General features: G+C 40.0%; 37 protein-coding genes, 2 tRNA genes and 4 pseudogenes (1 of these 43 running past the window's edge). 17 read left to right on the top strand and 26 right to left on the bottom strand.

From position 1 onward, the window contains the following. Nucleotides 1–684 carry the 3' portion of a beta-N-acetylglucosaminidase domain-containing protein gene (locus BACCOP_RS18540; protein WP_007571849.1) on the top strand. 1,884 nt of this gene lie to the left of the window's left edge, so 684 of the gene's 2,568 nt are visible here — the last part of the coding sequence; its start codon lies off the left edge, out of view; the stop codon is at nucleotides 682–684. A 90-nt stretch (nucleotides 685–774) separates the two neighbouring features. Here BACCOP_RS18540 and BACCOP_RS18535 read toward each other — a convergent pair whose 3' ends face one another. From BACCOP_RS18535 to BACCOP_RS18505, 7 genes are all read right to left on the bottom strand, one after another. Then, complete coding sequence (locus BACCOP_RS18535; RefSeq protein WP_007571846.1) at nucleotides 775–2,418, bottom strand: fumarate hydratase; 1,644 nt, start codon at nucleotides 2,416–2,418, stop codon at nucleotides 775–777. 156 nt (nucleotides 2,419–2,574) lie between these two features. After that, nucleotides 2,575–4,344 carry a TlpA family protein disulfide reductase gene (locus BACCOP_RS18530; RefSeq protein ID WP_007571844.1) on the bottom strand — a complete coding sequence of 590 codons (1,770 nt, stop codon included), beginning with the start codon at nucleotides 4,342–4,344 and terminating at the stop codon, nucleotides 2,575–2,577. A 14-nt stretch (nucleotides 4,345–4,358) separates the two neighbouring features. Then, a complete protein-coding gene (locus BACCOP_RS18525; protein WP_007571842.1) occupies nucleotides 4,359–6,350 on the bottom strand; it encodes a DUF4954 family protein in 1,992 nt (663 codons plus the stop codon). A 2-nt stretch (nucleotides 6,351–6,352) separates the two neighbouring features. Further along, nucleotides 6,353–7,609, bottom strand: coding sequence for a GTPase HflX (gene hflX, locus BACCOP_RS18520; protein WP_007571840.1), 1,257 nt, complete (start codon nucleotides 7,607–7,609; stop codon nucleotides 6,353–6,355). Between the two features lie 225 nt (nucleotides 7,610–7,834). Next, nucleotides 7,835–9,328: a RagB/SusD family nutrient uptake outer membrane protein gene (locus BACCOP_RS18515; protein ID WP_007571838.1), complete on the bottom strand. Its 1,494-nt coding sequence runs from the start codon at nucleotides 9,326–9,328 to the stop codon at nucleotides 7,835–7,837. A gap of 21 nt (nucleotides 9,329–9,349) precedes the next feature. Beyond that, nucleotides 9,350–12,421 carry a SusC/RagA family TonB-linked outer membrane protein gene (locus BACCOP_RS18510; protein ID WP_007571836.1) on the bottom strand — a complete coding sequence of 1,024 codons (3,072 nt, stop codon included), beginning with the start codon at nucleotides 12,419–12,421 and terminating at the stop codon, nucleotides 9,350–9,352. Between the two features lie 187 nt (nucleotides 12,422–12,608). Next, entirely contained in the window at nucleotides 12,609–13,766 is a 1,158-nt protein-coding gene (locus BACCOP_RS18505; RefSeq protein ID WP_007571834.1) for a site-specific integrase, read from the bottom strand. 437 nt (nucleotides 13,767–14,203) lie between these two features. Between BACCOP_RS18505 and BACCOP_RS18500 the strand changes: the two genes are divergently transcribed. From BACCOP_RS18500 to BACCOP_RS18460, 9 genes are all read left to right on the top strand, one after another. Continuing rightward, nucleotides 14,204–17,401, top strand: a complete 3,198-nt coding sequence (locus BACCOP_RS18500) for a SusC/RagA family TonB-linked outer membrane protein (RefSeq protein WP_007571832.1) — start codon at nucleotides 14,204–14,206, stop codon at nucleotides 17,399–17,401. A gap of 21 nt (nucleotides 17,402–17,422) precedes the next feature. Then, nucleotides 17,423–18,919, top strand: a complete 1,497-nt coding sequence (locus BACCOP_RS18495) for a SusD/RagB family nutrient-binding outer membrane lipoprotein (RefSeq protein ID WP_007571830.1) — start codon at nucleotides 17,423–17,425, stop codon at nucleotides 18,917–18,919. A gap of 21 nt (nucleotides 18,920–18,940) precedes the next feature. Next, the gene (locus BACCOP_RS18490) at nucleotides 18,941–19,627 is read left to right on the top strand and encodes a BT_2262 family domain-containing protein (RefSeq protein WP_007571829.1); all 687 of its coding nucleotides are present in this window, start codon (nucleotides 18,941–18,943) and stop codon (nucleotides 19,625–19,627) included. Nucleotides 19,628–19,640: 13 nt separating this feature from the next. After that, nucleotides 19,641–20,138, top strand: a complete 498-nt coding sequence (locus BACCOP_RS18485; RefSeq protein ID WP_007571827.1) for a lipid-binding protein — start codon at nucleotides 19,641–19,643, stop codon at nucleotides 20,136–20,138. Between the two features lie 223 nt (nucleotides 20,139–20,361). After that, a complete protein-coding gene (locus tag BACCOP_RS18480; RefSeq protein ID WP_007565234.1) occupies nucleotides 20,362–20,814 on the top strand; it encodes a lipocalin family protein in 453 nt (150 codons plus the stop codon). 121 nt (nucleotides 20,815–20,935) lie between these two features. Beyond that, nucleotides 20,936–21,895, top strand: a complete 960-nt coding sequence (locus BACCOP_RS18475; protein WP_007571825.1) for an SPFH domain-containing protein — start codon at nucleotides 20,936–20,938, stop codon at nucleotides 21,893–21,895. 15 nt (nucleotides 21,896–21,910) lie between these two features. Continuing rightward, nucleotides 21,911–22,102, top strand: coding sequence for a type II toxin-antitoxin system antitoxin (locus BACCOP_RS18470; protein WP_007571823.1), 192 nt, complete (start codon nucleotides 21,911–21,913; stop codon nucleotides 22,100–22,102). Between the two features lies 1 nt (nucleotide 22,103). Then, complete coding sequence (locus BACCOP_RS18465; protein ID WP_007571821.1) at nucleotides 22,104–22,463, top strand: hypothetical protein; 360 nt, start codon at nucleotides 22,104–22,106, stop codon at nucleotides 22,461–22,463. Between the two features lie 92 nt (nucleotides 22,464–22,555). Beyond that, entirely contained in the window at nucleotides 22,556–23,719 is a 1,164-nt protein-coding gene (locus BACCOP_RS18460) for an IS4 family transposase (protein WP_007565393.1), read from the top strand. Between the two features lie 27 nt (nucleotides 23,720–23,746). Here BACCOP_RS18460 and BACCOP_RS18455 read toward each other — a convergent pair. Both BACCOP_RS18455 and ppdK read right to left on the bottom strand, forming a co-directional pair. Next, nucleotides 23,747–24,508: pseudogene (locus tag BACCOP_RS18455) on the bottom strand (phage integrase SAM-like domain-containing protein); the annotation flags it as partial. Between the two features lie 201 nt (nucleotides 24,509–24,709). Continuing rightward, nucleotides 24,710–27,433, bottom strand: coding sequence for a pyruvate, phosphate dikinase (gene ppdK, locus BACCOP_RS18450; protein ID WP_007571819.1), 2,724 nt, complete (start codon nucleotides 27,431–27,433; stop codon nucleotides 24,710–24,712). A gap of 236 nt (nucleotides 27,434–27,669) precedes the next feature. On the opposite strand from ppdK, the gene rlmD reads away from it, so the two are divergent. Next, nucleotides 27,670–29,088, top strand: coding sequence for a 23S rRNA (uracil(1939)-C(5))-methyltransferase RlmD (rlmD, locus tag BACCOP_RS18445; protein ID WP_040312262.1), 1,419 nt, complete (start codon nucleotides 27,670–27,672; stop codon nucleotides 29,086–29,088). 19 nt (nucleotides 29,089–29,107) lie between these two features. After that, nucleotides 29,108–30,031, top strand: a complete 924-nt coding sequence (locus BACCOP_RS18440; RefSeq protein WP_007571815.1) for an RluA family pseudouridine synthase — start codon at nucleotides 29,108–29,110, stop codon at nucleotides 30,029–30,031. A 64-nt stretch (nucleotides 30,032–30,095) separates the two neighbouring features. Here the strand turns inward: BACCOP_RS18440 and BACCOP_RS18435 are convergent, their stop codons facing one another. The 7 genes from BACCOP_RS18435 to BACCOP_RS18405 all read right to left on the bottom strand — a co-directional run bounded on the left by BACCOP_RS18435 (nucleotide 30,096) and on the right by BACCOP_RS18405 (nucleotide 34,979). Further along, on the bottom strand, nucleotides 30,096–30,590 hold the full coding sequence (locus BACCOP_RS18435) for a 3'-5' exonuclease (protein WP_007571813.1): 495 nt from the start codon (nucleotides 30,588–30,590) through the stop codon (nucleotides 30,096–30,098). 13 nt (nucleotides 30,591–30,603) lie between these two features. Then, nucleotides 30,604–31,002: a hypothetical protein gene (locus BACCOP_RS18430; RefSeq protein WP_007571812.1), complete on the bottom strand. Its 399-nt coding sequence runs from the start codon at nucleotides 31,000–31,002 to the stop codon at nucleotides 30,604–30,606. 5 nt (nucleotides 31,003–31,007) lie between these two features. After that, on the bottom strand, nucleotides 31,008–31,667 hold the full coding sequence (locus BACCOP_RS18425) for a carbohydrate-binding family 9-like protein (protein ID WP_007571810.1): 660 nt from the start codon (nucleotides 31,665–31,667) through the stop codon (nucleotides 31,008–31,010). 80 nt (nucleotides 31,668–31,747) lie between these two features. Continuing rightward, nucleotides 31,748–31,822: transfer RNA gene (locus BACCOP_RS18420), tRNA-Pro, on the bottom strand. Between the two features lie 42 nt (nucleotides 31,823–31,864). After that, nucleotides 31,865–31,939: transfer RNA gene (locus BACCOP_RS18415), tRNA-Pro, on the bottom strand. 260 nt (nucleotides 31,940–32,199) lie between these two features. Next, a complete protein-coding gene (locus BACCOP_RS18410; RefSeq protein WP_007571808.1) occupies nucleotides 32,200–32,829 on the bottom strand; it encodes an HAD family hydrolase in 630 nt (209 codons plus the stop codon). Nucleotides 32,830–32,852: 23 nt separating this feature from the next. Continuing rightward, on the bottom strand, nucleotides 32,853–34,979 hold the full coding sequence (locus tag BACCOP_RS18405; RefSeq protein WP_007571806.1) for a S9 family peptidase: 2,127 nt from the start codon (nucleotides 34,977–34,979) through the stop codon (nucleotides 32,853–32,855). Nucleotides 34,980–35,218: 239 nt separating this feature from the next. Here BACCOP_RS18405 and BACCOP_RS19335 point away from each other — a divergent pair, with 239 nt between their 5' ends. Then, a complete protein-coding gene (locus BACCOP_RS19335; protein ID WP_007571803.1) occupies nucleotides 35,219–36,382 on the top strand; it encodes a YqiA/YcfP family alpha/beta fold hydrolase in 1,164 nt (387 codons plus the stop codon). 59 nt (nucleotides 36,383–36,441) lie between these two features. Next, nucleotides 36,442–36,828 carry a hypothetical protein gene (locus BACCOP_RS18395; protein WP_148315577.1) on the top strand — a complete coding sequence of 129 codons (387 nt, stop codon included), beginning with the start codon at nucleotides 36,442–36,444 and terminating at the stop codon, nucleotides 36,826–36,828. 307 nt (nucleotides 36,829–37,135) lie between these two features. On the opposite strand, the gene BACCOP_RS18390 is transcribed toward BACCOP_RS18395, so the two are convergent. The 4 genes from BACCOP_RS18390 to BACCOP_RS18375 form a co-directional block, all read right to left on the bottom strand. Next, nucleotides 37,136–37,567: a hypothetical protein gene (locus BACCOP_RS18390; RefSeq protein WP_040312256.1), complete on the bottom strand. Its 432-nt coding sequence runs from the start codon at nucleotides 37,565–37,567 to the stop codon at nucleotides 37,136–37,138. Nucleotides 37,568–37,680: 113 nt separating this feature from the next. Next, the gene (locus BACCOP_RS18385; protein WP_007571798.1) at nucleotides 37,681–39,018 is read right to left on the bottom strand and encodes an MATE family efflux transporter; all 1,338 of its coding nucleotides are present in this window, start codon (nucleotides 39,016–39,018) and stop codon (nucleotides 37,681–37,683) included. A 15-nt stretch (nucleotides 39,019–39,033) separates the two neighbouring features. After that, the gene (locus tag BACCOP_RS18380) at nucleotides 39,034–39,522 is read right to left on the bottom strand and encodes a pyridoxamine 5'-phosphate oxidase family protein (protein WP_007571796.1); all 489 of its coding nucleotides are present in this window, start codon (nucleotides 39,520–39,522) and stop codon (nucleotides 39,034–39,036) included. A gap of 145 nt (nucleotides 39,523–39,667) precedes the next feature. Further along, entirely contained in the window at nucleotides 39,668–40,840 is a 1,173-nt protein-coding gene (locus BACCOP_RS18375) for an iron-containing alcohol dehydrogenase (RefSeq protein WP_007571794.1), read from the bottom strand. Between the two features lie 125 nt (nucleotides 40,841–40,965). Here BACCOP_RS18375 and BACCOP_RS18370 point away from each other — a divergent pair, with 125 nt between their 5' ends. Then, nucleotides 40,966–42,633, top strand: a complete 1,668-nt coding sequence (locus BACCOP_RS18370) for a formate--tetrahydrofolate ligase (protein ID WP_040312255.1) — start codon at nucleotides 40,966–40,968, stop codon at nucleotides 42,631–42,633. A 103-nt stretch (nucleotides 42,634–42,736) separates the two neighbouring features. Here the strand turns inward: BACCOP_RS18370 and BACCOP_RS18365 are convergent. The 6 genes and pseudogenes from BACCOP_RS18365 to BACCOP_RS18340 all read right to left on the bottom strand — a co-directional run bounded on the left by BACCOP_RS18365 (nucleotide 42,737) and on the right by BACCOP_RS18340 (nucleotide 54,868). Beyond that, nucleotides 42,737–45,392, bottom strand: a pseudogene (locus BACCOP_RS18365) (glycoside hydrolase family 2 TIM barrel-domain containing protein). Nucleotides 45,393–45,410: 18 nt separating this feature from the next. Continuing rightward, nucleotides 45,411–46,981 (bottom strand): annotated as a pseudogene (locus BACCOP_RS20540) (arylsulfatase). 60 nt (nucleotides 46,982–47,041) lie between these two features. Next, nucleotides 47,042–49,915, bottom strand: coding sequence for a PD-(D/E)XK nuclease family protein (locus BACCOP_RS18355; RefSeq protein WP_040312260.1), 2,874 nt, complete (start codon nucleotides 49,913–49,915; stop codon nucleotides 47,042–47,044). Between the two features lie 22 nt (nucleotides 49,916–49,937). Next, on the bottom strand, nucleotides 49,938–53,180 hold the full coding sequence (locus BACCOP_RS18350; RefSeq protein ID WP_040312254.1) for a UvrD-helicase domain-containing protein: 3,243 nt from the start codon (nucleotides 53,178–53,180) through the stop codon (nucleotides 49,938–49,940). A 376-nt stretch (nucleotides 53,181–53,556) separates the two neighbouring features. After that, nucleotides 53,557–54,186 carry a hypothetical protein gene (locus BACCOP_RS18345; protein ID WP_040312253.1) on the bottom strand — a complete coding sequence of 210 codons (630 nt, stop codon included), beginning with the start codon at nucleotides 54,184–54,186 and terminating at the stop codon, nucleotides 53,557–53,559. A gap of 52 nt (nucleotides 54,187–54,238) precedes the next feature. Then, nucleotides 54,239–54,868, bottom strand: a complete 630-nt coding sequence (locus tag BACCOP_RS18340) for a hypothetical protein (protein WP_007566541.1) — start codon at nucleotides 54,866–54,868, stop codon at nucleotides 54,239–54,241. 48 nt (nucleotides 54,869–54,916) lie between these two features. On the opposite strand from BACCOP_RS18340, the pseudogene BACCOP_RS18335 reads away from it, so the two are divergent. Then, nucleotides 54,917–55,772, top strand: a pseudogene (locus BACCOP_RS18335) (IS982 family transposase); the annotation flags it as partial. Between the two features lie 490 nt (nucleotides 55,773–56,262). Beyond that, complete coding sequence (gene ltrA / locus BACCOP_RS18330) at nucleotides 56,263–57,669, top strand: group II intron reverse transcriptase/maturase (RefSeq protein ID WP_007571772.1); 1,407 nt, start codon at nucleotides 56,263–56,265, stop codon at nucleotides 57,667–57,669. Nucleotides 57,670–57,671: the final 2 nt, after the last annotated feature.

The following is a 57,671-nucleotide window of genomic DNA, read 5'->3' as shown; positions in this document are numbered from 1 at the left end:
TCTGGTACAATCCTTACTAAATTAATGCTTGATAATGACACTACTACTTACTATACGTCAGGTATCGGACAAAAAGAAGGTGACTGGATTGGAGTAGACCTGAGAGACATCCGTGACGTGACAGAAATATCAATCCTGCAAGGACGAAATTCTGTAGACGATGTAGACTACTTTGACCATGCGATTTTGGAATGTTCTGCTGACGGCAAAACATGGACTCCCCTTATCAAAGAATTGAATAAGCAATATGTCATCAACTGGAAAGGAGATGCTGTAAAAGCACGTTACGTACGACTGAAAAGACTGGAATCTGAACGCAAAAATTATGCTTCTGTCCGCTCTTTCGAGGTCAACCCGCTTCATGTTGAAAATCTAGGATTCAAACTGGAGTCAGAGAATCCACAACAAGTTGTTTATGCATTCGATCAAAATCTGTCTACTTTTTATAAGGTTTCTAATGCATTAACTTTCGAAGTTCCTCAAGGAACAAAAACTTATACATTATTGATGGATAAACTTTCAGCTCCGCTCAAAGTCAAACAATTTGATAAAAAAGGAGAATTGGTATCCGAAACAAGTATTTCTTCGCCTTTCTTCAAACTTGAACTGACAAACGATAAAGTAACCAAAGTCACTCTGGAAGGCAAAGCTGAAATATTCGAAGTCGTCGCTAATCTTCAATAATAAACCGACCAGGAATATAAAAAGAAAAGGCATCATCCTCTACTGATTTGAAAGAGGATGATGCCTTTCTTATAGTTGAAAATAAATTACTTATTTACAGTTTCCAGTACAACGTGGTTTGATCTGTTTAAAGAAATCATTACCCTTATTGTCAACCAGGATAAATGCAGGGAAGTCTTCTACTTCAATCTTCCAGATTGCTTCCATACCCAGTTCAGGATATTCTACACATTCGATGCTCTTAATATTATTCTGAGCAAGAATAGCAGCCGGACCACCGATAGAACCCAGATAGAAACCACCATGCTTCTTACAAGCATCGGTTACAGCCTGGCTACGGTTACCTTTAGCCAACATAATCATGCTACCACCATGACTCTGGAACAAGTCAACATACGGGTCCATACGTCCGGCAGTTGTCGGTCCCATAGAACCACAAGCCATACCTGCAGGAGTCTTGGCAGGACCAGCATAATAAATAGGATGGTCTTTAATGTACTGAGGCAAATCTTCACCACGATCCAAACATTCTTTCAGTTTAGCATGAGCGATATCACGACCAACAATAATAGTACCATTCAGTGACAGACGAGTGGCAACAGGATATTTATCGAGTTCTGCAAGAATTTCCGGCATCGGACGGTTAAGGTCAATCTTCACAGCATTACCTTCACCTGCCTGACGCAATTCTTCAGGAATCAATTCACCTGGATTTGAATCCAGTTTTTCAATCCAGATACCATCTTTATTAATCTTACATCTGATATTACGGTCAGCAGAACAAGAAACACCCAAGCCAACCGGACAAGAAGCACCGTGACGAGGCAAACGAATGATGCGTACATCGTGAGCATAATATTTACCACCAAACTGTGCTCCCAAACCAATACGGTGAGCTTCTTCCAATACTTGCTTTTCAAGTTCTACATCGCGGAATGCACGTCCGTATTCATTGCCTGTAGTAGGCAAGTTGTCATAGAAACGAGTAGAAGCCAATTTCACAGTCAGCAAGTTCTTTTCAGCAGATGTACCACCAATTACAAATGCAATATGATAAGGAGGACAAGCAGCTGTACCTAAAGTCTTCATCTTTTCTACCAGGAACGGAACCAATGTAGCCGGATTCAAGATAGCTTTGGTTTCCTGATACAGATAAGTTTTATTAGCAGAACCACCACCTTTTGTTACACACAGGAAGTTATATTCCATACCTTCAGTAGCTTCCAGGTCGATCTGTGCAGGCAAGTTACAACGTGTGTTTACTTCTTCATACATACTCAACGGAGCATTCTGAGAATAACGCAAGTTGTTTTCTGTATATGTTTTATATACACCCAGTGACAAAGCTTCTTCATCACAGTATCCAGTCCATACTTGCTGACCCTTTTCACCATGTATAATAGCAGTACCGGTATCCTGACAGAAAGGTAAAACTCCTTTTGCTGCAACTTCAGCGTTACGCAAGAAAGTCAAAGCAACGTATTTATCGTTTTCGCTAGCTTCCGGATCATTCAATATTTTGGCTACCTGTTCGTTGTGAGAACGACGCAACATGAAAGAAACATCGTGGAATGCAGCGTTAGCCATTGCAGTCAATCCTTCTTTTTCAATTTTCAGGATAGGTTTTCCTTCGAACTCGCTTACAGACACATAGTCTTTTGTAAGCAAATAGTATTCAGTAGTATCCTTTCCGTGTTCAAACATCGGCTGATACTTGAATTCTGGTGTTGCCATAATGATAAGAAATTAATTGTTAGTTACTATGCCAACAAAGGTACGAAGTATTATCGAAATTTTTCCTTAATTAAGATAAAATCTTTGTTCCGAATGATTCAAAAACTCTGCCGTATTTCACTTTCATGATTCAGTAAGAGATTTACTGAAACTCTCCTACTCCATAGCTCTCAACAAATCTCTCTGCAAAATGTCAACTCCAGGAAATCCTACATAACGATCCTGAAGCTTACCATCGTAACTGATTACCAGATATCCCGGAATTCCTGTAATGCCATACGAATTACAAAGATATTCCCATTGTTTCTGAGTCAAACGATAATGTATACCATTTATTTCCGCAATAGCAGTCTTCCAGACTTCTTTTGGAGAAGATGGTCCTGTAACATAAACATATACTACATCTTTCGATGACATCCGCTGCTTTAGTACATTTACCGCAGGCATGCTTTTCCGGCAAGGACCGCACCATGTAGCCCAGAAATCAACAAGTACAGCATTACCCCGATGCTGAGATATGATAGCAGGCAATATATCAGCTCCCGACACTAATGTATCCAACTCTGCAATAACATATTTTTCAGAAGCCTTTGCCCGTTCGGCAACAGCCTGCATGGTCTTTATCTTTTCTCTTACATATGCACTTATTTCCGGATGTTCTATCGAAGCCAGCATTTTTTTGTCTGCCGATTTCAGACGTTCTTCTTTAACAACATTCTGATAAATATTTCTTGCCTTTTTTATATCTTCCCACAAATCTAACGTTTCCCCCGTATCACGTTCCCGATACTGTAAGTATGTCACATAATCGTAACCATATTTATCATAAGGAGAGTTTACAATCCCCTGCATTTTAGTACGGGCACCTTGCAGAACAAGAGCATTTATCTGCATATTTGCAGATACGTATTCCTTATACGCTTTACCGGCTCGTTGGTCATGGTCTAAATCCGATTCAAGTCTTTCCAGCTCAGACTGCACCTGTTTATTATATTCTTCATCAGATAAATCCAGCGTCTTACTTGAGAAATCAGGATCATCGTTAAGAGCCAGAGGGTATCCCCAGGTAGCCAGTTCCGTATTCAACAAGGATTCAGCTCCATCAAACCACGCTTTCTGCTTCCGGTCATACTCATCCTTCAACAAACGGGAAGCCGACATACTCAATCTGGGAAGATGAATATACACAGTCATTTCTTTACCTGGTAAAAGGAAAAGATCCAACTGTGCCTTATTTATCTGAAGTTTTGCCCCTCCGGCAAGCAGTAAATCGGTTTCAATATGAAAAGAACCATCCTGACGTACCTTTACAGTCTTTCCCCAATCATTATAAAACAGCCAGTCTGAATGACGAAAAACAACATCCAATGCAATTTGAGGATCATAACCTAATATATAACCGTTTATTATAGACTTACCTGCTTTTAACTGGGGAGCAGGCAAATCCTGACTTTGCTCCAGATGATTAGTTTGCAAAAAACTTGGTATATATACATAGGGTTCTGCCTTACTTAGTTGTACCCCCCATATAATCCATCCTTCTTCTTTCTCTACAAAATCAACAGCATGCACTCCTGCAGGAATCGGAGCAAAAGAAAGAGTTACATGATGCTTCCCCGACTTCGAAATAAGCTCCGGCTCGGTTTTTCCATCAATAGACACCCCTTCAGCTTCACGCAAGCTAAATTCTTGCTGCGTGGTACGCAGACATGTTTTCGAAGAGATAACAGCAGCTTCTCCCGGCTCACCATACAAAACAGCATCTACCTGCGTCTGCTCATCCGTTAATATGATTTTCTTTATTTCTATTTTCGACGTATTTGTCGTAATAAAGCACGGGCGGCTAACTTCTCTTTTACGATAAGTTCCCGCCTGCAAAAACAAAAACATACAACTAAAAACAAAAAATAGCCATACGCCTTTCATAAATCACATTCTTTTTAATTATATATATTGCTTAAACGAGCAACTAATTCATTTCCAAGTTCAGTCTTCACTTCTATATGCTTCAAAACGGCTGTTACAAAAGGATTACTTTCGAACACACCGCGCACTTGTTCAAAGTCAAGCATTTGCTCTTCCTTACTACCATCAGCACCAAAGCCAGTCATCGAAGACAAAGAAAATTCTTTCTTTGCATCTTCATATACCATCTTATCCAGCCATACCACAGACTGTTGCCATTGATGCACAATGTTTATAATATCCTTTGCAGTTATTGTTTCGGCATCCAGTCTGTAGAACTCCAGCATTTTTCCATACGCCCAAGTCCATTCATAGGTATAATAATTGGCATGCATTTCTGCAAAACGGTCATGTATCTGGTCAACAGTGTGCAAAACACCTGTTTCTATATCGCTCATCAATCGCTCTATCTCTGTTTTTGGAGCTATTAAGCCAGAAATGTCAACCCATTCACCTTGTCCGATCGAAGTATCCGGCAATAAACGCTGTCGTACTTCCTCATCATTCTTAAAATGTATTTCCTCCAGACGCTTGATAACCGAATTACCCAGGAATTTATGAATAGCTGTTTCATAAAACTTGATACCTTTATTCAACGCCGAGTTTTTAATCTTTGCGCTCTGATAAGAATATGTTTCCGAAGTTTCTCCCGATACTCTTTCCAACTCTTTCAGAATACTCCGTCCTTTCATCATCTTCTGAATTGTGTATGGACTGAGCAAATTATAATTAATCTGATCCAGACGGAAAGGATCTTTACGCAAATCACGTTTCGGCCATTTCTGTGCATCACGAATTGTGCCGACGCTACGAAGATTAACCCCCGGAACCAGATAAGTCGTATTTTTATCCTCTATCAAATAAGAGAAAGGTAAATCCGATGTATCAGGATGATTGACATGACGTCCCATTACAAGTGAAAAGGCTCCGATACGTGCAGGCCAAAGGATATATGAATCCGAAGTAGTCTTAGCACCTCTTTCCAACGCTCCCTGATGAATCGGCCCCAGCTTATACATATGATTACTCTGGTTAGATCCTGAACCCGCATTCATAAATGAAAACATCCCGGCAATCAGCAAAGTTGACTTATGATGAGTCACCGTAAACGGTCCGGCAAAAATAGCACATGCTTCTCCATTTTCCTCCTGACAATTGCTGAAAAACAAAGAATCCGAAGCCGAATAATTATGCCCCATATGACAAGCCTGTCCCACAAAACAGCGAGTCATCATCGTGCCATCCTCTATGTGCGAACCACTGGAGATAATAAAATCATCACATACCACTCCGTAACCGATATGTACCGGATCGTCAGCATTACTGTTAATACTACCGTTCTTCAGTCTGCCAGCTCCCTCTATTTCACAATGGTCACCGATACGCACATTTTTAATATATCCCGAATTGACAATCGTGACGTGCGAACCTATCGTTCCTCTATCCGAAGCATGTTCGTCTGCATAAGCCTCAACCAACGCTTTCATACGCTCAATGAGCTGCGGACGATGACGGTAAAGTGCCATAATATATGCCTGATGTGCAGAAAGACGGTCATGAATCATAACCTCACGACCTCCTGTTTCATTCAAGACAGACACCTCTACCCCATTTCCAAAACGAGATTTCCGGTCTACCAGAATAATATCCACATTCTCGATAAATGTATATGCCCCAATCTCATAGTTAGCAATGTAATTCTTTACATTTTCAATGCAACAGTTATCTCCCACTGTCACATTATGCAGAGTCACATACGATAATTCGGAATGCTTACAGATACCTCCCGGCAATGTAAATTCGTGTTCAAATACTCCCAGACACACCTTCCCGGAAAAACGAGCATGATGTACATAGTCAGGAGTGAAACGTTCAGCCACCCGTACATCCTTCCAGTCGGAAGCCGAACAAAGCTGCGATTCCAGCCTGTTTATTTCTTCATCAGTCAGCGAACGGTAATTTATCATAATTATTCTTCATCATAAGTTTGATAAAGGAAATCATTATAAGGATACTTCTGCACATGCAACTCTCTTACTTTCTTATAAACAATTTCCTTCAGTTCATCGATATTCGTTTTATTTCGAGCCGAAATAAAGATACAATTATCATTCATCTTAGCCATCCATGTATGCATAAGCTCTTCCAGCGTAATATTCTCCTTCGTTTTCGGAGTCAAATCATCTTCAGCCTTTTCTACATAGGTATACGCATCTATCTTATTGAATACAATCATGGTAGGCTTTCCTCCTGCTCCTAAATCAGCAATTGTTTTATCTACCACCTGTATCTGCTCCTCAAAATCAGGATGAGAGATATCTACCACATGAAGCAATAAATCAGCTTCACGCACTTCATCCAGTGTAGATTTAAACGAATCGACCAAATCAGTTGGAAGTTTACGAATAAAACCTACCGTATCGGAAAGCAGGAAAGGCAAGTTTTCAATAATCACCTTACGTACTGTCGTATCAAGAGTAGCAAACAGCTTATTTTCAGCAAAGACTTCACTTTTAGCCAATAAATTCATCAATGTCGATTTTCCGACATTCGTATATCCAACCAGAGCAACACGAATCAAGCGTCCGCGATTTTTACGCTGAGTAGATTTCTGAGTATCTATTTCAGCCAGACGCTGTTTTAGTAAAGCCATACGATTCAAAATAATACGACGGTCCATTTCAAGCTGAGTTTCACCCGGTCCACGAAGACCAACAGAACCCTTACCACCTCCGGCTCCGGAACCACCACCCTGACGCTCAAGGTGAGTCCACAAACGTTGCAAACGGGGTAGCATGTATTTATATTGTGCCAATTCAACCTGTGTCTTGGCATTGGCAGTTTGTGCACGCATCGCAAAAATATCCAGAATAAGCGATGTACGGTCCAGAATCTTTACATTCAGCTCCTTTTCGATATTACGTATCTGTTTGGCAGAAAGTTCATCATCAAAGATAACCATACCCACTTCTTCTCCTTCTTCCTCCTTTTTCTGAAGAAGATATTCTTTAATTTCCTGCAACTTACCTTTACCTACGTATGTCACAGTATTGGGATAATCCATTTTTTGAGTAAAACGTTTTACGACCTCAGCTCCTGCCGTTTCTGCAAGAAAAGCAAGTTCATCCAAATATTCATTCGTTTTACGCTCGTTCTGTGTCTGGGTAATCAAACCCACCAATGCAGCCTTTTCAGTCTGCGCATCTGATATAACAAATTCTTTCATTCAGTATAGTTGTATGTCTAATTGTGGCAAATATAGCGAAAAAGCACGCACCAAGTATTTTATCAAACAAAAAATTAAAGAAACATTCATACAATAAGTATTTATCATACAGCCCCAAACATCATGCTATGTATTTTATGAAAATCATCCGAAACAATAAAACCCCGTCATCAACAGTTTAATGCCAATGACGGGGTTCTAAAATATCAGTGCTTATGCTTTAACTTAATCATCCAAATTCGGATTATTTATAATCTCTTTTTCTGGAATTTTAAATGTCAAGCGTTCATCTTTATAATCATAAGTTTGTCCAGGAAGCATAGCATCTTCTGCACAACGAGTAATACTCTTCTGGAAACGCTTCATTGTAAGCAATCCACGTCCTTCAGCCCATAATTCCAAACGCCAGTTAAAGTAAATTTCATCCAAAAGCCCTTCTTTACCCATCTGTTCTACTTTTGCGGCTGCTTCTGTATCACGCTCATCCAATAAAGCTTTCAAAGAAATTTTCGCATCAGAAAGATTATTCTCTCGTGCATTAGCTTCTGCATTTATCAAATACATTTCAGCGACACGCATATATACTTCATCGTCATACCATTCTCTGTTTCCTAAGATACGCTTGCTGTTATAGAATTTCCACCAGTTTGTCAATTCATATTGTTCTCCCTTTTCATCTGTTTCAGTAAACCATTTTTTACGAACATCTGTATCCGGTATAGAATTATACAAATTAGTATCAATCAATTTTTCACCGCCGGCATACGCATAGCTATATGTAAACAAGTCCATATGTCCCCAGAATGTAGGCAGAGCCGGAGAGTTACTTGTTGTCAGATCAATAGCCCACATCCATCCAGGAATAGAAACAGAACTAAATCCTGAATTGATAACTTCCGTTCTATTCATCAAGGTAAACTCTTTCGAATCAATCACCTCTTGAGTCAATCGAGCCGCTTCTCCATTTTCACCCATCATAAGATAAGCATAAGCCAGCATACCTTTTGCTACCGCCTGATTAATCTGGTCCTTTTGTCCTGAAGGACGTTCATATCCTTCAAGCATAGGAATAGCATCTGTCAAATCTTTAACAATCAGTTTATAAACTTCTTCTACACTTGATTTCTTTGCAGCTTCCGAAGTTAATTGAGTACGATAAATAGGTATTGCTAAAGCTGTTTTATCTTCCTGATAAGGACGGGCATATAAGTTTACCAAGTTAAAATAAGAATGCGCTCTCAAAGCTTTGGCTTGTGCAAAATACACACCATTTTCTCCAGTAGGTTTCGCTTCATCACCTCCAGCAGCATCAATAATTTCATTGGCAGCTTTGATAAGACGATAATAATATCTCCAGAATTGATAAGAGAACTGAGATGCTGTACGAGTTGAACAAGTCAAATCACCAGCATATTCAAACCAGCCATATCCTTTCATCATAATGACCATATCTCCACTCATCAAGTCTGTTGCTATATCAACAGCTTTCTGTCCGAAGTCATCATGACCTTTTACATCACCTGTAGACATTGCAAATGTTGTAGAATAAGTACCTAATGCTTGTCCCATCAATATATTGGTATTCCATTTAGCCACTTCTTCCAAATCACCAGATGTGATATAATCCGAAGGACTTTTTTCCAAAAATGAATCTGAACATCCACTGTTTAGAAGCATCAAACTTAAAGCAGCAACCGGAATGTATTTATTTAATTTCATAAATTTCTGATTTTATTTTAGTTAAAACTGAACTTTAATACCTCCCATAATTGTACTCAATGGGCTGTATTGGCTTCTGCCTGATTCTCCTGAGTCATTATTATTATCATTGTTGACCGTATCTCTACTACCTGAAGAAGCATTAGCCACATAACCTTTACGAGCCGAAAGGAAGAACAAGTTGTCTCCAGATACATATACGCTCAGACCTCCCAGGTGCAGTTTAGAAGTAATGCTTTGTGGGAAAGTATATCCCAAACGAAGATTAGACAGGTTCAGATAAGAACGGCTAGTCAAGAAACGTGTTGAAGTTGCATTAGCATAACTAGTACCGTCATCCCCTCCACCATAGTTATTGGTAAGTCGAGGAACATCTGTAATATCACCAGGCTGCTGCCAACGGTTTTCAATATCTTTATGCCAATTATGCTTTCCAGCCCCATCATTATGCATTAATTCCTGATAATTATAATCGTAACCATATCCTCCCAAGCTATATGAGAATGTCGCATTCAAAGTAAATCCTTTTGCATATAAATCAAAACCAAAACCACCTTGTAAAGCAGGTATTGCTGATTTATCAACAAATTTCTTAGTAGCTTGACTCCAGTCGCTTGTCTGCTCTACTTCCAGTTTATTGATGGTTTTAGTTGATTTATAAGTTTCCATATCTGTAATCAACTCTTTAGTACCATCAGGCAATACATTATAATACTGATTATACATAGCGTATCCGGTCTGAGGATCTACACCTGCATATTCACGCATGTAGAAATCATACAAAGAATGTCCTTTTGCCCATCCATAGTAAGTGCTTAATTCCAAAGCCTTCTCTTTACCTGTAGTTTCATCAATAGGCATCTTAGTCATTTCATTCTTATAATATCCACCATTAACACGGAAATCGAATTTATAATCTTTCTTATTCAAAAGATGTGCAGTCAAAGAAAATTCTACACCCTGATTTACCAGCTCTCCATCATTAACAGGATAAGAAGCATATCCCAAAGAAGGAGCTACCTGCTTCATAAACAACATATCAGTTGTCTTTTTATGGAAATATTCAACTTCACCTTCAAGTATACCAGCAATATCAAATTCAATACCAGTATTAATAGTAGAACTTCTTTCCCAAGTTAAATCAGGATTACCTTTATAAACAAAGCTGAAAGTATAATTATCGTTCAAGTTGTTAATCTGATACAAATCTTCATATGGATAGTATCCAGCGACAACAGGACTTGTTATAAAATCCTGATTACCAAGAACACCCCAGCTCAATTTATATTTCAAATTCTTCAACCATTTGATATCTTTCATAAATTCTTCGTTAGTAATAGCCCATGCAGTTCCAATAGATCCAAATGTTCCCCACTTATGACCTTTAGCAAAACGTGAACTACCATCAGCACGAAGTGTTCCGTGAATAAAATATTTATTATCCCAGTCATAACGCAACTGACCAAAATAACTTTCAATCGCATAACCATAAGTATACGATTCCATATAATCCATTATAACAGCATTACTCCATTCTGTATTATCCGGACGAACCATTTTTGATTTAGCACCATATGATACGTTGGTTGTACTATTTGTTGATTCATGAGCAACAAAAGCTTCAAAATTATTTCTTCCAAAACTTTGAGTCCATGATAAAATCTGGTTAGCAGTAAAGTTCAAATAATTCACCTGAGTTTTCACAATTTGTCCTTTACCAGCACTATCACCATAATATGGATTTGTCAATTCGTTTTCAGCCTGACCATAATACTGCAAACCAACATTAGCAGTTGCTTTGAAGTGTTTCAAGAAACGAGCCTCAAATGAAGCATTACCATTAAACTGGTGTGTCTTGATTTCATCTTTATCCAAAAGCAATGCACCAGCAGGATTAATACCAGCAGCAAACGGACGGCTATAACCGGCATTCATACCATAATCGTATTTATTTCCTCCAATGCTTGTATCTTGTACAATATTTCCGTTTTCATCACGTTCAAAAACAGGGAACAATGAAGGCATACCGTTTATAAACTGGAAACCATTGTTCATATTACTATCAGACTGTCCCGGCTTATTGGTAATCATATATGCATACGATAATGATGTTGTAGCTTTCAACCAAGGGGCAATCTGATTACTCATATTGTTACGAACATTGAATCGTTCGTAATCCGAAGAAATATAATATCCTTCATCCTTCAGATAACTAAAAGCTGTATAATGGGTCATTTTCTCGTTACCACCTGAGATTTTAAGGCTAGCATCAAATTTCTGACCTGTTCTAAACAAATAATCCTCCCATTTTTCCGGAGTATATTTACGTGTAATGCCACTATAAAAACGTCCTGTAGAAGGATCAATCAACTTGTCACCATCTGCGTTCCACATATTATATATAGGAGCAATACCATTTTGTCCTCCGAACAACTGTTGTGAAGCCCATGTTGCAGCTGTAGCACGATCATACCCACCAGCAACTTCTGCATAACCACGTAAACTTTCCCAAGTAAGCTCTGTAAATCTTTCCGGACTATCAATTACATCATAAAGCGGAGTCAAACGCATGTTTGCACCATATTTAACTTCAGCATCAACACGTGTTTTACCTGCTTCACCTTTTTTAGTAGTAATCAAGACTACACCATTTGCAGCACGAGATCCATACAATGCAGTAGCAGTAGCATCTTTCAAAACTGTCATAGAAGCAATATCACTTGGATCGATACCACTTAAATCAGCTTCAAAAGGAATACCATCTACAACATACAACGGAGAACGGCTAGAATATGCTGAACCTAAACCACGAATACGGATACTAGCATTACTTCCAGGTTGTCCAGAAGTAGACATCACTTGTACTCCGGCAACTTCTCCAGCCAATGCTTTAGATAGTTCAGTCGGATTCTTCAACGAGATTTGCTCTCCACCAATTTCAGTAGCTGAACCTGTAAAAGAACGTTTGGTAGCTCCTCCATAAGCAACAACCATAACTTCATCCAATTGTTCTGAATCTGAACGAAGTACGACCTTAACAGTAGGCTTGATAGTTACTTCTTGGCTTTCCAGACCAATGAACGAAACAACCAAAGTTTTTGCCGGACTAAACTAATAGGCAGTTTTGGGAAAACTGATACATAATAAAAACAGTTTCATGTAGATTCTGATAATATATCTAGATGCAATGTGTACTTTTGTCTAATGGAATACTTTGATTTTCTACCTATTTGTTGTTAGGTTAATTCTTCTATTATACATTCTACATTTACCTGTTTAATCAAAACTTGCATTTTTTTAGTTCCTTGATTATCGTTTGCGGTAGTACTTCACCATAAACTTGGGTTGTTTTTATATTACGATGTCCTAATAGTTTTTGCACGGTAGAAAGCTGTACACCTTTATATATTAATAAGGTAGCATTCGTATGACGTGCTGTATGGAAAGAAAAATGTTTTGTTATTCCTGCTAGTTTTCCTATACGAATTAATTCTTTATTAACCGAAGCGTTAGGCTTTATATGAAAAAATTCTTCTATATCTGGATAATGATATAAAATGCGGATAGCTTTTCCCTGAAATAAATAGCCAAGGGGAAGTTGAGTGACAGTTCCTGTTTTTTGTGATTTGAAAACCAGCCATAATTCTTTATCAGTTTGAATAAGATTTTGTTTTTTCATACTTATAAAATCAGAATAACGTAAGCCTGTATAGCAGCAAAATAAGAATGCGTCGAGAGTATGGCGAAGTGTATTCTTCTTTCTGGAAAGATTGATATGTTCTAACTTATCCAATTCTTCTGGTAATAAGTATGTATGGTGGCTTTCTGTTGTTTTTATCTTATATTCTGTAAAAGGTGAATCTTCTTTAGCTATAATTCCTTGACGGACAGCTTCATTTATAATCGTTCTTATATGTCGTAAATGTTTTGCGATGGTATTTATTCCTAATTTTTTGTTCTTCATAAATTGCTCGAATGATAATAAAAGTTTGTAATCCATCTGTTTAAAAGTAATCTCATGAGCAAAACTTTCTAATAGGGTAAGTGTGGTATACAAATTATTTTTTGTACTACTGCGTATGGGGGAATTTTCTATCCATTTTCTACCAAAAGAAATTATTTTATTGTCGGAACTTGTTTTTTCTTCCATTTCCTTTAGTAATTCCAAACAAATTTCTTTTCCTTGTTTCCAAGCATTTATCTCACGCATTTGCAAATTCAATATGAATTCTTCTAACATGTAATTTAATTCTTCAGCATGGGGATGGTTGCAAATTATTGATTTACGACTATTCCATTGGTCGGGTTTAATATAAATATGAGTAGAAAAATAAGCTTTTTTCCCTAATAGATAAGCTTCCACTTGAACTAAAGCTTTTCCCTGGCTATCTAACCGTTTTTTGCGGTTATAAACTATGCGATACTTAATCTTTTTCATTTTCAACTATTATGTGAAAGTATTATATCTTTATCTTAAATAATCTTTATTGCGTTTATATATACAATTAGTGAATATATATGCATTGATGGTCTAAAAAAACATATAGGTCTCTTTACAAAAATAGACTTAGAAATTGAATATTAACCATCGCTTTTTTTAGAAAAACGTAATAATAACAAAGAAATTATTGTCATTTTCTATATTTTGTTTTTTTCTTATATAGCTTTTAATAATGACAAAGTGAAATGCTTTAGAGTTGAAAATAGAAGCATTTTGGTGTAAAAAACGTGGTGTAAGTGTTAAAATAAAAGGTTTATATTGAGTTTTTTCTATCGAAAAGTATACAGTTATTACATTTTTAACTATTTTTGCGACCGAGAAATATAACTAATGAAAAATTATTAATTCAAAGTTAAACTTTAAGAGAGAATCTTATGAAAAGAAAATTGATGCTTTTAATGACCTTCCTGATGATAGGTATAGGTCTGGTAAACGCGCAAGTTTCAAAGGTTACTGGTACAGTCACCTCTGAAGAAGACGGTTTGCCGGTTGTTGGAGCGTCTGTCTTAGTTAAAGGTACTACTGTAGGTACTGTAACAGACATCGACGGTAACTTTACAATCAACAATGTGCCTAGTCCGGCAAAAACTTTGGTTGTTTCGTTCATTGGTCTGGAAAGCCAAGAAGTAACTATCAAGCCTACTGTTAAGGTTGTACTTCGTTCAGATGCAGAACAATTGGATGAAGTTGTTGTAACAGCAATGGGTATAAAAAGATCGGAAAAAGCATTAGGCTATTCCGCTACTTCGGTAAACGGTGAAAAGATTTCTGCAAGCCGTACTTCAGATGTAATGTCCAGCCTTGCAGGTAAGGTTGCCGGTGTACAGATTTCTGCCACATCCTCCGACCCAGGAGCATCAAACTCTGTTATCATCCGTGGTGTAAGCTCATTAAGTGGCAGCAACCAACCTTTATATGTTGTTGATGGAGTACCTTTGGACAACTCATCTGTATCTTCTAGCGATGGGTTGAATTCAGGGTTCGACTTTGGTAATGGTGCTAATGCTGTAAATCCAGATGACGTAGAAAACATGACTATCCTGAAAGGAGCTGCTGCTACAGCCTTGTACGGTAGCCGTGCAGCCAATGGTGTAGTAATGATTACTACAAAAAGCGGTAAAAAAGGTAAAGGATTAGGAATTGAATACAATGGTGGTGTTCAATGGTCTTCTGTTTTACGCATGCCTGAAATGCAGAATGAATTTGGTATGGGATGGAGTGGATCACATACTACGCTAGAAAATGGTTCTTGGGGACCACGTTTTGACGGTTCAATGCAGTTGTATGGTAACGTATATAACAATTCACAAAAGATAAAACCTTATGTCGCTGTAGAAGACAATATGAAAAACTTCTTCGATACAGGTTTCAGATATAATAATAGTTTATCTTTCAACGGAGCTACAGATAAAAGTACCTACTTTGTATCATTCTCACAAATCAGTGATGATGGTATTATTCCTACAGATGCAGACTCATATAATAAGTATACTTTCTCTGGAAGAGGTAGTCATAAAATTGGTAATCTGACATTTAGTACTTCTTTGAACTATGCATATCAGGATAATAAGTTTGCAACAACAGGTCAGGGACTGTCAATGGCTAATTCTCTATGGCAGACTCCACGAGATATTAATGTAGAAAGCCTAGCCGATTTGAATGATCCATTCAATACTCCGGGATATTATTATACTCCTTACGGCGTTATGAACCCTTATTATATATTGGAACATAATTTAAACACTTATAATTCTGAACGTTTTTATGGTAAGTTCCAATTAGATTATGATTTTTTGAAATACTTTAAGTTTACATATCGTATGGGTTTGGATTCTACAACAGGACAAACTGAATATGGAACAGAAAATCTGTACGCGTTATATTATGAAGGAACTCCTAATGGAGAAGGTATGGGAGCAAGTAGCCCGTTTGCCGGTCAATACGGAGAATATAGCATCATGACGACTCGCCGTCGTGAAATCAACCAAGACTTCTTGTTATCTTTTGACATGCCAATCAACGATTTTCATGTAAATGCATTGGTCGGATTCAATGGAAACGAACGTAAATACTCTTATCAAAAATCAGCAGTAAACAACCTGACCATTCCTACTTGGTTCAATCTGTCAAACTCATCACAAACTCCAACTGTAACTCAATATAGCGAACTCCGCCGTTTAATGGGTGTATTCGGACAGTTTGAAGGTTCATGGAAAAACATGTTGTATTTAACAGTAACAGCTCGTAACGACTGGTCATCTACCTTACCTAAAGGAAATCGTGATTTCTTCTATCCTGGTGTTACTGGTAGTTTCATTTTCAGCGAACTTTTAAATGACGAAATAAAAGACATCATTACTTTCGGTAAAGTACGTGCCAGCTGGGGTAAAACAGGTAACGATGCTGATGTATATATGTTAAGCCCAGTATACGGTTCAGCTCAATATTCCATTCCATTTGGTTATCTGAAGTTCCCATTAGGTGGAGTAAACTCTTATACATTAGGAAATATTTTAGGAAGTAATACTTTAAGTCCAGAAATGACAACCGAATACGAATTCGGATTAAATATGGCTTTCTTCAATAATCGTCTTTCTTTCGACGCTGCTTATTACAATCGTAATTCTGATAAACAGATCATGTCTTTAAGCATGGATCCAGCAACAGGATATGGTTCTCAAAATATCAACTTAGGTAAGATCAGCAATAAAGGTGTCGAATTATTAGTAAGCGGAACTCCTATCCAAACTAGAGATTTCAGTTGGGATGTTACAGTAAACTTTACCAAAAACTGGAGTAAAGTTGTAAGCTTACCAGAAGAACTGGGAGGTGAAACAGTTATATATGGATTGAACGGTAGTACTAGTATGTATGCAATTGTAGGACAACCATTAGGTGTATTCAAAGCCGAAGCTGTAGAACGTGATCCGCAAGGCAGAATCGTAGCTGATGCCAATACAGGTCTGCCAGTTGCAGCAGCAGAATTTGCTACTTACGGTGATATGAATAACCGTTATCAGATGGGTGTTTCTACTACACTTACTTACAAAGGTGTATCATTAAGTGCTGATTTTGATATTCGTCAAGGTGGTATCATGTATTCAAAGACAAAGAATACTCTTTACTTCACAGGTAATGCAATACAAACAGCATACAACGACCGTAATACATTCATTATTCCCAACTCTGTAAATAAGGTTACTAATGCTGATGGCAGCATCAGTTATGTAGAAAATACAACACCTGTTTCAAGCGCAGATATCTGTAACTACTATTACGACCCTATGGGAGGTATCGGTGGAGAAATCGATTTAATAGACAAATCATATGTTAAGTTGCGTACTGTTGTGTTAAGCTGGGATTTACCAAAAAAATGGTTAGCTAAAACTCCGCTACAAGGGGTTCGTATTTCAGCATACGGAAATAATCTCTTTATCTGGACACCATCAAGCAACACATTTATCGACCCAGAAACAACATCATTTGGTAACGACCTGTCAGGTAATTACGGTGAATACTCTTCAAACCCAACTTCACGTAACTTCGGTATCAACTTAAATGTGAAATTCTAACGATTAAAAAGAAGTTTATATATGAAAAAATTAGCATTATATACCTTATTAATGGCAAGTTTATGCACAAGCTGTGACCTTGACATTAATGAAAATCCCAACTACCCAAGCAATGAGCAAATGACGCCAGACTTGATTTTTCCTTCTGTTGAAGCAGGTATTGCAGCTGCTGTAGGAGGAGAAATTCATAACTATGCGGGTTATTTTGCACAGTATTATGAACAGAATCCAGAACAAAGCCAATACATAGAAATCAGTCAGTATATGTTCAATGAGTCTTCACAGCTGATGGACTATTCATACCGCATTATTTATGCAGGGGCACTGATGGATGCTCAAGAAGTTCTAGAAAAAAGTACAAACCCTGCTGACCGTTTTGCTACAACAGTATTGCGTGCATATGTCTTACAGGTAATGGTCGACAATACTAACGAAGCTCCATATAGTGAAGCGTTAAAAGGTAACTCAGTCAGCAATCCGAAATGGGATAACGGAGAAGATGTATACAAAGGTGTATTGGCAGAAATGGATGCAGCAGAAGCAGCTTTGACAGATAATGCATCTATGGATAGCCAAGATCTGATTTTTAACCGTGATATGAAACAATGGAAAGGATTGGCTAACGCATTACGCTTACGTATGTATCTGCGCTTCATAGATGCAGGAGTAGATGCTGCTACCTATACTGAAAAAGTAAAAACTTTAGTAGCAGAAAATAATTTCTTTACTGGTGATGCTGCATTTACAGGTTTCGCAGACGAAACATCAAAACGTAATCCATGGTATGAAACGAATGCAGTAAATACACCGGGTAACCAGTGTGCAGCTTATCCGATCGTAGCTTACTATCAGGCAAATAATGACCCACGTATAGCTTACGCTATCAATAAAAACAAAAAAGAAGGCAAATATTTAGGACAGATTCCGGGTGGTAGAACAAAATCTGATGACAACAACGGTTCGGATACTTGGAAGAATGAAAATGTAAGTGCCATCAATTATCAACATTCTGACGGAAACGGAGCAACTCAGCCATTCTATCTGTTTACTCAAGCAGAACTTCAGTTCCTTATCGCAGAAGTTAATTTACGTTTCCTGAATGATGAAGGAAAAGCTCAAAATGCTTATAATGCTGGAGTTACAGCCGATTTTGAAGCACGTAGTATGAGTGGTCAAGAAGCAGGAATTTTGGCATTATGGGACAATGCTACCTCAACAAACGATAAACTTCATTTAGTATACATGCAAAAGTGGGCAGCTTTATTCTGTATGGATCATATGGAAGCATGGAGTGAAATACGCCGTACCGATTGTCCGAATATTACTACTGTTTCTCAGTTAGATATTTTTAAAGGTAACTCAAGTTATGTTCCGGGTGATTTAATAGAGCCATGGATCAACGGTCTTGGTAATGGACTGGTAAAACGTATGACATACCCATTGAGTGCACGTATGTATAATGTAAACACTCCCAAAGCAGTACCAGTAAGTACTCCTGTATGGTGGGACAAGAACTAATAACTTAAATGTTTTATAGAAATGAAAAAAATATTTTATTACATACTCATGGGAGCATTCTTATTGGGAACTGCCACCTCATGTGAAGACTCAGTAGAAGACCTTTCTAAGGTAACATATTTTGCAGAATTAAACTTGAAAGGAGATGATTTTGTAAAACTATCATTAGGTGAAACTTATACAGAGCCTGGATATGAAGCAACCGAAAACGGGGAAGATATCAGTGAAAAGGTAAAGGTCACTGGTAGTGTAGACAGCTCAACACCTGGATTTTATAACTTAGTTTATTCTGTAGCCAACGTTGATGGATTTTCAGTAACCAAAACTCGTCAAGTAATGGTAGTTAATCCTGATAGTTTTGCAAGTGCATATCAGGGAGAATCACAGGCTGGAACTCGTCACTATACAGGCGCACCCATCTTGATTACAGAAAATGAAGATGGAACTTACCTTATTGATGATTTATTGGGAGGCTTGCAGTTTTATGGAATGAATCCGGGATTTGAGCCAATGTACGATTTCCATGCTGAAGCAAAATTAAAACTGAACGCAGATAATACACTCACTTTAATTAAAGTAGGAAACTGGTATTTTGCTTCAGAACTTGCATTGAGCTTAACAGAAGGAAAATATAATCCAGAAACAGGCGTAGTCACTATGACCGTAGATTATGGAGGAACACCTCTAAGCGTTACACTAACTAAATAATTATTGAAGCTTTATGAAAAAATATATCATATTTTTATTTGCCATATTGGCTGTAGGACTAACTTCTTGTAATGACGATACCGAGCCAGGAGGAACATCTGTTGAAAAGATGGCAGGCGACTGGTGGGTTACTGCCACTGCTATAAGTAACGGACAAGAGCTTGGTGATGTAGGTTTAGGACATTTTCGCATGTACACATACAATACAGCTGCCAATGTATCTACTGAAATGTGGCTAGAAGACGGAGCAAATTTTTGGGATTATAAAGTTAAAGTAAATGTAGACTATAATAACAGAACATTTACAACCAACGACTTCATTGACAATACTTCATACGATTGCAAAGTGAAGATAACTGATGGAAAAATACTCGAAGGAGCAGCCCTTACTCCTAGTGGAATGCCTGCCGACAGTATTGTGTACATGATACAGTTTGATGATGACCCAGACGGACTGACTTATAAAGTTTCAGGATTCCGCCGCACAGGTTTCCCTGCTGATGATTTTTAATTTATTTTGTAAATATAATTAATGAAATTACTCCTGCTGTTTTTCAAAATGGCAGGAGTTTTTTTTATAAAAGGATACCCTGATAATCCTAAATTTACACCTCATATATACAATAAAAATCAATATAGTCATAGAACCATAAAAACTGTATTGTATATCCTCGTAGCTTTATATACTTTTAAAAAATCAAAAATTTAATAAAATTAATCCAATAAAAAAGATTTTGTTTTTAGCAACACTCCTGATCAGTATTTTTTGTTTTTCATCATGTTCTAAAGACGATGAAGCTATCGAAGTAAATCAGTTAGAAGGAGTATGGGGTATGACTGCCGTTAACGGATATTACTATTATGAAGGTGAAAAAATTTCTTATAATGAAAACTTCAATCCTTTTGAACCTACAGATGACTGCGAAAAAATTACTATAGAAAAAACAGACGGTAATAAATACACTGTAACTCACTATGAATACTATAGTGGTACTTGGCGTCGATACGATAGTGAAAACTTCTACCTGGAAGGAAACAATATGATTCCGGAAAGCATGGAGGGAGTCGATGTATCTACCGCAAAAATACTTGAAGCTTCTTCAGACAGACTTGTTATCGAAACAACTGGAGCAGACGAATACGGTAGTTTCTATGATAAATATACATATACACGCATGGCAGAATAATCTGCATTTCAATAAAACAACACGAGAGAGGATGCTAAACAACATCCTCTCTCGTGTTGTTTTATTTATTCTTTATCCATAAATTTGTGATATCAAAATAATATCAATTAAATATGAGTTTATGGAAGCAAAAGAATTAAATTTCAGAGGATTTAAAGCTAACGGATTTCTCATGCTGGCTATGCACCTGTTATTGATCTCAAGCATCATTATTTGCTGCTTTATGCAAATGACAACTCCATTCTTCATATTGGGTGGAGTACTCTTGCTTATCTGGTTTATTTTATTTGGTGGTTATATGCAACTGGAACCTAATGAAGCGCGTATCATGGTCTTTTTCGGGAAATATAAAGGAACTTTCAAAGAAACAGGATTCTTTTGGGTAAATCCTTTCATGAACAAGAAAAAATTATCCTTACGTGCCCGTAACCTTGATGTAGAACCGATCAAGGTAAACGATAAAATAGGAAATCCGATTCTTATCGGTCTGGTACTGGTATGGAAACTGAAAGATACATACAAAGCCATGTTCGAGATTGATTCACAAACTATGGCGAGCGATACAACCTCTTCTGGTAACGGCAAAGAAATCAGTGTTGGAAATGCTGTAGCCAATCGTATGAATGCTTTCGAGAACTTTGTGAAAATACAGAGTGATGCAGCTCTCAGACAAGTAGCCGGACAATATGCCTACGATGACAATGAAGCGGGAACTGATGAACTTACTCTACGTTCGGGAGGAGAAGAAATCAATGAACAACTGGAACAAAAGCTGAACGAACGTCTGGCTATGGCCGGCATTGAAGTCGTAGAGGCACGTATCAATTATCTGGCATATGCACCGGAAATCGCTGCCGTCATGCTACGTCGTCAACAAGCTTCTGCTATTATCAGCGCACGCGAAAAAATCGTAGAAGGAGCCGTATCAATGGTGCACATGGCGCTCGACAAGCTTTCTCAGGAAGATATCGTAGAGCTGGATGAAGATAAAAAAGCTGCTATGGTAAGTAACTTGCTTGTTGTGCTCTGTGCCGACGAAGCCGCCCAGCCGGTTGTGAACACAGGAACGCTGAATCATTAATCAAGAAAACGGCCAATGGCAAAAAAAGAGAATACGACTAAAAGTTTCGTTCTACGTGTAGATGCCGCAACGATGGAAGCTATCGAAAAATGGGCTGCGGATGAATTTCGCAGTACCAACGGGCAACTTCAGTGGATTATCAACGAAGCATTACGCAAAAGCGGAAGATTAAAGAAAACAAAGAAAACTGATACAAAAGAAGAATAATATGTTCACCATCAATTTAGGTCCGTTTTCCGGAAAAAACGCTCCTGAAATACATTATCATCCATCTATCGCAGATAGGATATTGGAAGGTACAGCAGCTCTCTGCTTGCTTTCTGGCATCGGAATAGTATGCTGGAATTATTTCCATACAGACCTCCTCTCCGATTATGGAGTATATGGAATATTCATCAGTATAGTAGTATTTGCTTTATTGTTTGGAGGAGCCTATGCTCCCGTACGTTGTATCAATTTTCCGGTACGCATTGGAAAACATAATGTTGTCAAACAATATATACTGGTCATTAAACTCATACGTATCTTCAATATCTTTTTGACATTAGTGTCCACTAAAAAATCATAGAAGTTCTTTGAAATTATTGAAATTCAATTTGTTATAGGAGATTTTTGGGAGAACGGATTTGAATTTACTTTTGTGGTAATTTTCAGACCGTTATGCATAAAGACCCATATATTTTTGCCCAATTAGTTAAGTTCCTTGACCGAAGTAAATTCAATCGTATCGTTACAAAGTATGAAGGCGATAAGTATATCAAGAGCTATACCTGTTGGAATCAGCTGCTTACGATGATGTTCGGTCAGCTATCCAATCGAGATAGTCTTAGAGATTTGATTGTGGCTATGGAAGCTCATGCTGGAAAACTTTACCATCTCGGAATCGGGAAGTCTGTAACTCGGAGCAATCTTAGTAAGGCTAATGAGCAACGTAACTACCGCATCTTCGAAGAGTACGCAACATTCATGATTGCCGAGGCCCGCAAGCGTAGAATCAATAAAATATTCGAACTTGACGGTCATGTTTATGCATTTGACTCTACAACGATTGATCTGTGCCTGTCAGTGTTTGAATGGGCTAAATTTCGCAAACATAAAGGCGGAATAAAGTTGCATACGCTCTACGATATTGAAGCGGAAGTACCTGCATTTGTGCATATTACACCTGCCAATATTCACGATTCAAAGGCTATGCCTGAGATTCCATATGAATCAGGAGCGCATTATATATTCGACCGAGGGTATAACGATTTCAGCAACCTTAATACAATAAATCGTATAGGTGCTTTCTTCCTTGTACGAGCCAAAACAAATGTACGGATCAAGCCTAAAACCTGGAAACGAAGATTGCCAGAAGGTGTAGTATCGGATGTAATCGGATGCTTTACGGTTTATAAAAGTTCTAAGGATTACCCTGAGGAACTTAGAAAACTCATCATTGAAAATCCTGAAGACGGTACACGATACATCTTCCTGACAAATAATCTTGACGCATCTGCAGAGTTTATATCATCGCTTTATAGAAACAGATGGAGTGTTGAACTGTTCTTCAAATGGATAAAACAACACCTCAGGATTAAGAAGTTCTGGGGAACATCGGAAAACGCTGTACGCATACAAATCTATTGTGCGATAATCACTTACTGCTTAGTAGCAATAGTCCAACACGATATGAAATTAGAACGTAGCGTCTATGAAATTCTCCAAATACTCGGAATCTCTCTGACCGACAAAACACATCTCAGTGACTTGTTTGACAAATCGAATTTCAAAAATGTCAAAGACCGATATGATTCAAGTGAACCGAATTTATTTAATTTTTAACCTTGTCCATTTTTAGTGGACAGTAGTGAGCTCAAATATATCTACAGTGTTTATTCCACCCAGACACAAGGATAGGAGTGCCACATCTCGGCCCAGTTCAGGAAGAGAGGAAATCATTTTGGTTTCCGGTAGGGGACGATTGAAAAACTCTCTACACGCCTCTGCACTGATGGCTCTTTGAACTGTACTGTCAGATTTAGGAATAGATACTTTTAGCCAAGGATTGTATTTTATTCGCATGATACCACGTTCTTCATCGTTCAGCTCTATAAGTGCCCTTTTGAATATCTGTCTTAAACAAGTCGGGTACATTTCTTTCGCCCTGTTCGTCAACGAAAGGCTATTAATCCATCTTGTCAAAACAGAAGATGACAAGTGAGTAAACATCACTCTGGTTGTTCCCAAATATCTTTCAAGGTGGTTTACAGCCAGACGATAGTTCTTAGCATTACGTTCATGTCCTTCAGAGGCCATACGGTTAATGAATTTTGTAGCATAGTCACTAAAGCATACTTCCATATCAGAGTTCATTAAGTATTCTATTAATTCTGTTACAGAGTATCCTGACACATCTTTACGATTTACCAATTCTGTATAACGAAGTATTTCCTGTGCACAATATTTATTTATGACAGCATCCTTAATCTCTCCAGATTTGGATAGCTGTTTGTCAGTAACGAACTTATCAGTCTTAATATACCCTGATTTTGAACGATGAAGTACTCGAATGTACACTTGGTAAAAGCCGTCAGCTCGCTTATACCTTACAATAGTCTTAAATGTTGCCATACCTTATTGATTTACAGTTGTTTTACTTTTGTAAGTTCTTTGTAAGCGTACCCTCTCAGTTTAGTAAGCTATTTGTAAGCAAGTACCGTTTATTTGGCTCATTTTTTGCGGACAAATGCACGAACCGCCTAAAAACAACTTAGGCTGTAATGTCTGATAAACAGTCCGTTACAGCCTAAATCAAATATTATCCTATATTGCTTATGCTTCCTCAATAGCAGCCTGCGCCGCAGCCAAACGAGCGATAGGCACGCGGAATGGAGAGCAACTTACGTAGTTCAGACCAACTTTATGGCAGAACTTAACAGAAGATGGTTCACCTCCATGTTCACCACAGATGCCACATTTCAGATCTGGACGTACTGAACGGCCTTTTTCAACTGCCATTTCTACTAATTGTCCAACACCGTTTTGGTCGAGAACTTGGAATGGGTCTACTTTCAGGATTTTCTTTTCCAGATATACAGGTAAGAAAGAGGCAATATCATCACGTGAATATCCGAATGTCATCTGAGTAAGGTCATTAGTTCCGAATGAGAAATACTCTGCGCGTGAAGCAATTCGGTTGGCTGTAAGGGCAGCACGTGGTATTTCAATCATTGTACCTACCTTGAACGGTACTTCTATGCCTTCTTCTTTGAACAATTCGGCAGCTGTACTGCGAATTACTTTTTCCTGTGCTTCGAATTCATAAAGAATACCGGTCAATGGAACCATGATTTCTGGATGTGGATCGTAACCTTCTTTTTTCAGTTCGCAGGCAGCACCCAAAATAGCACGTGTCTGCATTTCTGTAATTTCCGGATAAGTGTTACCCAGACGGCAACCGCGGTGTCCTAACATTGGGTTGTGTTCGCACAAACTTTCTACACGCTGGCGGATATATTCTACCGTAACGTTCATTGCTTTTGCCATTTCTTCTTGTCCTTTCAGATCATGAGGTACGAATTCATGCAAAGGAGGATCGAGCAGACGTACGTTCACCGGACATCCGTCCATAGCCTTGAAGATACCTTTGAAGTCAGCTTTCTGATAAGGAAGCAGTTTGGCAAGTGCTTTCTTGCGACCTTCTACATCAGGAGCAAGAATCATTTCACGCATGGCAATAATCTTCTGGTTATCGAAGAACATATGTTCTGTACGGCAAAGTCCGATACCAGTAGCACCGAAACTGCGTGCAACCTCTGCGTCTCTTGGAGTATCAGCATTGGTACGTACTTTCAGGCGAGTATACTTATCACAAAGATCCATCAGTTTAGCGAAGTCGCCTGACAGTTCAGCTGCGCGGGTAGGAACTTCTCCTGCATAAACTTCACCGGTACTTCCGTTCAAAGAGATAAAATCACCTTCTTTCAGAACTGTACCGTCTATTTCTACAGTGCGTGCTTTATAGTCTACGTTGATTGCGCCTGCACCTGATACACAGCATTTACCCATGCCTCGTGCTACAACTGCTGCATGAGAAGTCATACCTCCTCGTGCGGTTAAGATACCTTCAGCAGCAGTCATACCGGCAAGGTCTTCAGGAGAAGTTTCAATACGTACCAATACAACACGGTGTCCGTCTGCACGCCATTGTGCAGCATCTTCTGCAAAGAATACAATCTGACCGCATGCTGCTCCCGGAGATGCTGGAAGACCATGAGTTAAAACTTTTGCCTTACGCAGAGCTTCTTTGTCGAATACGGGGTGCAACAGTTCGTCCAGTTTGTTAGGTTCGCAACGTAAAATAGCAGTCTTTTCGTCAATCAGTCCCTGCTGAAGCATTTCCATTGCGATGCGGACCATAGCAGCGCCTGTACGTTTACCATTTCGTGTCTGGAGGAACCAGAGTTTACCTTCTTGAACGGTAAATTCCATGTCTTGCATATCATGGTAGTGGTTTTCCAGTTTTGTCTGTAATGCATCGAGTTCTTTATATATTTCCGGCATAGCTTCTTCCATTGACGGATATTTGCTAGCGCGTTCTTCTTCTGAAATACCCTGTAGGGCAGCCCAGCGTTGAGAACCTATTTTTGTAATTTGCTGAGGAGTACGGATACCTGCTACTACGTCTTCACCTTGTGCATTGATCAGGTATTCGCCGTTGAATAAATCTTCACCAGTTGCAGCATCACGAGAGAAGCAAACTCCGGTAGCTGATGTATCACCCATGTTACCGAATACCATGGCTTGTACGTTGACAGCTGTTCCCCATTCTGCAGGGATACCTTCCATCTTGCGGTAAAGAATGGCACGTTCGTTCATCCATGAATCGAATACTGCGCAGATAGCTCCCCAAAGTTGTTCGTAAGCATTTTCTGGGAAGTCTTGTCCGGTTTGAGCTTTTACAGCAGCTTTGAAGCGTACTACCAGTTCTTGCAGTTCGGCTACTCCCAGTTCGTTATCCAGGCGTACACCTTTTGCTTTCTTTACATCTTCTATGATAGCTTCGAACGGATCGATATCTTCCTTATTTGTTGGTTTCATGCCAAGTACGACATCACCGTACATTTGTATGAAACGTCTGTATGAATCCCATGCAAAGCGTTCGTTACCGGTTTTCTTTGCCAGGCCGACAACAACCTTGTCGTTGAGTCCAAGATTTAAGATTGTATCCATCATTCCTGGCATAGATGCTCTTGCACCAGAACGAACAGAAACAAGTAATGGATTTTCTACATCACCGAATTTAGATTTCATGAGTTCTTCCACTCCGGCGATAGATTTTTCTACATCGTTTTTCAGGAGAGCGACAACATCGTCTTTACCCTTTTCAAAATATTCATTGCAAACTTCTGTTGTAATTGTGAATCCGGGAGGAACAGGAACACCGATTAAGTTCATTTCTGCAAGGTTGGCTCCTTTGCCACCCAAAAGATTTCTCATATCTGCCTTACCTTCAGCATGTCCGTTTCCGAAAGTATAGATTCTTTTCTTTTCCATTTTATTAAAAGGTTTATTAAGGTTTATTTATGTTTTTCTAGTTGTAATGGTTCTTTGTAAAAGAATTTAACGCTCGCAAAACTATATATATTTTATGAATATCCAAATGAAAAGAGAGATTTTTATTGTATGTTTTGTAATATAGACTTTGCAAAATCAACTTCTTTCAAATTCGTGACAGATTATTGGGATTATTTTGTAACTTTGCTCCCAAATCGGATTTATATAAAATAGACGTGGCAAGAAAGAAAAAAGAACTTCCTTTACTGGAAAAAGTAACAATAACAGATGTAGCTGCCGAAGGGAAGGCAGTTGCTAAGGTAAACGATTTGGTTATATTCGTACCTTATGTAGTTCCTGGAGATGTAGTCGATTTACAGATAAAGCGTAAAAAAAATCATTACGCGGAAGCTGTTGCAGTAAAATTTCACGAAAAGTCGTCAATGCGTGCCGAACCGTTTTGCCAGCATTATGGTGTTTGTGGCGGATGTAAGTGGCAGTGTCTTTCTTATCAAGATCAGATTCGTTATAAGCAGAAGCAGGTGTATGATAACCTGACTCGTATCGGAAAGGTGGAGTTACCTGAGTTTATGCCTATTCTTGGCTCAGAGAAAACAATGTTCTATCGTAACAAGCTGGAGTTTACTTTCTCTAATAAACGTTGGCTTACCGAAGAAGAAGTCAAGCAGGATGTGAAGTATGATCAGATGAATGCTGTCGGATTCCATATTCCGGGAGCTTTCGATAAGGTACTTGCTATCGAAAAGTGTTGGTTGCAGGATGATATTTCCAATCAGATCCGTAATGCAATCCGCGATTTTGCTTACGAACATAATTATGAGTTCTTCGATTTGCGCAGTCAGGAAGGTATGCTCCGTAATATGATGGTGCGTACTTCTTCCACAGGAGAACTTATGGTGTTGTTGCAATGTAAGATTACTTCGGATGCGGAACTGGATAAGATGAAAGTGTTGTTGCTGTTTGTTGCAGATAAGTTTCCTCAGATTACTTCATTGCTTTATGTCATCAATAATAAATGCAATGATACTATTGGCGATTTGGATGTCGAAGTATTTAAGGGCAATGACCATATCTTTGAGGAAATGGAAGGGTTGCGCTTTAAGGTCGGTCCGAAATCTTTTTATCAGACAAACTCAGAACAGGCATATAATCTTTATAAAGTAGCTCGCAACTTCGCAGGGCTGACTGGCAACGAACTGGTGTACGACCTTTATACCGGTACGGGTACGATTGCAAACTTTGTTTCCCGCCAGGCAAGGAAGGTTATTGGTATAGAATACGTTCCCGAAGCTATTGAGGATGCAAAAGTTAATTCTCAGATAAACGGTATTGAGAATACACTGTTCTATGCCGGTGATATGAAAGATATCTTGACGCAGGATTTTATCAATGAACATGGTCGTCCGGATGTAATTATTACCGACCCTCCACGTGCGGGTATGCATAACGATGTGATAGATGTAATTCTGTTTGCCGAGCCTAAGCGTATTGTATATGTAAGTTGTAATCCTGCTACTCAGGCACGTGATCTTCAGTTGCTTGATGCTAAATATAAAGTAATGGCCGTACAACCGGTAGATATGTTCCCGCATACGCATCATGTAGAAAATGTGGTATTATTGGAGAAAAGATAAATTATATCAATAAGAAGATATGTCAAGAAGAGATAGAAATACAAGCGGGCGTCCTGTAGCGCGTGCTGCTGCTAAATATACTGTATATAATGTGACGGAACCTGCCGAACTGATGGAGTTTCTGATGAAGAAGATGGCGGGGATAAGTCGCACTCGTGTGAAGGCTTTGCTTACCAATCGTGTTGTACTGGTCGATAATAATATCCAGACATTATATAATTATCCTTTAAAGCCGGGAATGAAGGTGCAGATAAGCCGCGAGAAGAACAAGCATGAGTTCCGTCATCCGATGCTGAAGATCTTGTATGAGGATGCTTATCTGATAGTAGTGGAGAAAAAGGAAGGTCTTCTTTCTGTTGCGACAGATCATCAGAAGGAAAAGACGGCTCAGCATATATTGAATGAGTATGTAAAACGTCAGCATCGCAATAATCGTGTGTTTGTAGTGCATCGGTTAGATCGTGAAACATCGGGTATTATGATGTATGCCAAAGATGAAAAGACACAACATACATTACGTGATAACTGGCATGATATTGTGCGCGATCGCCGTTATGTTTCTATCGTGATGGGAGATATGGAAAAAGATCAGGGTACTGTGGAATCTTGGCTTACCGACCGTAAGTTGTATGTAAGTTCTTCTCCAGTTGATGATGGTGGAAAATATTCGGTTACTCACTACCGTACCATAAAACGCGCTAATGGCTATTCGCTGGTAGAATTGCAGTTGGAAACAGGTCGTAAGAATCAGATTCGTGTACACATGCAGTCACTGGGACATCCGGTCGTAGGGGATGAACGTTATGGCTGTGAAGTGAATCCTTTGGGACGCTTGGCACTCCATGCGTTTAAGCTATGTTTCTATCATCCTGTTACAGGTGAACTGATGGAATTTGAAACTCCATATCCGACTCCTTTTAAAAATTTGATGCTAAGAAAATAACAGGTAGTAAAGATAGAGAGTTCACGCCACCTTGTCAATGTTAGTGACAGGGTGGCGTACTTTTTTATAGGATGTTAATAGCTATTTGCGCACAAGCTTCTGCATCACAAAGCGCATGATGGTGGTGTGATAAATCGTAGCCGCATTTTAGAGCTACTGTTTGTAGCTGATGATTGGGAAGACTTTTTCCGAATGTCCGCCTGGAGGCTCTACAAGTGCAGTGAAATGTATAATCAGGATATTCCATGTTGTATGCTTGAAATGCTGCCTTCAGACACCCTTCATCAAAAGGGCTGTTATGCGCTACTAAGGGTAATCCGGCTATTATAGGATCAATCTCTTTCCATACTTCAGGGAATGTTGGCGCACAGGCTGTGTCTTGAAACGTCAAGCCATGTACCTGTGTGTTCCAGTAGCTATAATAGTTAGGGTAGGGACGTATCAGCCGATATAGCTTTTCGGTAATTTCTCCGTTCCTTACGATAACAATTCCCACACTACATACGCTGGAGCGTTCCTTGTTTGCTGTTTCAAAGTCGATTGCTGCAAAGTCTGTCATAGATTTGTATAGTTTATAGTTTCCCGATTCGTGCACTTATCTGAGCATAAGTGTACAATGCCTCTTCGGGCAGTTTGTAATTGCCAAGTCGGCTTATCTGTCCGGAATAATAGGAAACTATTTCATTGAATCCTTCTTCCCAAGCTTTCTCTTTTGCTTCTGTATCTTTCAGATTTTTGTTTTCAAGCTCATTGAAGAATGTTACTACACTATAGTAATATGCTTCTTTATATAAGGTATAAGCTTCTTCTGTTTTTCCTTCCAGAGCTTTTAACTGTGCTTCTGTTATCTTGCGGTTTTCGGCTTGTGGTTCGTTCAGTTTCTGTCGGATTTTACGCACATCGCCTGTCATCATCCATATTTTGATGATGAGAATTACTTGTACTGCTGTAATGAGAGATATCAGTAGCATTGTTTTTACTTATTTGATTCAAATGTTATTTCTCCGAAGAAATCGGGGCAGTGAAAGCATGGGGAGGGGAGTGCAATAGGACTCCATGATAAAAAATGAGGAGTCTGAAGTTTGTCTCCGCACTTATAAAAATTTGCTTTCATTCTCATTCCGTCAAGTGATGTCAGTGAATGGTGGAAGAAGGCGGATATGGGGATTCTTAAGGCAAGTTGCCATGAACATTCTCCTAAACGCTCTTCAAAGGGAGTTCTTCCTAATGAAGCCCAGCGCGTAACTTGTCCCACAGTTTCCAGTGGAGCGTGTTCCCGGTTACCTGGCTTTCCGTATTCTATCAGTAATGTACCTGCACAGTTACATTCAAAATTATAATATTGGTTGTCTGTTCCGGGCTGTACAAAAAATTCTGCACATGAATCCTCCCATACTCTTCCGTTGTCCTCCGGAGCTGTTGCACGTACACTCTGTTCTGTTATACAATAATGCAATAAAATAGCATTTCCAGTATGAGCTATTCTGAATTTAACGTCAGGGTGATATGGATAGTCTTTCCAGTTGATGCAGTCTATCTGGTGGAATGGTATTTGTTCTATATCAAATATTGTAGGTATCTGTTCTGCCGAAGTAATTGCAGAGTCGTTGACTTTTTTCACTGATAGTGTTTTCATAATAAGCGTAGGATAGAAGTTAATTAATAAAAAAAGGTTGATAATTTAAACGTTTATCTTGTTTAATTATCAACCTTTTGTCGGGGTAGCGGGATTCGAACCCACGACCCCCTGCTCCCAAAGCAGGTGCGCTAACCGGACTGCGCTACACCCCGAGCTTATTTACTCAAAACAGTTATTAAAGATCTTTTTCTTTGTCGGGGTAGCGGGATTCGAACCCACGACCCCCTGCTCCCAAAGCAGGTGCGCTAACCGGACTGCGCTACACCCCGAAGAAGTGCTTTTCTTTAAAAGCGATGCAAAGGTAGTGCTTTAGAATGTAATATGCAAGTGTTTTAGCGTCTTTTTTTTGAAAAAAATGAATCAGAGATTGCCACTTGTTGAGCTTTTAATAGGGTAACAGACTTAATATCTGATTGATACAAGATTTTTTGTTAGCAGGCTACTTAATACAGTTTTTATCTCTGCAAGTATACTAAAACAGAGATTCCAGTATGTAAACCGGAATCTCTGTTTGGATATTTGTTATATTTTACTTCAGTTTAGCGAGTAACAGGCTTAATTCTTTTCGCCAGTCACAGCCATTTTCTGGTTGGAAGGTATGCATACCCAGTTGGCTTGCTATGTTTATGTTCGATTGACCATCGTCTACGAACAAGATTTCTTTCGGTTCTAAGCCGGCATCCGACAGCATGTATTCGAAGATGCGCTGTTCGGGTTTTGTGCAACCTACCTGATAGGAGAGGTATAACTTGTCGAAATACGATGTCAAAGGTTTGCCCTCTGAAGAAAACCGTTCGTTGCATGCCCATCCCATTACGTAAGGATTCGTGTTGCTAAGTACATAGAGCTTGTATCCTTCGCTACGTAACATTTCCAGATATTCCAGCTTCCGTATATCTACACCAGTGATAAAGCCTAGCCATGCTTGCTGTACTTCCTCCCATGACAATGTACGTCCGCATAGTTTTCCCAATTCGTTTCGGTAAGCTTCCTCTGTCAGACTTCCTTCTTCCAGCTCCTGAAAAATGTCGGTCTGATGATACTTGTCGAGGATGCGGTCGGCATCTTTTACACCCAGACGGATGAATGCCTTTACAGCCTGTTCGCGGCTTATATCGGCTATAACTCCGCCAAAATCGAAAACTATATTTTTTATCATTTTCTCTTACAGTTTAGCTGTGGTTATTTATTCTCAGGCTTTAGCCATTGATCCAGCCATGCAAAGAATGTGCGTTGCCACAGGATACCGTTCTGCGGTTTCAGTACCCAGTGATTCTCGTCAGGGAAGATGAGCAACTGTGCCGGAACGCCTCTTAGTTTGGCAGCATTGAAGGCAGCCATTCCTTGTGAAGCCAGGATTCGGAAATCTTTTTCTCCATGTATGCACAGTATAGGAGTGTCCCATTTATTTACAAACAGATGAGGAGAATTGGCGTAACTGCGTTGTACTGCCGGATTATTTTTCTCCCAATATGCTCCACCCAAATCCCAGTTGGTGAACCAGAGCTCTTCTGTTTCCAGATACTGCTGTTCCATGTTGAAGAAACCATCGTGAGCAATAAAGGCTTTAAAGCGTTTGTTGTGGTGACCTGCCAACCAATAAACAGAGTAACCGCCAAAGCTGGCTCCTACACATCCCAGACGGTCTTTATCTACATAAGGCTCTTTAGCTATATCGTCGATGGCACTCAGGTAGTCGTCCATGCAGTGGTCTCCGTAGTTTGTACTGATATCTTCCAGCCATTCCATGCCGAATCCCGGCAGACCGCGACGGTTGGGAGCAATGATGATATAGTCGTTTGCAGCCATGAGTTGCAGATTCCAGCGATAGCTCCAGAACTGGCTTACCGGACTTTGTGGACCTCCCTGGCAGAAAAGAAGAGTCGGATACTTCTTGTTCGGGTTGAAATTAGCCGGATAAACTACCCATGAAAGCATATCTTTTCCGTCGACAGTCTTGGTCCAACGTGCTTCTACTTTACCCATTTGCAGCTGACTGAATATCTGATTGTTTTCTTTTGTGATGCGGGTTACTGCATTTTTCTTTTTCAAATCGACAGTGAACAGTTCGTCTGCCTCACTTAAAGAATGACGTTTGGTGAGCAGTTGTTTGTTGTTAAGCATGGCAACCGAAGTGTAGTCGTACATACCGTCAGTAAGCTGCTTTACTTCTCCTTTCAGGTTGGTGCTGTGAACCATACTGGTAGCGTGCCATACGCCTACGAAATACAATGTTTTTCCATCGGGAGCCCAGCAATAGTCGTCTACACCCGACTGGAAAGCTTCGGTTACATAAGTCTTTTCTCCACTTTTCAGGTTCATGACGCACAACCGGTTGCGATCGCTCTCATAGCCGTTGCGTTCCATACTTTGCCATGCAATACTTTTTCCGTCGGGAGAAAATTTCGGATTGGTATCGTAGCCCAGATTCTTGTCCGTAGCATCTTCCTTACAGAGATTACGAGTTTCACCTGTTTCCGTATTATAAAGGTAAATATCCGAATCGGTCGATACAGAATATTCCAATCCTGTTTTCTTGCGACAAGTGTAAGCAATTTGCTTGGAATCGTTGCTCCATGCCAGCTGCTCGATACCGCCGAAAGGTTTCATGGGCGATTCATAAGGTTCATCTTTCAGAATATCTGTAGCAGCACCAACCTGATTACCGTCGAATGAAGCGACAAACGGATGCGGAATATTTTCCACCCATTCATCCCAATGCTTGTACATCAGGTCATTGATGACCTTTCCGCTGGCTTTATCCAGATCAGGATATATGTCAGAAGTACGTTGTCCGTATTTAACTTGCGAGATGAACAATACTTTACTTTCATCCGGAGAAAATTTAAATCCTTCTATACCACCTTCGTACGATGAAAGTTGTTTCCGTTCACTTCCGTCGGGATTCATTTCCCATATCTGCATACTTCCGCTTGCAGCTGTAAGAAAAGCAATCTTGCTTCCGTCTTTTATCCATGTCGGTTCAACCTCGCTGTCGGCAGTATGAGTAAGAAGCAAATTGTTTGTGCCGTCGGCATTCATCACATAAATTACAGTGTGGCTCTTGTTCTCTTTTACACTGTAATAAGATACGGTGTACGCAATCTGCTTTCCATCGGGGGATACGCTTGAACTGCCTATGCGTCCCATTGCCCACAAAGCCTCGGGAGTAAGTTTTTTATTTTTGATTCTGATTTCTTGTTTGCCTATAACAGGCTTATCGGTATTTGCCGGTGTATCGGCATTGACATACCCCGATGCTGCAAACATCATGGCTGCTGTCATTGTCATAAGGTCTGTTTTCTTCATGATTATTGAACTTTTGTTTTTTCAATACACAAAGTTACTAATAAAATGTGATATACGTAATATGTTATATCGTTATTGGTTCATGGGATACCTTGATAGGTAGTTTGTGTTAAATGTCTGTTAAAACATGCTGTTTGTGAAATTTTTACTAGTTTGGTGGTATAATTACAATAAAAAACACCACATGGTATTGGTAATACGTTTTTTAGATAAAGTTATATTAAAAAAATCAGCGAAATATGAGAAATAAAATTCTATACATACACGGACTTTCATCTTCCGGTTCTTCTTCTACGGTAAGAAACTTGCAGGCTCTTTTACCCGATTATAGTGTGCTGTCACCCGATTTGCCTGTTGCTCCTCAGGAAGCTTTGGACATGCTGCGGCATTTATGTGAGCTAGAACAGCCTCAACTTATTATTGGAACCTCCATGGGAGGTATGTTTGCCCAGCAACTTAGAGGATATAAAAAGATCTTAGTGAACCCGGCTTTTCATGTATCCGAATTTATGCGTACACAGATTGGTGTACATGAGTTTCTGAATCCTCGTCGGAACGGTGAAACTCATTATGAGATAACTTCTAGTTTGTGTGATGCTTGCCAAAAGGTAGAGAAGGGACAGTTTTCGGATATTACGGAGTTCGATAAAGAAAACACTTATGCTCTGTTTGGTACAAAAGATACATTAGTGCATGGATATGACGAGTTTATGTCGCATTATGAAAAGGCTTCATGGTTTGAAGGGGAACATAGGCTGAATCTTGAGGTTATGCGGAGTAGTGTTATACCATTAATAGAAAAGATTATGGCGAAGGGTTTCAAAGAAGCCCTTAGGACTTCACCACTATTTAATTTGTCCTTGTGTTCAAAGGAGTTATTCCACAGTAATTTTTTATATTGGTTAGGAACAACACATTGTGCTCTATTTGTTGCTGTATGCAAAGAACTAGGATGTAAGGTTAATTGGAATGCTTCTCTGGAAAATATTAAAAGAGAATATTGTAACCTTGATCTTTGTGCATGTTGTGATGGACAGATAACATTTATTTTAGAGAATAAAGTAAAAAGTATTCCTCAAAAAAGTCAGCTGGACAGGTATGTGAGGGAAAACAACCCACAGACAGACGATTTGATTTTATTATCATTGGCTACAGAATTTCCTGATAAAGAAAATATTCTTAACGATGGGTTGTGGAAAATATGCAGTTATAAAGATTTATGTGAGGCTATAAGTAAACATAAAAACCTACTTGAGGGTGATTCTTATGCATTAGCATTGGTAGAAGATTATTGTTCGTTCATCAATAATCTGCATCAGCTGTCACAGACTTGGCTTTTGAAAAAGGAAAGTTATTTTTTATTGCCAAAGGATGAAAAAAGGAAATTGAAGAATTGTGTATAGGAGATTTGATGGATAAAATATGGTATTCCCAACTTTGTGCTAGTCTGAATAAATATATAATGGATAAATTTCATCTTGAAACTGTATCGGGGTATGGAGTTGAGGCTATTGCTAAAACAGGAGGAAATATACTGAATACGGTATATACTAATTGGGGATTTACTCATGGACAAGGTCTGTTGGAGGCTAAATTGAAAATAAATAATGACTATGTATTGCTTATACAAATTCAAGGGAATAGATACGAGCATGGTATAGAGTGGATTTGTGAAAGAAACTGCTCACACTCTGAATTCTGGAATAGAACTCAAAGTCTTGATTTGATTTTCGAGCTATCCTTCTTGCAATTTAGTGAAGCTGAAACAGCCTCGTTTCCATCAGTCTGCGTAAATGAGCCTATTACAGCCCGGAAAAAGAAGGGAGAAGTAGAGAAGCGTATTTATTAAGTATAGCGACAGATTTTTATATCAGTCCAAAAAGATAAAAGAAAATGCCTTTGCTATAGATGTATTATATGCTATATCGGAAGAAATAGGGTGTATAGTTGAAAAAGCAAATAATGCAAAATGATAACCGTCTGAAAAGATGCTGAAGAACCAGTGTTTTTTTGTACAAATTTTTTTAAAAAAGATGCTGATGTTTTACTAAAAACATGCTGAATTTTTTCATAAAAATTCCCCTTTTCCGTATTTCGTGCTTCTTACAGCATGAAAATACGTAAAAGGGGATGTGAGAGAGAGAATGAAAAGTTTCTTATTTTCCAATGAAATAAGCGGGATAGCCATCCAGCAGGCAGTTCAGCTGGTTTCCTCCCATTGCAATATTTTCCATGTACGAATATCTGTTGCCGTAATTGAAACGGATGCTTGTGTAGTTGCTGTCCCACCAATCCCATCCGAAATTAAGGCTTGATTCTTGCCGGTTTCCGTAGCGGTCTTGCGAATATAAATAGTCTACTCCCGTATTGTTCGGGTAAAAACAAATTTCCTGATAGTAGTAAACGCCATATTCATCTGTCCATTCATCAGTCCAGATACGGCTGCATAAATAATCGGTACTTTCGTGATAACTGTTCGTGCCATTTCCGATTTCTATTCCCAAACCTACATATTCGCATGAGCTCAATGTAAAGATTAAAGACAGTACTGCTGCTATATAATGGAATTTACGTTTTATTCTCTTCATAACTACCTCCTTTGTTTTTTTGATATGACAAAGATAGACCGGGAATCTGATATCCACAATTAATTTCTCCTAATCGTAAAGGGGAATATTCCTACTTATGATAGGGAAATTCCTCAAATACGTTTATGTTGCCAGTTTGCCTTCCTGATATACAGATAACTGGCTATACCGATACAGATAGCATATAAGTGCTCGGCTGTCCAGCATATGGCAACGTCAGCTTTCAAACCTGTAATTACGATGAGGATGTATATGGTATACAGTGCCAGGGCTATGATCTCAAGAATGAAAGCAGCACGTGTGTTACCCGTTCCTGATACCGACTGAAAATAAATAAAGCCTGGAATACTGACGATATAGGTAGAACATAATACCCATAAAGTAGGAATACTTGCTGTTATCAGGTCGGGTATATTGGTATATATACGCAAGACTGTCGAGGGGAACAACGCGATAAGTCCTATCAGTGGAATGACAAAGAAAGAACATAGGTGTATATGTTGGTTGATTAATGCCGGGACTTCTTTGCTGTGTCCGGCACCAATCTGGTTGCTTACCAGTGAACTGCAAGTTGATGCGAAAGCCATGACCGTCATAAACGGTATGCTCGATACACTTCGTATGATATTGGAAATGGCGAGCGGACGTTCTCCCAGATGTTCGATAAATATAAAAAACAGAAACCATGTAGACAGTGATATAAAGTTTTGTATCATTGTCCATAATGAAATGTGCATGATTTGTGACAATGCTTTGGTACGGATGCCGGGGATGCGGTTTAATCCATACTTGCGATAATCTATCTTCCGGTATGTATAACTTATAAAGAATAATACGGATACCAGTTCGGCCAGCGACGAGCCTATAGCTGCTCCGGCAATTCCCATAGCAGGGAATCCGAATTTACCGAAAATAAGTGTATAGTTGAATATTACATTGGCAGCTACCATCACGCTGGAATTCAGGGTGAGGGTACGTGTCTGCGTAGTTCCTACAAAAAAGGCTCTGAACATGGCTCCTATAAAGGAGAAGAAGAAACCATACACACGCCAGCGTATATAGTCAGTTGCTGCACCTACTATACGGTCCGAACTGACTAACATTCCCAGTATTTGTTCGGAAAAAACTTGTGAAAGGATAAAAATAACCAGACTCATCAGCATCAGGAAATAGATACCCTGATAGAAGATGTTTCCTATAACACGGTAGTTCCCTTCACCGTTTCTTCGGGCTATCAGTATTTGTGAACCGACTGTAAAGCCGAATCCGATCATGAAGATTGCCAGATAATATACACCGGCTATGGCAGACGCTCCTAGTTCTATCTCACCTACATGCCCAAGAAATGCAGTATCGGTGATACCGATCATTTGCTCCATAATCAGGCTGATGAGAATGGGATAGGCAATGAGCCAGATATCTTTATAGGTATAACTTGTAGTTGACTTCATACTTTGGGAGAAAGATTAGAAACGGTTCTTGCTTTTTGCACTGATTTCTTCTATGTCCAACCGGATGATTTCTGTACGGTGAAAGGATTTTTGTGCATATTCCAGCCCTTTTATTTTGTCGTTGGGGCAGTATTTGCTTAAAAATAGTGACAGGGCAGACATACGTTCTGCTTCATGCAGACTGTGATGTGCCGTACAGCGAAGTACGATGCTTTCGTATGCAGTGGTAAATTCTCCGGGAATGACTTTTGTGCGTCCTACTACGCAGAAGGAAACATTTGTGCATGCGTCTATGCAATTCAGTTTTCTGCCTACTGGGGCGCAATGGATATAAATGGAGTTTCCTCTGTCCCATACATAACTTAGTGGAATGCCATAGGCTCCTTCACCGTCTTCTGTACGCATGGAGAGTACGCCGTATTCTCCTTCTTTCAGGATTTCGTAAGCACGAGCTTCGCTGAGCAGTCTGTCTTGTCTGCGGATTTGATTGTTATTGAATTCCATAATGAATGTATCGTTGATGTGGTTGGTTTATTATTTTTTCTGGAATGTTTGAGGACAAAAACAGGCGGACTAACATTGGTCTTTGTATGTGCGCAATGTTAATCCGTCTGCGTGGTATGTAAGTAATCGGTTATGTCAGGCTGATTTATCTGGCTAATTCGTATATCTCACGGCTTGCCTGGCTGTCAAGATGGACATAATTGCCTGCCACTTTTCCTTTATCTTCGTGGAATTTTCTGACCAGTAAGTCAATGTCCGGGTTTTCTATTCCTAATTCTCTGAGGGTAACAGGCATACCTATGCTGTGCAGGAAAGCCTTAAATCTTGCTATTCCTTCCATAGCTACGGCTTGCAGGTCGTCTGACTCCGGTACGTCCCATACGCGTACTGCATATTGGGCAACCTTACCTACATTATGTTTGGCTGCGTAGGTCAGCCATGCAGGGAATATAACGGCAAGTCCTGCTCCGTGAGTTACGTCGTAAATTGCACTGATTTCGTGTTCCAGACCATGGGAAGCCCAGTCTTCTTCACAGCCTACTCCACATGTACCGTTATGAGCTACTGTACCCGCCCACATGATATTGGCACGTGCATCATAGTTCTCCGGTTCGCTCATTACGCGGGGAGCTTCGTTTACGATTGCTTTCATTACTCCTTCACACATACGGTCGGCTATTTCCACGCCTTGGGTATTGCTGAAATAACGTTCCATGATATGCGCCATCATATCCGTAATGCCACTGGCCGTTTGCCATGCCGACAATGTATAAGTCAGCTCCGGATTCATTACGGCAAAGACTGGCCGGAGAATTTCCGGAGTGCGTATGCCTAATTTTCTTAATCCGTCGAGCTTGGTGATTACAGCGTTGCCCGAACCTTCACTACCGGCTGCCGGAATAGTAAGTACAACTCCGATGGGCAATCCTGTCTGTGGTACGGATTTTCCGATAAAGAAATCCCAGAAATCTCCTTCATAAGAAATACCTATTGCAATGGCTTTGGCCGTATCTATTACAGAACCTCCTCCTACGGGCAACATGAAATCTACATGCTCCTTACGACCTAGTTCGATACCTTCGTACACCTTCGGGTCAGTGGGGTTAGGTTGGATACCTGCCAGTTCTACATAATCTATTCCAGCAGCTGTAAGCGACTGCTTCACCTTATCCAGTAATCCGCTTCGTACTACCGAACCGCCTCCATAAACAATCATGGCTTTTGTGCCGTGATATTTTTTAACCAGTGTTCCTGTTTGTGCTTCTGTAACCTTCCCGAATACAAATTCGGTAGGGCTGTAAAATGTAAAATTATTCATAAATCAGAACTTCTTCTTTTTTTAATTCGATTCTAAGTTGTGTGTGACAAATCCTAATAGTGGAATGTGATGCCGCAAAGTTATGGAATTTTTCTTATCTTTGCGCTTTCATTTTCAAAATCACTATGAAATCAGATATCGAAATTGCACGCAGTATTGAACTGACAAAGATTAAACAGGTAGCACGTGATTATGATATACCTGTAGAGGAAATCCATAACTATGGACGTTATATCGCAAAAGTTCCTGAAACTTTGATCGATGAGGAGAAAGTAAAACAAAGTAATCTTATTCTGGTAACTGCCATAACACCTACTAAAGCAGGTATCGGAAAGACTACGGTATCAATCGGTCTGGCACTCGGACTTACAAAGATAGGCAAGAAGGCTATATGTGCGCTTCGTGAGCCTTCACTTGGTCCCTGCTTCGGTATGAAGGGTGGAGCTGCCGGAGGAGGATATGCTCAGGTTCTTCCGATGGATAAGATTAACCTGCATTTTACCGGAGATTTTCATGCGATTACTTCGGCACATAACATGATTGCTGCCTTGCTGGATAATTATATGTACCAGAATCAGGACAATGGATTCGCTCTGAAGGAGGTACTTTGGAATCGTGTTCTTGATGTGAACGACCGTGGCTTGCGCTATATCATTACTGGATTAGGAGGAAAGACAAACGGTATTACCCGTGAATCTGGATTTGATATCACTCCGGCTTCTGAAATTATGGCTATTCTCTGTCTGGCAAAAGATGAAGATGACTTGCGTCGCCGTATTGAAAATATTTTGCTGGGCTTTACTATCGACAATAAACCTTTTACAGTAAAAGATTTGGGAGTAGCTGGGGCTATTACTGTTTTGCTGAAAGATGCTATTGCTCCTAATCTGGTACAGACCACAGAGCATACTGCTGCTTTTGTACATGGCGGACCGTTTGCTAATATCGCTCATGGATGTAACTCGGTGATGGCAACAAAACTGGCTATGACTTTTGGTGATTATGTAATTACAGAAGCTGGTTTCGGTGCAGATCTTGGCGCAGAGAAATTCTATGACATCAAATGTCGTAAATCTGGATTACAGCCGAAACTGACCATTATTGTAGCTACAGCACAGGGACTGAAGATGCACGGTGGAGTTAGTCTGGATCAGATTAAAGAACCTAATGCTGAAGGATTGACTAAAGGTCTGGCTAATCTGGATAAGCATATCGAAAATCTTCGTTCGTTCGGTCAGACTGTAGTTGTAGCATTTAACCGCTATGCTAACGATACTGAGGAGGAAATCGATCTGGTTCGTCAGCATTGTGCTGCTCAGGGTATTGGATTCGCTGTAAACAATGCTTTTGTTGAAGGCGGTAACGGAGCGGTAGAACTGGCAAATCTGGTTGTTGATACTATCGAAAACCAGCCTTCAGAGCCATTGCGTCTGGCATATAATGATGATGACACAGTGGAAGAAAAGATTTCGAAGGTAGCATGCAATCTTTACGGTGCTAATATGATTACCTATAGTGCTGCGGCTAAGAAGAAACTGAAAAGAATCCAGGAACTGGGTTATGGACATTTCCCAATCTGTATTGCTAAAACACAGTATTCATTCTCTACAGATTCGAAACTTTATGGTGTGGTGAAAGATTTTGAATTCCATGTTCGCGATATTGTTCTGAATGCCGGAGCTGAGATGCTAGTGATTATTGCCGGAGAAATTATGCGTATGCCGGGATTGCCGAAAGAGCCTCAGGCACTGCACATTGATATTGTGAATGGCGAAATAGAAGGTTTGTCTTAAGTATAAAGACTCTATCAGTTATTCTGGATAGAAAAATATATCCATAAAAAATCATGCAGACTTGTATAACAGGTCTGCATGATTTTTTATGGATAGGGTTGTTTTATTCAAAGTCGCTTTGCTGTTTCTCGACTTCTTTTAATCTCATTTGACTTTGTTTTCGTGCTTCATCTGACGACTGACCGCGGTCGTACGATGATAAGTTTTCTTGATTTCTGTGAGTTTTTAATTGAAGATTTAGTTCATCCTCATCGACAATAAGCGGGTGTATAGCTTTTGTTGTTGGTATAATGAGCTCAGCAGACATCGGCGTGTGTATTCCGTTGGCACAACAGACGCTTTGACTTTAATATTACCTGTTTGAGCTTTGGCACGTACAAGTATTGGAGCTGTTCCCCATTGCACTTCACGAGGGTTGGTGAATGTTTCTTTGCTTGCGACAAGTTCTCCTGGACCTTCAATTTCAAATTTAATATGATAATTGTTTAATCGCTTGATATTCCCATTCTCATCAGCAATAGCTGCAATAACGGTTATTAGGTCGGAACCGTCGGCTATGGTTTCCGTTCCTTCGTTGTCAGCCCAAAGTATGATTTTGGAAGGACGTCGTGCAGGCATCACTTTATGGGTTGCTACGACTTCACCGTCGACGATACCTTCAGCTAATAGATAAGATTCTTCATGCTTGTTCTTCCTTGCCAATTGTTTGTCGTACATTACGTCCCATACATCTTTAAATGTGATGATAGGGGATGGCATGCCTTCATCTGTTTTTTCTTTTTTATAAATGAATTGCTTCCCGTTTTTACAGTAGGTAAGGCGTACTTCATCACAATTACTATATACGGTTACGTCTTTTGGTGAAAAAGGAGTCATGGCATTGGCGATAAACACCATCGGACCGTTTTCTGCAATCAGCCGATTATTCTTTTCTACTGGACGTTGTGCGCAAAACATGTAGTAGGATAGTTTGGGTTGCCGGAAAGCATCCATGATACCTCCGTAAAACGGGTCAGGATGATAACCACGCTGATGATCGAAAGAATGCCATAAACATCCGCCCATATGTTGGCGTGTATTACGGTACAAAACATCATAGCAAGTGTATTTATAATCGGTTTTTGCATAGCCTTGAGCCTGTACCAGCATTGGAATTTCTCCCCATGCTCTGTTTACGCGGCTTGGAGAGTTGTGTGAGTTCCAATCGTCTACATTATCTCCCCATTCGCGGGTAAAATACGAAATCTTGGGATCTATTTTAGATGTATTAAATGCACCTCCAGCTCCATTGAGTGGGTGAGTAAAGTGTATCGGAAAATATTCATGTCCCTTTGCTGTTACATCGCATCCTGCATAACAATATGGGTATGGATATTCTTCGTGGAGAATATCAACTACGTTTTTAGCAAAATCTTCCGGATACCATGTTTCATTTAATATAGGTTCCCACATCCATACAGAAGGGTGGTTTCTGTCGCGCCTTACCATATTCCGGATATCACTATATACTCTTTGAGCAAATATTGGTTCCTTATTCCAGAACTGCCACCCTGGAGTGTTGACTATGACGAAGAGTCCTAACTCATCGCAAGCATCCATAAAGGCAGGAACCTGCGGATAGTGTGCATTGCGGATGACCCTGAGACCTGCATCGCGCAGTTTCTTTGCATCTCTCCAATGAAGGCTATTTGAGATATGGCAAAGTCTTGATGCCTGTTGGCTCCTATCAACGGGTAGGGGTAAGGTTTTCCGTTGAGCCAGAAGCCGTCTTTTCCTTTAAATTCAATGCTTCTTATCCCAATACGTCTGCGATACCCATCGACAATATGTCCCGATTTATCTTTTAGAAGAACATGCAACTGATATAAATAAGGAGAATCCGGTTCCCATAATTCAGGCTTTTCTACTTTGATGGTAAGGGAGGTATTGCGTGCTTTTCCTTTGCTTACCGAGAAGGCTTTACTGGCTTGACATACACGTCGGTTGTCTTTGTCGAATAACTGATATTCTATTTTGCCAGAGAAATATGTGTTTGATGAATTACGGACATGAGCATCCAGTCTTATTTCTGACTGTGATTGGGAAATATGGCCAAATGAAACGAATAATCCTCCGCCGGCAGTTTCGTTTTCATAGTTTGGGTCTGTGATAAATACGTTGTTGTGTACTATCATCCAGCAATCTCTATAAATTCCTCCGGAATAAGTAAAATCTAACATGTCCTGTGGCTTTCCGGGAGGATAAGAAGGATCGTTACTATTATCTGCCCATACAGCTATAACATTATCTTCTTCATAGTTGAGGTATTCAGTAACATTGGCAATTACAGGCAAGAAACCTCCATAATGCTCGTTGACTAATGTTCCGTTAATCCAGACTTTTGCTTTACCCATAATAGCCTCGAAATGCAAGAAAAGTTGTTTGCCTTTCCATGTTTCTTCTGGAGTGAAATGTTTTCGATACCATACCTCTCCCTGATAATTGACGCATCCGCTGGCTTCTGAAGGTACATATTCTATTCCGTCGGGTAGCGAAATCAGGTCCCATTCCTTATCATTGAAATCCGGTTGTTCTGCCCCTTCCAGATGGTCTTTATACATGCGCCAGGCAGGATTCATACTGTAAACTGTTCTTCCGGTATTGGGTAACTCGAAGAAACCTGCTGTGGAGTATTCTGGTTGACTTGCAAAGCTCTGTTGGGTGAGAAATATTATCAAACAACAGGCGATAGAATAAATGTAGTGGGTTACTTTTTTCATGTAGTATTATTTTAAATGTTAATCTTCTCCTCTTTGATCAGGATTTTTCTTCTGATAGAAATTAATCCGTTCTGTCCAAGCCTTATCTTCTAATGGAAAAACTTTGTGAGTATTAGCCCTGTTAATCCATTTGGATTCAAGCTCGTCTACTTTTTCTGGATATTTCTCCGCGAGATTATTCGTTTCAAAAGGATCGATAGTCAGATTAATCAATTCCCATTGGCTGTTCCTGTCGGCTCTGACTAGTTTCCAATTTGCGTCTATAATAGCACAAGAACTCTGATGTTCGAAGTATAATGTTCTTGGTTTGATTGGCTGCCCTTTCAGGAACGGGAGCAGACTGGTACCAGGCAGATCTGAATGAGAGAATGTTTTTGGATATTCAATTTTTCCTAAAGCCATACATGTTGGCATGATATCAATAATATGTGCAGGCTGTCTACAGATTTCTCCTTTTTTAATATTCTTTTTCTTGTCACCGTAAGTCAGTATGAAAGGGGTACTGGTTCCGCCTTGGAATACCCATTTTTTATAGCTCCTGTAAGGGGTATTCGATAAGTCAGACATCAGTTGCCCGATAAATCCTCCTTCGCTGGTTGCGCCATTGTCGCTCAAGAAGAGAAAAACAGTATTCTCATACATACCTTTTTTCTTTATTTCTTCAACTAGTTTTCCTATGCCTTCATCCATTATTTCAATCATGGCTGCATATGTAGCCATATCTTTTATCCATTTGTTTTGCTGTTCTGGAGTTAGCTCTTCCCATGCCGGACGTTTCCCTCCAAATTCTTTATTGAATACAGGAAGTTCCATATTGTCGGGTATGAGTCCGATTCTTTTTTGTTTTTCAAATCTCTGTTTGCGTAGTACATCTTATCCTACTTTATATCGGTCAATGCATCTTTTTACATATTCTGCAGGAGCTTGTAATGGAGGATGAGGCGCGTAATGGGCTACGTATAAAAAACATAGGTTTCCGTGTGTCGTGTGCCTGAACATAACTTACAGCTGAATCTGTTATAGCTTGAGTATAATAATAATCATCAGGTAAATCAGTTACTTTCTCTAAATTATTGTAGACAGGAGATGGTTTGTAGTAGCTTCCTCCTCCATGCAGCCGTAATATTTATCGAAACCTCTTTGTACCGGATAACTTCCATTGGGAGACTCTCGTATCCGCCAGTAGTGGTTACGTGCCATTTACCGCTCATATATGTAGAATATCCCCCGCTTTTCATTACTTCCGCAATAGTAGGATATTCTTTATCAATTTGCCCTCTGTAACCGGGGCGATGTTCATCTACCTCGGCCATCCAGCCCATACCTACTTCGTGCTGGTATCTGCCGGTCAGCATGGAGGCTCTGCTTGGGCAACTTCTTCCGGTATTCTTGAATTGACTGAAGCGTATTCCTTCTTGAGCTAACTTATCAATATTGGGAGTTTGGATTTCGCTTCCATAGCATCCGAGATCAGAAAAGCCCATATCATCGCAAAGGATAAGGACAATGTTTGGGGATTGAACTGACTGGGCATTTACATATTGGTTAGTGCCACATACAACGAGAGGGACGAATAATAGCTTGTTCATTTTTTAATTTAAGGAGGGCTCTTCTGAGTTGCAGAAGAGCCCCTATGGTGAATATAGTTGTTATTTTTTGCAAAGTGCCCTAAAGTCACAATAGGCACATTTGTCTTCTATTTCAGTCTGGGTGAAAGAGATATCTGGATTGAATATATCTTCCAGCAATGTCTTCAGGTTTTCTCTGAAGTCTCCTTCATATTGTGCAAAGTTTTCTACCGGTTCTTTAGGCTTTCTAGGTTCTCCCATTTGGATAACAGGAGAGTAGTTCTCAGAAGCTGCCCGATGTATGTAAAGAAGAGCCGGAGCCACCAGGCGGCTGTCATTTTTTTCTCTTAGTTTTTTGCAAACAATAGAAGCATAGAGGAATGTCTGGAAAACATAGTTCGAACGTTTCTTGTCTGGAATGAAGAGTGATTGTACATTGGCTGGCGTATCGGCATCTCCTCCTGTTTTATAATCTACAATTCGCAGACTTTCTCCTTTGGAATCAATTCGGTCGATGATACCTCCGATGCGGGATTGGATATCCCCGGTTGAAGTGCATATCTCTATATTTTCAAAAATACGTTGCTCGGAACCGACGAATGTAAAAGGAGCATATCGCAGGTCGTTACGGAGAAGTTGCTGGATGTATTTTACAATTACTGCCGAGTTGATCAGCTGAATACCGTTGTATTCAGGTTGCTCGTTGGGGGGCAGATTGAAAAATAATTCCTTAAAGCCATTGTCAACGTATGTTTGCAGACGGACTTCATCTTTCAATAGTGTTTCCAGGTTCTCTTTGCTGATTAGTTTTCCGTGTGCGGTAAGAGCTTTATATATATGTTCTGCTGCATAGTGGAAGATACTACCGAATTTTGCTGAGTCAATGTCTGCCGTAACTTCGTCGGGCGCACTGAGTAATGCTACATATTTGTAATAGAATTTTAAAGGACAATCCAGGTAGCAATTTAGTGCAGACGGTGATATGAGAGCTTTTGGGTTGTTCCGGATATCAAACACTGATTTCATCCGTTCCATGACATCGGGAGTTTTCTCAATGATGATAGGGGTTGAATCTTGAGGAGATTGGGCTGCTTCCAGTTGTTTGCGTAGAACAGGATATCCCCATTCTATCAGGAACTGGAGCATGAAGCGGGAAAGTTCTCCCCGGTTAATTCCATCAGTAGCTGTATTGTAAACTAATGTTACCTTTTCTGCCCGTTGCATAAGACGGTAGAAATAGTAAGCATATACAGCGATTTTATGGTCGATTGTTGTCATACCGAAAGCTTTCCGTAAGTTGTAGGGAATGAAAGAAGAATCACCTCCGGCTTTGGGTAACTGTCCTTCATTTACCGAGAGCATGATAAGATGCCGGAAGTCGAGATTACGAGTTTCCAGAACTCCCATTACCTGCATGCCGATGGCCGGTTCGCCGTGGAATGGTATGCTCGATGATGACATGACGCGGGTAAGCAACCGTTGGAAAGTTCCTGCCTGCACGTTGAGCTCTTTGCTTTCAATCAGTGTATGAAAACGGTTGACCAATGTATAGGTTTTGAATAATGATTCACGGTACAACTGGTCGAATGCATCGGAATGTGATGCTGCCTGTTGCTGATAAATTACTGCAACTTCTTTTAATGCCTCCGATAGCATACTGCATAAATCGAGGTTGTTTCTGCGTGGAGTAAAAAGTAATTCCAGCACATTGTCTTGTTTCAGTTCCGACGGGAGCGGGTAGAAGCGGTTGTCCCGGGTGAGATTCTGTTCCAGTTTTTCCGCTTCGGGCGACAGTTGTCGGGTATAGGGATGTTTCAACACACTGATAACCTCTGCGAACAGATACCGTCCGTTATTCGGGTTATATCCCGAAGTATGAAGTTCCATCAGTGCGTTGACAAAACTGTATGCAGGAGTCTGTGAAAGCGGAAATCCCATTGTAATGTTTATATGCTTTACATTGTCGGGCAAAGCATGCAATACGGGCTGGAGCAATGCTTCATTACATAGCACAACGGCAGTTTCTTTTTCCTGGGAAGTAAGATTTTCCCGAATCCATTGAGGCAAGTATCGTACTTGTCCGTTCTCAGTCGGCGACTCGATGAAAGTTACTTCTTTAGGCTGATTCAGGTTGTCGAAAAAAGAAGCGGGCAACTCTGATGGAAAATCCCTCAGATTGCGGCGGATAAATTCTCCGGCCTCATGAGGAGTCTTATTGAGATAAAACGTGTCGTAATCCCAATAGAACATGGCTTTCCCTGCTTCATTCAGTTTCTTAAACAGGGTATGCTCTACTTTATTCAGTACATTGAAACCTACGAATATGTATTTATTGTAAGGAAGAGCTTCTACATCCAGCTGTTCTATGACTTGCCTGTACAACATGCCTTCGTATGCGATTGACTGGCTTTCCAGCAATGCTTTGTATTCCGTATAGATATCACCCAGTACATTCCACATGGAGATAAAGCGCTGTTTCAGTTCTGTTACCTGATTGATTGAGAAATTATGAAAGAACTGACTTAATGCCTCCTTTTGTCCTTCCTCCAGAAAGTCATAGTTATCCATCAATTCATTCAGATCTTTCAGGTTGCTGAACAGTGCATGTGTGTCGGCCATGTTCTTGTCTGCATCGTCAAAGTCGGCAATAAGCATTTCTCCCCAGAAATAAAAATCGTCGAGTGTCTCTTTACTTCCAGTAGCTTTTTGAAAAACCTTATAGAGATCGCATACCAGTTTTATCGGATCGGCAATCGATAAGTCGGATGATTGGCGGAACAGTTCGCTGATGCTGACATAAGTCGGCGACCAGATAGGACGATCGCTTTCCTGAGCCAGATATTCATTGAAGAACAGACTGGCACGCTTGTTTGGGAATACAATTGCAACTTTAGTAAAGTTACCTTCGGTTTTGTTATATAAATCGTGTGCTACTTGTTTCAAAAAAGTTTCCATATATCCAGATGGCTTTTGTCGTTTATTTAACTTCTTCCAGTTCATTGGCAAAAACATACCACAGATAACCTTTTATCTGTTCATATCCCATGGCAGATAAAAGATCCATGTATTCGCTGACTTGCTGGCGGTAACCGTCTTTGGGCTTTCCGAATTTGAAATCGACAACAATTACTTGTCCGTCTTTCATCATCACGCGGTCCGGACGGCGGGTCTGCATGATGCCTTCATCGTCTGTATAGATAATGCTGCATTCGTTGTACAACTCCCATTCGCCGCTGTACCAGTCTTTCACTTTGGGGTTGCCCAGTGCCCATTGGGCCAGCTTATAAATCTGTTGTTCTTGTTCGGCTGACTCAAGAATACCTTCGAAGCGCAGTCGCTCGATAGCCTGCGGTAAGTCGCTTTCCTGTCTGATGGAGGCGAAGACATTGTGCAGTAACTGTCCTTGACGGATGTAGCGGCCTGTCTTGTCATCCTCTTCATCGCCCCGAATAAAGTCGGCAGAACGGTTGGACTGCTTGAACTCTATTTCTGTTTCTATCGACTCTATGCGGATCGGAATGTTTTCGGACTGTGCAGCCAGCGGATTTTCCGTTTCTTTTTTCTTTTTCTCTTCCGATACGCAAAGCTTTCCGAATTCATATATTTCGGAGTTGGTTTCGCCGGAGCTTTCGTTTTCTTCTGCTGCTTCCGGAGATGTTTCCTCCATTGTGAGTGATACGTGTGGCAAAGCTTCCAGAAGCAGTTCGGAAACAGAACCCTTTTGCTTGGCTTTTCCCCATACAATAAGGTTTTTGCATGCACGGGTAAAGGCAACATACAACAGATTCAGATTGTCAACCCAGAGTTGAAGCCGTTCTTCCAGATAACTATCGCGGTAGACTGATTCTGCCATTGCACCCGAATAGTTTACCGGAACGATATCCAGTTCGTTGAAAGGCGGACGGTCTGTATTCTTCGCTGTTCCTGCTACCGAACACCAGATGAGATGACTGTTGGTTTCATTCTCCATTTTCCAGTCGCAGAAGGGAAGTAAAACCGTATGATACTCCAGACCTTTTGACTTATGGATAGAGAGAATCCGAATCCCTTCTATTTCTCCCGAAGGAATTGTCTTTTCGTGAAGGCGTTCGTCCCAGTATGAGATGAAAGCGGTAAGTTCGGAAGAATTATTCTGCATATATTCTGTTACGGCGTCATAAAAAGCACAGATGTATGCATCCTGTTTTTCGATGAGCTGCATGTCGAACAGAATGAACAGTTTTTCCAGAAGCTCGTATAAAGGCATCAGCCTTAGTTCTTCCCGCAGGAGGACAAAACTTGCCGGCAGGTAACTTTTTACTTGATTCAGCAGAACCGTATTTAAGTCGATATTGCGTTTCAGTACTTCACGCTGATAGGCAGTCGCCAGTCTTGCCAGAGCTATATGATCGTCGGGAGATGTCAGATAGCGTAATCCGTCTATCATCATGCAGATGGCAAGAGAAGCATCCAGCCGGAAAGCCTCATCCGATACAATCCTGTAAGGTGTATGCTTGTCGAAATAATCAGCTATGGCAGGGATTGTCTTGTTTTTACGTACCAGAATGGCAATATCATTTGTACGGACTCCCTGATTAATGAGTGAAACAACCTCCGATGCCAGTTCCTCCAGCATTGTTTCGGCATACGGATGTTCCTTTTCATCCGAAAGAAAACTTAGCTTTACATATCCTTTTTCATCCTTTTTGGCTGTCTGCTGGCATACATCGCTGTAAGCGTGCTGAAGCTGTATGCAGGGTTCTCCCATTTCATCTTCGTAGCGTTGGTTCAGTACCTTGCAGGCAGCGGTAAATATTTCGTTGTTGAAGTGGATGATGCGTGCTTCACTTCGCCAGTTAGTCCCGAGGGTACATTCGCGCACACGTAAAGTTTTATCCTCACCCAGTCCGGCAAGAATCTTCCAGTCACCGTTTCTCCACCGGTAAATACTTTGTTTGATATCGCCCACGATGAGACTGCCTTCTTTTTGGGCAAGGCTTTCTTCGAGCAGCAGATGGAAGTTTTCCCATTGCATGCGTGAGGTATCCTGAAACTCATCAATCATTACCGTGTCGATGGTTGTACCGATTTTCTCGTACACAAACGAGGCATCTCCTTCACGAATCAGTCCGTGCAACAGTGCATTGGTATCCGATAATAGAAAACGATTGTGCAACTGGTTTTGCAGGCGTACTTCTTCATCGATATTGGCAAGCAGACGGAGATTGTTCAGATAACGGAGCGAAAGGTCGCAGGAGTTTACCAGTATATTGTTTTTCGGTCGGAAATCTTCCGCAGTTTTCAGCAGAGGAATCAGCTCATTTGCTGCCAGTGAACGAATTGTGTCACGGTAAGCAGAAGTCTTTGTTGTCCAGTTCTCTTCACTTTCCAGACATTTTTCTACAGTTGCGTTGCGTACGTCACTTCCCAGATAACCATTCCCGATTTTATTGAAATAGCTTCCTATGCCTCGAGAACCGTTTTTCAGGTCAGCGGGGTTCAAGCCGTTTACTTCCAGTATACCAAGAAACTGTTCGTTGAAGCCTTTCATCTCTTCCAGTGCTTCCGTGCGGATATCCTGTAGCTGTTTACGGTAGGTAGGAATGAATTGGGAATCTGCCAGCTTTTTTCTCAGTCCGGCGCCTTTTTCTACATAACCTTCATCGAAAATATTACGACCGAATCCTTTGATTTCGTTGGAAACATTCCAGCGTTTGTCGTCGGCAATACGTTCTTCTATATATTCGAGTAACCAGTAAAGAACCGGTGAACGCCGGTCGAGCTTTTCAATCATGGCATCTACTGCATCCGAAAGGACATCGGCATTATTCAGTTCAATAGACATATTAGCTCCCAGTTCCAGTTCACGGGCAAGGTTGCGCATGACCGACTGGAAAAATGAGTCGATGGTTTCGATGCGAAAACGACTGTAATCGTGAATGATGTTTGTCAAAGCCTCACGTGCAGCACGCCGTATTTCGGCCTCATTTTTTGATGTAATTTTCAGCAGCTCTTCCAAATAGCTGTCCGAGCTCTTTAAGCCATTTGCCAAACCAAAAAGTTGCTCCAGTATACGTTTTTTCATTTCGGCAGTAGCCTTATTGGTAAACGTTACGGCAAGAATGCGGCGGTAAGCGTGAGTATCTTCAATAAGTTGTTTGATATATTGTACGGCAAGAGTAAATGTTTTTCCCGAACCTGCCGAAGCTTTGTAGACCAGTAATCGTGGATAATCTGTCATTTTTTTACGTTGTTTCCTGTTCGTAAAAACAAAGATAGAAAAAAGAAATAACAGATTAAGGGAAGTGTTGTGAAAGTAATAAAAAAACATGCTGAAGTTTTTAGTAAAACTTGAGCATATTTTACTTAAAACTTCAGCATGTTTTTTTATTATTCTTTGACGGTTTAGATACTTTTAATTTTTAATATAAGTACGCTTATTAAACTGTTGAAAAATATTGGAATGCAATACGAATAGTTACAAGCGAAGTTGATATTAATATTTCGTTCTGTTTGATGAAAATCTTCAGAATGTGCTGATGGGGAAAATAGACTAATTTGATGGATTTGATACTCAATTGACTGTTTTGCTATCTTTTTGTATATGAAATTCATCCTCAATCAGCTTCCAAATAACCGATAGAGAAAAAGTTGACTCCATTATAAAAATACTTGAACGCATCCTTCATCATTTGTACGTCTTCCGGATGGCAGTCTTTATGCAGTTCTACTAACCGGTTCAGCTCTTCTTCAATGGTCTTTACCGCTATGATGTTTGAGAAATAAAATTCCCAAAACTCAAACCGGTGTCCTTTACGTAGCGGAGCCAACGCATTCAATATCTGTTCCGAATGGTCAATCATGTGACTTTCTACGCAACTTTGTAGATAATTGGCAGCATCGGCATCTTTTCTACCTCCGATTGCAATGTTTACCAGTTTCTTGTAATATAAAGAATCCGGAATTAGATTCAGTTTATATTGAAAAGCATATACATGTTTGTGTCCTGCAAAATATAGATTTTTTCTTCCTTCTTTATCATCCGGATCAAACTGATAAGTTACGATGTATTCCATCCATGTATTTGGGAAAGCCTCGAAATAAGCCATCTGCGCTTCCTTGCTCTCCGGATGCTTCAGCAATTCACGGTAAGTTGCATTGAGCTTAACCGTGTCTGCCATGAAATATTGTGCGTATAGGTTAGCTGTCGCTATCGCGAACAGGATAACAAAAAATAGGCGTTTCATAGTGTTATTTTTTTGTTTTGCTATTGTTTCGCGCATTGGTAAAACACAATTCTTAATCGGCATCCAAATAACCGTGAGAGAAAAAGTTTACTCCATTGTAGAAATACTTGAAAGCATCCTTCATCATTTGCACGTCTTCCGGATGGCAGTTCTTATGCAGTTCTACTAATCGATTTAACTCTTCCTCAATGTCAGCTGATTTTACAATATTCGAGAAGTAAAATTCCCAAAACTCAAATCGGTGTCTTTTACAAAGCGGAGCCAATGCATTCAATATCTGTTCCGAATGGTCAATCATGTGACTTTTTACGCAACTCTGTAGATAATTGGCAGCATCGGCATCTATTCTACCTCCGATTGCAATGTTTACCAGTTTCTTGTAATATAAAGAATCCGGAATTAGATTCAGTTTATATTCAAAAGCATATACATGTTTGTGTCCTGCAAAATATAGATTTTTTCTTCCTTCTTTATCATCCGGATCAAACTGATAAGTTACGATGTATTCCATCCATGTATTTGGGAAAGCCTCGAAATAAGCCATCTGCGCTTCCTTGCTCTCCGGATGCTTCAGCAATTCACGGTAAGTTGCATTGAGCTTAACCGTGTCTGCCATGAAATATTGTGCGTATAGGTTAGCTGTCGCTATCGCGAACAGGATAACAAAAAATAGGCGTTTCATAATGATATATCTATTAACCTATTGGCGGAATTAAATTATAAAAGATTTATGTTTAAAAAGTTGTGCATATTGTTGATATTTAGTAAATTAAAGGTGACCAAACTTTTAATAGACAAATATCGTATGCACAACTTATATGCAATATTCGCAAAATTACTGAACATATGCAAGCAAATTGCCGGCAATTTAGTCAATGAATCTGGGAATGTGCCAAGACGAGGAGTCGTCCCTAAATTCTCAGACCTTGAAGTAGTGGCTTTGAACATGGCGTCAGAGGCTGCCCCGTATTGACAGTGAGTTTCTGTTGTTTGCAAAGCTACAGGAATATAGGGTTGAAATACCCAACCTTATTTCCCGCCGACAATACAATGACAGGCGTAAAACAACTTCCTCCCTATGTAATGCAATCCGAGAAAGAATGGTTTCTGAAATGGATGGTGGTGAAGACTGTTTCTGTATTGATTCGAAGCCGATAGAAGTATGTCGTATTGCCCGTTCCAAACGTTGCAGTATGGGAAAGAAGGATTTTAGTAAAGCACCCGGGGTAGGCTACTGCGCATCACAAAGCATGTATTATTATGGGTATAAACTCCATGCAGTCTGTGGGTTAAGTGGTGTCATCCATTCCTTTGACCTCACTAAGGCAAGTGTGCATGACATTCATTACCTGAAGGATGTGAAAGTGGATTATAGTAATTGTACAGTCATAGGGGACAGAGGATATATAAGTGCCCAAGTGCAATTGGATCTGTTTGAAACTGCCAATATCAGATTGGAGGTACCATACAGATGTAATCAAAAAGAATGGAAGCCAACATTCCCAGCTTTTGCCAAAGCGAGAAAAAGAATTGAAACCATATTCTCGCAATTGTGTGACCAGTTTATGATTATAAGGAATTATGCGGTAAACTTCCAATTTTAGGGTATCCCCTTTTAGACGGGCGCCAGTCGGCACCCGTCTAAAAGGGGATAGTATGCTCGGCATGAGTATTAGCTAACGGGTGCAAGTCCCCAATGAGCCCTAATAGCGGGAATCATACAGCCAATAGCAAGGGTGTCCATCGTGAGGTGGAATCTGAAAGAAGCTGGCGGCAAACATCTGGTCTGACGAACAGAAACTTCATATAAGGCATAAAAACCGTGGGTAAGGTTGCTACCCAAACCAAAGCCCTATAGCTATTCGGAACGGTTAATGTAGATGAAGCAGACATAAGATTGAAAGTTAATACCCTTATCCGAGGAGGTCTCACGGACGCATGAAAATAGAAAAAAATCGAAATCAGCGGAGTAAAGCTTGCCGTGAGAAGTCAGCAGAAGTCATAGTAGCAAACGAGCCGATAGGTTTGCGAAGGACTGAACCTAATAATTAAACGATAGTAATTGAAACATACCTAATGAAAGAACGAATGCAGAAAACATTATCCGAAGTTAATGACTGCCCTCAAAGAGATAGGTCGGAAACCGAATGGTATGAGGGAGTGCAGACTTTCATGTGGATATGTGAAGACAACATCGTGGAAGTACCATTCGACAAGGAACACCTTTTCGAGCAAATCCTGAGTCCTGCGAACCTAAACCGATCCTATAAGGCAGTGATTGGAAACAAGGGCTGTGGCGGTATCGACAATATGTCATGTGAACAATTGTTTTTATGGCTATTAGCCAACAAAGATGCGCTCATCCGTTCCTTGATGGACGGTTCTTACCGTCCGAACCCCGTCAAAAGGGTAGAAATCCCCAAGGACAATGGCAAGATGCGTCTATTAGGAATCCCCACTGTGGTAGACCGTTTGGTGCAACAAGCCATTAACCAAGTTCTGAGTCCTATATATGAGAAACAATTCTCCAGGAGAAGTTATGGCTTCCGTCCGAGAAGAGGTTGTCATGACGCGGTGAGAGGAGCCCAAGAGATAATCAATACAGGCTACACGTACGTTGTAGACCTTGACCTTGAACGCTTCTTCGATACCGTGAACCATAGCAAACTCATAGAAATTCTCAGCCGTACTATTAAAGACGGCAGAGTTGTCAGTCTGATACACAAATATCTCCGAAGCGGTGTAATGAACAAAGGTCTGTTCGAAGTGAGCGAGGAAGGAACTCCCCAAGGAGGACCACTAAGTCCATTGTTAAGTAATATTATGCTCAATGAGCTGGACAAGGAACTCGAACGCAGAGGACTTCCTTTTGTGCGGTATGCCGATGACTCGATGATATTCTGTAAGTCCAAAAGGGCAGCAAGAAGAGTCATAGAGTCCATAACCCGATTTATAGAGGGAACTCTATACCTTAAAGTCAACAAGGAAAAGACTGTAGTATCGTATGTTCGAGGAGTGAAGTATCTCGGTTATTCCTTTTATGTAATGAAAGGCAAATATCGCCTTACAGTACACCCTAAATCCAAAGCAAAGATGAAATTGAGCCTCAAAGAGCTGACTAATCGTAGCAATGGATGGGGATACGTCAAGAGGAAACAGAAGCTGAAAGATTACATACGTGGGTGGATTGGATACTATCACCTTGCCGATATGAAACGCTTTCTTCTTGACACAGATGAGTGGTTAAGACGTAGAATACGTATGTGTATATGGAAAGCTTGGAAGAAACCCAAGACCAAGGTGGCAAACCTCATTAAATGCGGTATAGAAAAATATAAGGCATGTGAATGGGGAAACACTCGCAAAGGTTATTGGCGTATCGCTGACAGTCCTATATTGAAAGTGGCGATAAATAATGATAGCCTGCGAAAAGCAGGATATCCTACCTTAATGGGGTCGTATCTCGAATGGTACCCAAAATAGGA

The sequence above is a fragment of the Phocaeicola coprocola DSM 17136 genome (genome assembly GCF_000154845.1).
In the GTDB taxonomy this organism is placed as follows: domain Bacteria; phylum Bacteroidota; class Bacteroidia; order Bacteroidales; family Bacteroidaceae; genus Phocaeicola; species Phocaeicola coprocola.
Note: the sequence above shows the minus strand (reverse complement) of the source record. Positions and strands in the feature narration are given on the sequence as shown.

Bases quoted from the DNA above. Each gene is read 5' to 3' on its own strand.
- BACCOP_RS18530 (WP_007571844.1), bottom strand. From the start codon at position 4,344: ATGAAAGGCGTATGGCTATTTTTTGTTTTTAGTTGTATGTTTTTGTTT.
- BACCOP_RS18435 (WP_007571813.1), bottom strand. From the start codon at position 30,590: ATGACAGACTTTGCAGCAATCGACTTTGAAACAGCAAACAAGGAACGC.
- BACCOP_RS18355 (WP_040312260.1), bottom strand. From the start codon at position 49,915: ATGGAAACTTTTTTGAAACAAGTAGCACACGATTTATATAACAAAACC.
- BACCOP_RS18460 (WP_007565393.1), top strand. From the start codon at position 22,556: ATGCATAAAGACCCATATATTTTTGCCCAATTAGTTAAGTTCCTTGAC.
- BACCOP_RS18475 (WP_007571825.1), top strand. From the start codon at position 20,936: ATGGAAGCAAAAGAATTAAATTTCAGAGGATTTAAAGCTAACGGATTT.
- BACCOP_RS18505 (WP_007571834.1), bottom strand. From the start codon at position 13,766: ATGAAAAAGATTAAGTATCGCATAGTTTATAACCGCAAAAAACGGTTA.
- BACCOP_RS18425 (WP_007571810.1), bottom strand. From the start codon at position 31,667: ATGAAAACACTATCAGTGAAAAAAGTCAACGACTCTGCAATTACTTCG.
- BACCOP_RS18525 (WP_007571842.1), bottom strand. From the start codon at position 6,350: ATGATAAATTACCGTTCGCTGACTGATGAAGAAATAAACAGGCTGGAA.
- BACCOP_RS18375 (WP_007571794.1), bottom strand. From the start codon at position 40,840: ATGAATAATTTTACATTTTACAGCCCTACCGAATTTGTATTCGGGAAG.
- BACCOP_RS18405 (WP_007571806.1), bottom strand. From the start codon at position 34,979: ATGAAGAAAACAGACCTTATGACAATGACAGCAGCCATGATGTTTGCA.
- BACCOP_RS18490 (WP_007571829.1), top strand. From the start codon at position 18,941: ATGAAAAAAATATTTTATTACATACTCATGGGAGCATTCTTATTGGGA.
- ltrA (WP_007571772.1), top strand. From the start codon at position 56,263: ATGAAAGAACGAATGCAGAAAACATTATCCGAAGTTAATGACTGCCCT.
- BACCOP_RS18430 (WP_007571812.1), bottom strand. From the start codon at position 31,002: ATGCTACTGATATCTCTCATTACAGCAGTACAAGTAATTCTCATCATC.
- BACCOP_RS18485 (WP_007571827.1), top strand. From the start codon at position 19,641: ATGAAAAAATATATCATATTTTTATTTGCCATATTGGCTGTAGGACTA.
- BACCOP_RS18470 (WP_007571823.1), top strand. From the start codon at position 21,911: ATGGCAAAAAAAGAGAATACGACTAAAAGTTTCGTTCTACGTGTAGAT.
- BACCOP_RS18395 (WP_148315577.1), top strand. From the start codon at position 36,442: ATGGATAAATTTCATCTTGAAACTGTATCGGGGTATGGAGTTGAGGCT.
- BACCOP_RS18495 (WP_007571830.1), top strand. From the start codon at position 17,423: ATGAAAAAATTAGCATTATATACCTTATTAATGGCAAGTTTATGCACA.
- BACCOP_RS18500 (WP_007571832.1), top strand. From the start codon at position 14,204: ATGAAAAGAAAATTGATGCTTTTAATGACCTTCCTGATGATAGGTATA.
- BACCOP_RS18380 (WP_007571796.1), bottom strand. From the start codon at position 39,522: ATGGAATTCAATAACAATCAAATCCGCAGACAAGACAGACTGCTCAGC.
- BACCOP_RS18340 (WP_007566541.1), bottom strand. From the start codon at position 54,868: ATGAAACGCCTATTTTTTGTTATCCTGTTCGCGATAGCGACAGCTAAC.
- BACCOP_RS18385 (WP_007571798.1), bottom strand. From the start codon at position 39,018: ATGAAGTCAACTACAAGTTATACCTATAAAGATATCTGGCTCATTGCC.
- BACCOP_RS18465 (WP_007571821.1), top strand. From the start codon at position 22,104: ATGTTCACCATCAATTTAGGTCCGTTTTCCGGAAAAAACGCTCCTGAA.
- BACCOP_RS18345 (WP_040312253.1), bottom strand. From the start codon at position 54,186: ATGAAACGCCTATTTTTTGTTATCCTGTTCGCGATAGCGACAGCTAAC.
- BACCOP_RS18515 (WP_007571838.1), bottom strand. From the start codon at position 9,328: ATGAAATTAAATAAATACATTCCGGTTGCTGCTTTAAGTTTGATGCTT.
- ppdK (WP_007571819.1), bottom strand. From the start codon at position 27,433: ATGGAAAAGAAAAGAATCTATACTTTCGGAAACGGACATGCTGAAGGT.
- BACCOP_RS18350 (WP_040312254.1), bottom strand. From the start codon at position 53,180: ATGACAGATTATCCACGATTACTGGTCTACAAAGCTTCGGCAGGTTCG.
- BACCOP_RS19335 (WP_007571803.1), top strand. From the start codon at position 35,219: ATGAGAAATAAAATTCTATACATACACGGACTTTCATCTTCCGGTTCT.
- BACCOP_RS18410 (WP_007571808.1), bottom strand. From the start codon at position 32,829: ATGATAAAAAATATAGTTTTCGATTTTGGCGGAGTTATAGCCGATATA.
- BACCOP_RS18440 (WP_007571815.1), top strand. From the start codon at position 29,108: ATGTCAAGAAGAGATAGAAATACAAGCGGGCGTCCTGTAGCGCGTGCT.
- BACCOP_RS18390 (WP_040312256.1), bottom strand. From the start codon at position 37,567: ATGAAGAGAATAAAACGTAAATTCCATTATATAGCAGCAGTACTGTCT.
- hflX (WP_007571840.1), bottom strand. From the start codon at position 7,609: ATGAAAGAATTTGTTATATCAGATGCGCAGACTGAAAAGGCTGCATTG.
- BACCOP_RS18370 (WP_040312255.1), top strand. From the start codon at position 40,966: ATGAAATCAGATATCGAAATTGCACGCAGTATTGAACTGACAAAGATT.
- BACCOP_RS18535 (WP_007571846.1), bottom strand. From the start codon at position 2,418: ATGGCAACACCAGAATTCAAGTATCAGCCGATGTTTGAACACGGAAAG.